43 protein-coding genes and 3 tRNA genes (1 of these 46 only partly in view) are annotated in these 54,480 nt (G+C 73.0%); 19 read left to right on the top strand and 27 right to left on the bottom strand.

The window, feature by feature from the left end:
• The 3 genes from AC3WRM_RS09900 to AC3WRM_RS09890 form a co-directional block, all read right to left on the bottom strand.
• Window positions 1-53 (bottom strand) — tRNA-Lys (locus AC3WRM_RS09900) (it extends 123 nt beyond the left edge of the window).
• Between the two features lie 49 nt (window positions 54-102).
• Window positions 103-1,776 (bottom strand): phytoene desaturase family protein, encoded by a 1,674-nt coding sequence (locus tag AC3WRM_RS09895; RefSeq protein ID WP_492248193.1) that lies wholly within the window; start codon window positions 1,774-1,776, stop codon window positions 103-105.
• Window positions 1,777-1,822: 46 nt separating this feature from the next.
• Window positions 1,823-2,395, bottom strand: a complete 573-nt coding sequence (locus AC3WRM_RS09890; protein WP_492248194.1) for a hypothetical protein — start codon at window positions 2,393-2,395, stop codon at window positions 1,823-1,825.
• A 98-nt stretch (window positions 2,396-2,493) separates the two neighbouring features.
• Here AC3WRM_RS09890 and AC3WRM_RS09885 point away from each other — a divergent pair, with 98 nt between their 5' ends.
• Window positions 2,494-4,230: a glycerol-3-phosphate dehydrogenase/oxidase gene (locus tag AC3WRM_RS09885; RefSeq protein WP_492248195.1), complete on the top strand. Its 1,737-nt coding sequence runs from the start codon at window positions 2,494-2,496 to the stop codon at window positions 4,228-4,230.
• Complete coding sequence (locus AC3WRM_RS09880; protein ID WP_492248196.1) at window positions 4,230-5,003, top strand: DUF4097 family beta strand repeat-containing protein; 774 nt, start codon at window positions 4,230-4,232, stop codon at window positions 5,001-5,003. Before AC3WRM_RS09885 ends, AC3WRM_RS09880 begins: the two co-directional genes overlap by 1 nt.
• Window positions 5,004-6,023: 1,020 nt before the next feature.
• On the opposite strand, the gene cspE is transcribed toward AC3WRM_RS09880, so the two are convergent.
• From cspE to orn, 3 genes are all read right to left on the bottom strand, one after another.
• The gene (gene cspE, locus AC3WRM_RS09875) at window positions 6,024-6,227 is read right to left on the bottom strand and encodes a transcription antiterminator/RNA stability regulator CspE (RefSeq protein ID WP_492248197.1); all 204 of its coding nucleotides are present in this window, start codon (window positions 6,225-6,227) and stop codon (window positions 6,024-6,026) included.
• Between the two features lie 310 nt (window positions 6,228-6,537).
• Window positions 6,538-6,613: transfer RNA gene (locus AC3WRM_RS09870), tRNA-His, on the bottom strand.
• 72 nt (window positions 6,614-6,685) lie between these two features.
• Complete coding sequence (gene orn, locus AC3WRM_RS09865; protein WP_492248198.1) at window positions 6,686-7,318, bottom strand: oligoribonuclease; 633 nt, start codon at window positions 7,316-7,318, stop codon at window positions 6,686-6,688.
• A gap of 150 nt (window positions 7,319-7,468) precedes the next feature.
• Between orn and AC3WRM_RS09860 the strand changes: the two genes are divergently transcribed.
• A complete protein-coding gene (locus AC3WRM_RS09860) occupies window positions 7,469-8,251 on the top strand; it encodes a DsbA family protein (protein WP_492248199.1) in 783 nt (260 codons plus the stop codon).
• Window positions 8,252-8,300: 49 nt separating this feature from the next.
• Here the strand turns inward: AC3WRM_RS09860 and AC3WRM_RS09855 are convergent, their stop codons facing one another.
• Together AC3WRM_RS09855 and AC3WRM_RS09850 are read right to left on the bottom strand one after the other, a co-directional pair.
• Window positions 8,301-8,660 carry a fluoride efflux transporter FluC gene (locus AC3WRM_RS09855; protein WP_492248200.1) on the bottom strand — a complete coding sequence of 120 codons (360 nt, stop codon included), beginning with the start codon at window positions 8,658-8,660 and terminating at the stop codon, window positions 8,301-8,303.
• Window positions 8,657-9,049, bottom strand: coding sequence for a fluoride efflux transporter FluC (locus tag AC3WRM_RS09850; protein WP_492248201.1), 393 nt, complete (start codon window positions 9,047-9,049; stop codon window positions 8,657-8,659). Before AC3WRM_RS09850 ends, AC3WRM_RS09855 begins: the two co-directional genes overlap by 4 nt.
• A gap of 35 nt (window positions 9,050-9,084) precedes the next feature.
• Between AC3WRM_RS09850 and AC3WRM_RS09845 the strand changes: the two genes are divergently transcribed.
• Window positions 9,085-10,035: an aldo/keto reductase gene (locus AC3WRM_RS09845; RefSeq protein ID WP_492248202.1), complete on the top strand. Its 951-nt coding sequence runs from the start codon at window positions 9,085-9,087 to the stop codon at window positions 10,033-10,035.
• Between the two features lie 62 nt (window positions 10,036-10,097).
• Here AC3WRM_RS09845 and AC3WRM_RS09840 read toward each other — a convergent pair.
• Window positions 10,098-10,171: transfer RNA gene (locus tag AC3WRM_RS09840), tRNA-Arg, on the bottom strand.
• 161 nt (window positions 10,172-10,332) lie between these two features.
• Here AC3WRM_RS09840 and AC3WRM_RS09835 point away from each other — a divergent pair.
• The 4 genes from AC3WRM_RS09835 to ettA all read left to right on the top strand — a co-directional run bounded on the left by AC3WRM_RS09835 (window position 10,333) and on the right by ettA (window position 16,781).
• Window positions 10,333-11,541, top strand: coding sequence for a PrsW family intramembrane metalloprotease (locus tag AC3WRM_RS09835; RefSeq protein ID WP_492248203.1), 1,209 nt, complete (start codon window positions 10,333-10,335; stop codon window positions 11,539-11,541).
• Between the two features lie 97 nt (window positions 11,542-11,638).
• Window positions 11,639-13,372, top strand: coding sequence for a dynamin family protein (locus tag AC3WRM_RS09830; RefSeq protein ID WP_492248204.1), 1,734 nt, complete (start codon window positions 11,639-11,641; stop codon window positions 13,370-13,372).
• Window positions 13,369-15,030 carry a GTPase family protein gene (locus tag AC3WRM_RS09825; RefSeq protein ID WP_492248205.1) on the top strand — a complete coding sequence of 554 codons (1,662 nt, stop codon included), beginning with the start codon at window positions 13,369-13,371 and terminating at the stop codon, window positions 15,028-15,030. The genes AC3WRM_RS09830 and AC3WRM_RS09825 overlap by 4 nt, the downstream gene beginning before the upstream one ends.
• A 68-nt stretch (window positions 15,031-15,098) precedes the next feature.
• Window positions 15,099-16,781 carry an energy-dependent translational throttle protein EttA gene (gene ettA, locus AC3WRM_RS09820; RefSeq protein WP_492248206.1) on the top strand — a complete coding sequence of 561 codons (1,683 nt, stop codon included), beginning with the start codon at window positions 15,099-15,101 and terminating at the stop codon, window positions 16,779-16,781.
• A gap of 71 nt (window positions 16,782-16,852) precedes the next feature.
• Here the strand turns inward: ettA and AC3WRM_RS09815 are convergent, their stop codons facing one another.
• The 3 genes from AC3WRM_RS09815 to AC3WRM_RS09805 all read right to left on the bottom strand — a co-directional run bounded on the left by AC3WRM_RS09815 (window position 16,853) and on the right by AC3WRM_RS09805 (window position 18,561).
• Window positions 16,853-17,752, bottom strand: coding sequence for a zinc ribbon domain-containing protein (locus tag AC3WRM_RS09815; RefSeq protein WP_492248207.1), 900 nt, complete (start codon window positions 17,750-17,752; stop codon window positions 16,853-16,855).
• Entirely contained in the window at window positions 17,749-18,000 is a 252-nt protein-coding gene (locus tag AC3WRM_RS09810; RefSeq protein WP_492248208.1) for a helix-turn-helix domain-containing protein, read from the bottom strand. The genes AC3WRM_RS09815 and AC3WRM_RS09810 overlap by 4 nt, the downstream gene beginning before the upstream one ends.
• Before the next feature lie 69 nt (window positions 18,001-18,069).
• Window positions 18,070-18,561: a MarR family winged helix-turn-helix transcriptional regulator gene (locus tag AC3WRM_RS09805; RefSeq protein ID WP_492248209.1), complete on the bottom strand. Its 492-nt coding sequence runs from the start codon at window positions 18,559-18,561 to the stop codon at window positions 18,070-18,072.
• Window positions 18,562-18,688: 127 nt separating this feature from the next.
• Between AC3WRM_RS09805 and AC3WRM_RS09800 the strand changes: the two genes are divergently transcribed.
• Window positions 18,689-19,222, top strand: coding sequence for a YceI family protein (locus AC3WRM_RS09800; RefSeq protein ID WP_492248210.1), 534 nt, complete (start codon window positions 18,689-18,691; stop codon window positions 19,220-19,222).
• 74 nt (window positions 19,223-19,296) lie between these two features.
• Here the strand turns inward: AC3WRM_RS09800 and AC3WRM_RS09795 are convergent, their stop codons facing one another.
• Window positions 19,297-19,875 carry a TetR/AcrR family transcriptional regulator gene (locus AC3WRM_RS09795; RefSeq protein WP_492248211.1) on the bottom strand — a complete coding sequence of 193 codons (579 nt, stop codon included), beginning with the start codon at window positions 19,873-19,875 and terminating at the stop codon, window positions 19,297-19,299.
• A gap of 120 nt (window positions 19,876-19,995) precedes the next feature.
• On the opposite strand from AC3WRM_RS09795, the gene AC3WRM_RS09790 reads away from it, so the two are divergent.
• The 5 genes from AC3WRM_RS09790 to acpS all read left to right on the top strand — a co-directional run bounded on the left by AC3WRM_RS09790 (window position 19,996) and on the right by acpS (window position 33,213).
• Window positions 19,996-21,141 carry an acyl-CoA dehydrogenase family protein gene (locus AC3WRM_RS09790; protein WP_286689790.1) on the top strand — a complete coding sequence of 382 codons (1,146 nt, stop codon included), beginning with the start codon at window positions 19,996-19,998 and terminating at the stop codon, window positions 21,139-21,141.
• An 82-nt stretch (window positions 21,142-21,223) separates the two neighbouring features.
• Complete coding sequence (locus AC3WRM_RS09785; RefSeq protein ID WP_492248212.1) at window positions 21,224-22,441, top strand: acetyl-CoA C-acetyltransferase; 1,218 nt, start codon at window positions 21,224-21,226, stop codon at window positions 22,439-22,441.
• Window positions 22,441-23,190 (top strand): SDR family oxidoreductase, encoded by a 750-nt coding sequence (locus tag AC3WRM_RS09780; RefSeq protein ID WP_492248213.1) that lies wholly within the window; start codon window positions 22,441-22,443, stop codon window positions 23,188-23,190. Before AC3WRM_RS09785 ends, AC3WRM_RS09780 begins: the two co-directional genes overlap by 1 nt.
• 364 nt (window positions 23,191-23,554) lie before the next feature.
• Window positions 23,555-32,695, top strand: coding sequence for a fatty acid synthase subunit beta domain-containing protein (locus AC3WRM_RS09775; RefSeq protein WP_492248214.1), 9,141 nt, complete (start codon window positions 23,555-23,557; stop codon window positions 32,693-32,695).
• Window positions 32,696-32,751: 56 nt separating this feature from the next.
• Complete coding sequence (gene acpS, locus AC3WRM_RS09770; protein ID WP_492248215.1) at window positions 32,752-33,213, top strand: holo-ACP synthase AcpS; 462 nt, start codon at window positions 32,752-32,754, stop codon at window positions 33,211-33,213.
• A 101-nt stretch (window positions 33,214-33,314) separates the two neighbouring features.
• Here the strand turns inward: acpS and AC3WRM_RS09765 are convergent, their stop codons facing one another.
• From AC3WRM_RS09765 to fabG, 4 genes are all read right to left on the bottom strand, one after another.
• The gene (locus AC3WRM_RS09765) at window positions 33,315-34,307 is read right to left on the bottom strand and encodes a hypothetical protein (protein WP_492248216.1); all 993 of its coding nucleotides are present in this window, start codon (window positions 34,305-34,307) and stop codon (window positions 33,315-33,317) included.
• Between the two features lie 203 nt (window positions 34,308-34,510).
• A complete protein-coding gene (locus AC3WRM_RS09760) occupies window positions 34,511-35,134 on the bottom strand; it encodes a TetR/AcrR family transcriptional regulator (protein ID WP_492248217.1) in 624 nt (207 codons plus the stop codon).
• 108 nt (window positions 35,135-35,242) lie between these two features.
• Complete coding sequence (locus tag AC3WRM_RS09755) at window positions 35,243-36,271, bottom strand: phosphotransferase family protein (RefSeq protein WP_492248218.1); 1,029 nt, start codon at window positions 36,269-36,271, stop codon at window positions 35,243-35,245.
• Between the two features lie 7 nt (window positions 36,272-36,278).
• Window positions 36,279-37,037, bottom strand: coding sequence for a 3-oxoacyl-ACP reductase FabG (fabG, locus tag AC3WRM_RS09750; protein ID WP_492248219.1), 759 nt, complete (start codon window positions 37,035-37,037; stop codon window positions 36,279-36,281).
• Between the two features lie 187 nt (window positions 37,038-37,224).
• Here fabG and AC3WRM_RS09745 point away from each other — a divergent pair, with 187 nt between their 5' ends.
• Genes AC3WRM_RS09745 through AC3WRM_RS09735 form a run of 3 tightly spaced genes read left to right on the top strand, consistent with a single transcriptional unit; the run spans window position 37,225 to window position 39,752 of the window.
• Window positions 37,225-38,772 (top strand): acyl-CoA carboxylase subunit beta, encoded by a 1,548-nt coding sequence (locus AC3WRM_RS09745; protein WP_492248220.1) that lies wholly within the window; start codon window positions 37,225-37,227, stop codon window positions 38,770-38,772.
• On the top strand, window positions 38,769-39,023 hold the full coding sequence (locus AC3WRM_RS09740) for a biotin/lipoyl-binding carrier protein (RefSeq protein WP_492248221.1): 255 nt from the start codon (window positions 38,769-38,771) through the stop codon (window positions 39,021-39,023). The genes AC3WRM_RS09745 and AC3WRM_RS09740 overlap by 4 nt, the downstream gene beginning before the upstream one ends.
• Window positions 39,024-39,035: 12 nt before the next feature.
• Entirely contained in the window at window positions 39,036-39,752 is a 717-nt protein-coding gene (locus AC3WRM_RS09735; RefSeq protein ID WP_492248222.1) for an acyl-CoA thioesterase family protein, read from the top strand.
• Here AC3WRM_RS09735 and AC3WRM_RS09730 read toward each other — a convergent pair.
• Both AC3WRM_RS09730 and AC3WRM_RS09725 read right to left on the bottom strand, forming a co-directional pair.
• A complete protein-coding gene (locus AC3WRM_RS09730) occupies window positions 39,745-40,137 on the bottom strand; it encodes a globin (RefSeq protein ID WP_492248223.1) in 393 nt (130 codons plus the stop codon). The two genes, AC3WRM_RS09735 and AC3WRM_RS09730, sit on opposite strands and share 8 nt — an antisense overlap.
• Window positions 40,134-41,045 (bottom strand): mechanosensitive ion channel family protein, encoded by a 912-nt coding sequence (locus AC3WRM_RS09725; RefSeq protein ID WP_492248224.1) that lies wholly within the window; start codon window positions 41,043-41,045, stop codon window positions 40,134-40,136. Before AC3WRM_RS09725 ends, AC3WRM_RS09730 begins: the two co-directional genes overlap by 4 nt.
• 44 nt (window positions 41,046-41,089) lie before the next feature.
• Here AC3WRM_RS09725 and AC3WRM_RS09720 point away from each other — a divergent pair, with 44 nt between their 5' ends.
• Window positions 41,090-41,374, top strand: a complete 285-nt coding sequence (locus AC3WRM_RS09720; protein ID WP_492248225.1) for a hypothetical protein — start codon at window positions 41,090-41,092, stop codon at window positions 41,372-41,374.
• Window positions 41,375-41,595: 221 nt separating this feature from the next.
• On the opposite strand, the gene pepN is transcribed toward AC3WRM_RS09720, so the two are convergent.
• Together pepN and AC3WRM_RS09710 are read right to left on the bottom strand one after the other, a co-directional pair.
• Window positions 41,596-44,112: an aminopeptidase N gene (gene pepN, locus AC3WRM_RS09715; protein WP_492248226.1), complete on the bottom strand. Its 2,517-nt coding sequence runs from the start codon at window positions 44,110-44,112 to the stop codon at window positions 41,596-41,598.
• A 73-nt stretch (window positions 44,113-44,185) separates the two neighbouring features.
• Complete coding sequence (locus tag AC3WRM_RS09710; protein ID WP_492248227.1) at window positions 44,186-44,860, bottom strand: class I SAM-dependent methyltransferase; 675 nt, start codon at window positions 44,858-44,860, stop codon at window positions 44,186-44,188.
• Between the two features lie 48 nt (window positions 44,861-44,908).
• On the opposite strand from AC3WRM_RS09710, the gene AC3WRM_RS09705 reads away from it, so the two are divergent.
• Window positions 44,909-46,060 carry a glutamate--cysteine ligase gene (locus AC3WRM_RS09705; protein ID WP_492248228.1) on the top strand — a complete coding sequence of 384 codons (1,152 nt, stop codon included), beginning with the start codon at window positions 44,909-44,911 and terminating at the stop codon, window positions 46,058-46,060.
• Here AC3WRM_RS09705 and AC3WRM_RS09700 read toward each other — a convergent pair.
• The 6 genes from AC3WRM_RS09700 to AC3WRM_RS09675 are packed head-to-tail and all read right to left on the bottom strand — an operon-like array spanning window position 46,033 to window position 54,345.
• Entirely contained in the window at window positions 46,033-46,788 is a 756-nt protein-coding gene (locus AC3WRM_RS09700) for a sirohydrochlorin chelatase (protein ID WP_492248229.1), read from the bottom strand. The genes AC3WRM_RS09705 and AC3WRM_RS09700 overlap by 28 nt on opposite strands.
• Window positions 46,785-47,900: a uroporphyrinogen-III synthase gene (locus AC3WRM_RS09695; RefSeq protein ID WP_492248230.1), complete on the bottom strand. Its 1,116-nt coding sequence runs from the start codon at window positions 47,898-47,900 to the stop codon at window positions 46,785-46,787. The genes AC3WRM_RS09700 and AC3WRM_RS09695 overlap by 4 nt, the downstream gene beginning before the upstream one ends.
• Before the next feature lie 2 nt (window positions 47,901-47,902).
• The gene (gene nirD / locus AC3WRM_RS09690) at window positions 47,903-48,271 is read right to left on the bottom strand and encodes a nitrite reductase small subunit NirD (protein WP_492248231.1); all 369 of its coding nucleotides are present in this window, start codon (window positions 48,269-48,271) and stop codon (window positions 47,903-47,905) included.
• Window positions 48,268-50,841 carry a nitrite reductase large subunit NirB gene (gene nirB / locus AC3WRM_RS09685; RefSeq protein WP_492248232.1) on the bottom strand — a complete coding sequence of 858 codons (2,574 nt, stop codon included), beginning with the start codon at window positions 50,839-50,841 and terminating at the stop codon, window positions 48,268-48,270. Before nirB ends, nirD begins: the two co-directional genes overlap by 4 nt.
• A gap of 46 nt (window positions 50,842-50,887) precedes the next feature.
• Complete coding sequence (locus AC3WRM_RS09680) at window positions 50,888-52,360, bottom strand: FAD-dependent oxidoreductase (RefSeq protein WP_492248233.1); 1,473 nt, start codon at window positions 52,358-52,360, stop codon at window positions 50,888-50,890.
• Window positions 52,357-54,345, bottom strand: a complete 1,989-nt coding sequence (locus AC3WRM_RS09675; RefSeq protein ID WP_492270923.1) for a molybdopterin oxidoreductase family protein — start codon at window positions 54,343-54,345, stop codon at window positions 52,357-52,359. Before AC3WRM_RS09675 ends, AC3WRM_RS09680 begins: the two co-directional genes overlap by 4 nt.
• Between the last annotated feature and the right edge of the window lie 135 nt (window positions 54,346-54,480).

Genomic DNA, 54,480 nt, shown 5'->3' with positions numbered 1-54,480 from the left:
CCGTGAACCCGCTGATTAAGAGTCAGCTGCTCTGCCAATTGAGCTAGGGGTGCTCGCGCTCAGAGAACATTACCAGCAGGGGTCTGGGAGTCGAAATCGGGGTCAGCGGCCGAGCAGCTCGAGGAGGGCGTGGGCGGCGTTGTGGCCGGCGATGCCGCTCACGGCGCCGCCCCGACGGGCGCCGCTGCCGCACAGCAGGATCCGGTCGTGGGCGGTCGCGACGCCCCACCGCTGCGCCGGGGTGTCGGCGGGCTCGTCGTCGGCCAGCCAGGGCCAGGCGAGGTCGCCGTGGAAGATGTGTCCGCCGGGCATCGCGAGGGCCTGCTCGACGTCGGCGGGCGTCTTGACCTCCACGCCGAGCACGAGCGGCTCGAGGGGCTCCGCGAGGTGCGCGTCGATGGCGGTGAGGAACCGCCGGTACTCGCGTTCGGCGGCTCCCTCGTCGAGCAGGTTCTCGTAGGGCGTGTGCAGGCCGAACCAGGTGAGGGTCTGGGCGTCGGTCGCCGCCAGCTCGGGGCCGAGGATCGAGCGGTCGGTGAGGGTGTGGCAGTACAGCTCGCCCGACGCGAACGGCTGCTCCCCGCGAGCAGCTGCGGCGTGCAGGGCCTCGACCTGGCTCATGGCCTCGTCGACGTGGAAGGTGCCGGCGAACGCGACCGTCGGGTCGTCGCCGGAGCGCAGCCGGGGCAGGCGCGACACGAGCAGGTTGATCTTGAGCTGGGAGCCGGACGGCCGGGGCACGCCGTCCTGCTCGCCAGGCCACAGCAGCGTGTCCAGGGTGTGCGGTGCGATGCCGCTGAGCGCGTAGCGGGCATCGACATGGACGTGGCCGTCCGTGCTCGCCGCGTCCACGACCACGCCGGCCTCTTCGCCCCGGTCGTCGCAGTCGCTGCTGCATTCGCAAGCGTCCCGGTGCTCCACCGGGTCCACCGACGTCACCGTGACACCGGTGAGGATCCGCACGCCCGCCTCCCGCGCCACCCGCTCGAGCTCGGCGGTGACCGTGCCCATCCCGCCGACCGGCACCCGCCACTCGCCCGTGCCGTTGCCCACGAGGTGGTAGAGGAAGCAGCGGTTCTGCACCAGGGAGGGGTCGTGCAGCGACGCGAAGGTGCCGATGAGCCCGTCCGTGCCGACCACGCCGCGCACGACGTCGTCGGCGAAGCGACGCTCCAGCGCCTCGCCCAGCGGTCGCTCCACCACGTCGGCCCAGACGGGCTGGCCGGTGGCGGGCCCGAGGTCGCCGACCCGAGGGAGGGGCCGCAGCAGGGTGGGCGCGACGGCAGCGGCGAGCCCAGCGACCTCGCCGTAGAACGCCTGCCAGGCCTCGAAGGCGTCGTCGTCGCCGGTGAGGGCGCGGAAGGACGCCCGGGTGGCGTCGCCCTCGTCGGTCTCGACGAGCAGCCCGCGTGCCTCGCCGTCGCGCTCGTACGGCGTGTAGGAGGCGGTGGGGCGCGAGCGTAGCTCGAGCCGCAGGCCCAGGTCGTCGACGAGCGCCTGCGGCATCAGGCTCACCAGGTAGGAGTACCGCGACAGGCGTGCGTCGTGCTCGGGGAACGTCCGTGCGCTCACCGCCGCGCCGCCCACGTGGTCGAGCCGCTCCAGCAGCACGACGTCGAGGCCCGCCCGGGCCAGGTAGGTGGAGGCGACCAGCGCGTTGTGACCTCCGCCGAGCACCACGACGTCAGCCGTCTCCTCGCGTGACTCCGTGACCTCGTCGGAGGGCACTGCGTACCAGCCCGAACCTTCGGGCTGCGTGAACCACCTGCTCGTCATGGCCCCACTCTGGCAGAGCGAGCACGTCGCCCGCGGAGCGTCGGTGTCAGCCCTGGCAGAACAGCTGCCCGTACGGCCCGGCCGACGAGCGCTGCTCCGTCACCCTGCCGTCGACGGTGATCGTGCACGTGATCGTCGCGCCGCTCGGGCCGGCCTGCATGAACATCTGCGCGTAGTCGGGTCGCCCGTACACGAGCGTGCTCAGCGACCACGACGTGCCGACACCGGTGGCGGTGCCGCTGGGACGGTCGCGGCTGGTCGGCACCAGGTAGCCGACGACGCCGATCGGCTCGCTCGACGTCGCGCTCAGGGTGATGCGCCGGGCGCGGATGCTGGCGGTGCCGCCGGTGCCCGGGAGTCCGGCGGGCTCCTGCAGACCGGTGACGGAGCGGGGGGCGGTCCCCTCCGGCTCCGCGTCGGGGTCGGACGCGGCCGCCGACATCGACGGCGACGGGGTGGATCGGCTCAGGCCAGGACGCTCGACACCCTTGTCGTCGGCGGCGACGGCGTCGCTGCCGGTCGCGCCGGACCCGCCCATGGGCACCAGCAGGGCCGCCAGCAGGGCGAGCCCGGCCAGGATCCCCACCACCACGAAGGGGTGCCGTCGTATCGCGTCCACGGCTGCACAACGAGGAAGGCGTCACCGGGTTAGGCCGAGCGCACCGGCGCAGCGCCTCCCAGGGCGCATCGTGGAGGGGTCTCTGTTTGACTGGAGGCATGCGCCCCGTCCCTCTCTCGCCCCACGCCCGCCAGGCCGCCCTCGACGCGATGGAGGCCGCCCCGCTCGACGTCCTGGTGATCGGGGGAGGGGTCGTCGGCGCCGGCTCCGCCCTCGACGCCGCCACCCGCGGCCTCTCGGTCGGCCTGGTCGAGGCCCGCGACTTCGCGTCGGGCACGTCCAGTCGGTCCAGCAAGCTGATGCACGGCGGCCTGCGGTACCTGGAGATGCTCGACTTCCGGCTCGTCGCCGAGGCGCTGAAGGAGCGTGGGCTGAACCTGCAGAAGCTCGCGCCCCACCTCGTGCAGGAGGTCGCCTTCCTGTACCCGCTGCAGCACCGCGGCTGGGAGCGTTTCTACGCCGGGTCCGGCGTCGCGCTCTACGACGCCATGAGCAAGGCGTCCGGCTACGGCAAGGGGGTGCCGCTGCACCGCCACCACACGCGGCGTGGGGCGCGCAAGATCTTCCCGGGCCTGCGCAAGGACGCGCTGGTCGGCGCGCTGCGCTACTACGACGCGCAGGTCGACGACGCCCGGCACACCATGTTCCTCGCCCGCACGTCCGCCGCCTACGGCGCGCACGTCGCGAGCCGGACCCGCGTCGTGGACCTGCTCCGCGAGGGCGGTCGGGTGGTCGGCGCCCGCCTCAAGGACCTCGAGTCCGGGCGCGAGCTCGACGTCCGCGCCTCCGTGGTGCTCAACGCCACCGGCGTCTGGACCGACGAGACGCAGGGGATGGCCGCCGAACGCGGCCAGTTCCACGTGCGCGCCTCCAAGGGCATCCACCTCGTCGTGCCGCGCGACCGGATCCGCGGCGAGGGCGGGCTCATCCTGCGCACCGAGAAGTCGGTCCTCTTCGTCATCCCGTGGGGACGCCACTGGATCATCGGCACCACCGACACCGACTGGGACCTGTCGAAGGACCACCCCGCCGCGAGCCGCAACGACATCGACTACCTCCTCGAGCACGTCAACCGCGTGCTCGTCGAGCCGCTGACCCACGCCGACGTCGAGGGCGTCTACGCCGGGCTGCGGCCCCTGCTGGCGGGCGAGGACGAGGCCACCAGCAAGCTCTCGCGCGAGCACGCCGTCTCCACGAGCGTCAAGGGTCTGGTGGTCATCGCGGGCGGCAAGTACACGACCTACCGGGTGATGGCCAAGGACGCCGTCGACGCGGCCGTCAACAGCATGACCCGTCAGCTCGACCGCGTCGTCCCCGCCTCGTGCACCGAGGACGTGCCGCTGCTCGGCGCCGACGGCTTCGAGGCGCTCTGGAACCAGCGGCACCGTCTGGCCGCCGACAGCGGACTGTCCGTCGCTCGCATCGAGCACCTGCTCCGACGGTACGGGTCGCTCGTCGTCGAGGTCCTCGACCTCGTCACCACCGACCCGACGCTCGGCGAGCCGCTCGCGGGCGCCGACGACTACCTGCGCGCCGAGGTCGTCTACGGCACGACCCACGAAGGCGCGCGGCACCTCGACGACGTCATCGCCCGCCGCACCCGGATCTCGATCGAGACGTTCGACCGCGGCACCGAGGTGGCCCGCGAGGTCGCCGACCTCATGGGCGACGCGCTCGGGTGGACGAGCGACCAGCGCGACGTCGAGGTCGAGCACTACCTCAAGCGGGTCGCCGCGGAGCGCGAGTCGCAGACCATGCCCGACGACGAGACGGCCGACGCCGCCCGCATGGGGGCTCCCGACGTCGTGCCGGTCGCCACGGCCGACACGCCGTGATGCACGACCCGCCCCCTGGTGCCCTCGACGACCTCGAGGACGACCCGGGACCGTCGCCGCTCCTGCGCACGCTGCGGCCGGTGCTGATCACGGCCGTGCTCGCCACGCTCGTGCTCGGCGGGTTCGCGCTCGCGTCGCACCTGTGGAGCGAAACCCGCACCGAGACCGGCCGGCTCGACCTGGAGGGCTCTGGCCTCCTGCGGCTCCAGGCCGGGCCGGCTGACGTGCGGGTCGTCCAGGGCGACGTCACGGTCCCGCGCTACGTGGCTCGCGTGACGAGCGGTCTGGTCGACACCCGGTTCGAGGTCGAGCGGGTGGGCGGGGCGACCCGGCTCGACACCGCGTGCCGCCCCCTGCTGAGCCCCGGCTGCGGGGTCGACGTGACGATCACCGTGCCCGAGGGCACGGCCGTCGACCTCCTCACCGGGTCCGGTGACGTGGACGTGTCGGGTCTCGACGGTGCGGTGGCCGTGCGGACGGGCTCCGGCGACGTGGACGCCGAGCGGCTGCGGACGCAGGACCTCACCGTCCGCACCGGGTCCGGCGACGTCGAGGCGACGTTCGCCCGCCCGCCGTTCGCGGTCAAGGTCGCCACCGGCAGCGGCGGCGTCGAGCTGGGCCTGCCGCAAGCCGAGACCCCCTACGCCGTCGACGCACGCAGCGAGTCCGGCGAGGTCGACGACACGATCCCCGCCACCGACGCGCAGGACGCACGCGTCGTGCGGGTCAGGACGGGCTCCGGCGACGTCGAGGTCGAGCTCGACGGGTCGTAGGGGGGCTGCTGCTGGGGGGTGGCGGCCTCTCGGCGTCCTGCGGGTTCGGTGGTGGGACTTCTCCTTCGGGTGGGGCTGCGCTGGCGTCGTTTCTCTCTCGGGTGGGGCTGCGTGGGTGCGGCTCCGTGGTCGGGTGGGGCTGCGTCGGTGCGGCTTTGACTCGTCCTGCGCTCCGAAAGGGGCCTCGACCGGGCGGCTGGGCGGGAGCCGGTTTCGGGTCTCGGGCTGTGTCTCGCGTGGGACGCAGGAATCTGCGTTCGTGCGTTGGGACTCGAAGGGTTCTGCGTTTGCTACGGGATCCCGTCGTGAACGCAGAAGCGTTCGACCTGACTCGCGTAAATGCAGAATCTTGGGTGCCCTTTGGGTTGGGGGGACGAAGGATTCTTCCTTCTCGTGGACCGTTCCACGAGAAGGAAGAATCCTTCACCCGCCTCGCTCGCTCAGCGGTGGATCTGCCACCTCAAGAGCGCCCGTACGGTGGCAGATCCACCGCCGGACGCGAAAACGCAGAATCTTGCGTCCAACGCGAGCCGCAGCCCGAGAACCCAGCCCACCGGCCCGCCAGCCGCCCGGTCGAGGCCCTTTCGGAGACCACACCCACGACAAGCCGCGCCAGCGCAGCCCCACCTCAGCAGCAAGCCGCGCCGACGCAGCCCACTCGCGCGAGAAGCCGCGCCAGCGCAGCCCCACCTCAGCGGCAAGCCGCGCCGACGCAGCCCACTCGCGCGAGAAGCCGCGCCGACGCAGCCCACTCGCGCGAGAAGCCGCGCCAGCGCAGCCCCACCTCAGCAGCAAGCCGCGCCGACGCAGCCCACTCGCGCGAGAAGCCGCGCCGACGCAGCCCCACCCGACCACGGACCCGCACCGACGCCGCCCCACCCGAACAAGAAGTCACACCACCGCAGCCGAAGGACGTGACCGAGCCCGACGACGCACCCCACCTGTGCCCCCCGAAAAGGACGACGCCCCCACCGCGATCGGTGGGGGCGTCGTGCGACTCGTCAGAGCGACGAGCTGAGATCAGATCGGGCGGATGTTGGCCGCCTGCAGGCCCTTCTGGCCCTGCTCGACGTCGAACTCGACCTTCTGGTTCTCCTCGAGCGAACGGTAGCCGTTCGCCTGGATGGCGCTGAAGTGGGCGAAGACGTCCTCGCCGCCCTGGTCGGGGGCGATGAAGCCGAAGCCCTTGTCAGCGTTGAACCACTTCACAGTTCCGGTAGCCATGTGTTTCTCCTTCGGTGGTGCGCATGCGCGTGTCGCATGCGACGGGTGTCGCGACGCGCATCAACCGGGAGAAGCTGGAGCGACCGGGGGGACCCGGTGCGCTCGATCTTTCTGGCACAACAAACGCCTACAACTGACACCCACCCTACACGTCCGGCCGAGGGCGACGCACCCCCTCGTCCCGTCGGCCTGTCGGGCGCGGACATGCGGCGTGCGACGGTGCTGCGGGCGGCCCGATCGCCGCCTGGACGCGGACGAGGCGCGACCCGCACCGAGGCATACACCTCGGGCGGCTCGCGCCTCGGTCACATGGGGTGGACGACGGGACTTGAACCCGCGGCCACCGGCACCACAAGCCGGTGCTCTACCAACTGAGCTACGCCCACCATGCGTGGCGGCAGGCCGTCACGACGCGGACGATCATAGCCCACGTGGCGCGCGGCCCCGCCGGTGCCCCGTCACGACTCTGCGGAGGCCTCCAGGCGGGCCAGGGTCGAGCTGGCCGCGACCTCGGCGGCGAGCGCCCGGGCCGCCTCCGTCTCGGGCCCGGGATCGTCCACGAACACGGCGCGACGGTAGTAGCGCAGCTCGTCGATGCTCTCGGCGATGTCGGCCAGCGCGCGGTGGTGCCCCGCCTTCGCGGGGGCCGCGAAGTAGGCGCGCGGGAACCACTGGCGGGCGAGCTCCTTGATCGACGACACGTCGATGACGCGGTAGTGCAGGAAGCCCTCCAGCTCGACCATGTCGCGCGCGAGGAACGTCCGGTCGGTGCCCACCGTGTTGCCCGCGAGCGGCGCCTTGCGCGGCTCCTTCACGTGCTCGCGGACGTAGGCGAGCACCTGCTCCTCGGCGTCACGCAGCGTGGTGCCGGCCTCCAGCTCGGTGATCAGGCCCGACGCGGTGTGCATGCGCGTCACGACGTCGTTCATCTGCTCCAGAGCCTGTGCCGGGGGCTTGATGACGAGGTCGACGCCCTGGCCGAGCACGTTGAGCTCGTAGTCGGTGACGAGAGCCGCCACCTCCACCAACGCGTCGGTCTCGAGGGAGAGCCCGGTCATCTCGCAGTCGATCCACACCAGTCTGTCGTTCACGCGACCGACCCTAGGCCACCGTGGCCGCCCCAGCCGCCCACCCCGGGTAGCCTTCCAGGGAACCGACGGGGCGCGGTCTTCGTTGTGCCCCACGAACGACGGGCGCACGCCTCCCGTCCTGTCCCAGACGCCGCACAGGAGCCAGACCACGTGAGCAACGACCGCAAGCAGCGAGCCGAGCAGATGCGCAAGGAGCGCGAGAAGGCCGACAAGCGCCAGCGCAACGTCATCACCATCGCGATCGTCGCCGTCGTCATCGCCCTCGTCGGCGTCGGCGGCTACGCCGTGAAGTCGACGGCCGACAAGAACGCCAAGAGCACCGACCTCGTCGCGCCGAAGAACACGAAGGACTACGGCATCCTCTACGACCAGGCCGACGCCGAGGCCTCCGACGGCGGCGCCGCGTCCGGTGACGCCAAGCCGGTCAGCGTCGAGGTCTACGAGGACTTCCAGTGCCCCGTGTGCCAGCAGTTCGAGCAGGTCGCCGGCCCGATGCTCAAGCAGCAGGTCGCGTCGGGCGAGATCGCGCTCACCTACAAGCCGTTCTCCTTCCTCGACGAGAACGGCGGCAGCACCAACGACTACTCCAAGCGCGCCACCAACGCCGCGCTCTGCGCGCTCGACGCCGGCGGCGTCGACGACTACGTCAAGGTGCACGACTTCCTGTACGCCAACCAGCCGCAGGAGGGCACCGCCGGCCCCGAGAACGCCAAGCTCGTGGAGGACCTCAACAGCCTCGGCATCACCGGTGCGGGCATCGACTCGTGCGTGAAGTCCGAGAAGTTCGTGCCGTGGGTCGTCAAGGCCAAGGAGGTCGCGCAGGACAGCGACCGCAAGATCAGCGGCACGCCCACCGTCTTCGTGGACGGCAAGAAGCTCGACGACTTCAGCCCCGCCACGATCCAGAAGGCGGTCGAGGAGGCCAAGGCCTGACCTCGTCCTCGTCGCGCACGGCCCCCGCACCCTCGGTGCGGGGGCCGTGTCACGTCAGCAGCAGGCCGACCCAGGCCGCCGCGACGCAGACGACGGCGGTGCCCACCGCGTGGGCGACCGCCCGGCCGCCCCGGCCCCGGAGCGCCAGGCGGGCGGAGTCGAGGCTCGCAGTGCTGAACGTGGTGTAGCCGCCGAGGAACCCCGTCGCCACGACCGTGCGCGCGGCGCTGTCGTCGAGCAGCCCGACGGCCAGCCCGATGAGGAACGACCCGCTGACGTTGACCGCGACGATGCCCCACGGGAACCGCCCGGCGGAGCGTTGGCCCACCCACGTGTCGACGAGCAGCCTCAGCACCGAGCCGGCGCCGCCGGCGACCGCCACCGCTCCCGCCAGGAGCACGCCCGTCACCGTGCGCCCCTGGTCCGCAGGGCGCGTCCGGCGGCGAGACCGCCCACCGAGGCCGCGAAGCCGCCCGCGAGGGTCGCGAGGAGGTAGACGAGGGCGTCGGCGGCCCGACCGTCGGCGAGCAGGGACTGCGTGTCGAGCGCGAAGGCGCTGTAGGTCGTGAACCCGCCCATCAGGCCGGTCCCAAGCAGCAGGCGGATCCGCGCGGACGCCACGGTGGCGGTGAGGACGCCGAGCAGGAACGCGCCGAGCACGTTGACGCCGAGGATGCCGACCGGCAGCCCGTCGACGGGAGCCACGGACACGGCCACGCCGTAGCGCGAGAGGGTGCCGACCGCGCCGCCGACGGCGACGAGCGCCACCGCGTCCGGACGCGGCCAGGTCGTCGCCATGGTCGGACTCTACGACCCGCCGATAGGTTCGTCGCATGGACGTCTCACGGCTCGTGCTCGGCACGATGTACTTCGGCACCCGGACGGACGAGGCGACGTCGCGGGCGCTGCTCGACCGGTACCTGGCCGCGGGGGGCAGGACCCTGGACACCGCCAACTGCTACGCGTTCTGGGTCGACCCGAGCGGCCACGGGGGAGCGAGCGAGCACGTCATCGGTCGTTGGCTCGCGGCGGAGCCGTCGCGTCGGGACCGGGTCGAGCTGGCCACGAAGGTGGGCGTCGAGCCGCTCGACGTGCCCCGTGCGGACGGTCACCTCGTCGAGGGACTCTCGGCCGAGGTCGTGCGAGCCGGATGCGAGGCGAGCCTGCGGCGCCTCGGCGTCGACGTCATCGACCTGTACTGGGCGCACGGGGAGGACCGTGGGACCCCGCTGGAGGAGACGGTGGAGGCGTTCGGGTCGCTGGTCGCCGACGGCTCGGTGCGGCGTCTGGGCGTCTCCAACCACCCGACGTGGCGGGTCGAGCGCGGCCGCGCCCTCGCCGAGGCGCGCGGGCTCGAGCCCTGGACCGCCCTGCAGCTGACGACGTCGTACGTGCACCCGCGTCCTGGCGCGGTCGTCGAGGGCAAGGACCACCGGTTCGGCTTCGTCACCGACGAGACGGTCGACTACGTCGCCGAGCACCCTGACGTGGAGCTGTGGGCCTACTCGCCGCTCGTGCAGGGCTCCTACGACCGTCCCGACCGACCGTTCCCGGAGGCCTACCGGCACCCGGGCACGGAGCGACGCCTGGCGGCGCTCGACGAGGTCGCGCACGCGCACGGCGTGGCGCGGTCGGTCGTCGTGCTCGCGTGGCTGCTGGCGTCGCGGCCGCAGGTGCGTCCGATCCTGGGGGTCAGCTCGGTGGAGCAGCTCGAGTCGGCCCTGCGCGTCGCCGACGTCGACCTGGCCGCCGACGAGCTCGCCGCCCTCGACGCCCCCACCTGAGGACCCTGGCTCCCGGCAGGACCCGCGACCCGGGGAGAAGGGGTTCTGCTCGTCGATGTGAGCGCCCCCGGCAGGAATCGAACCTGCGACCCGAAGATTAGAAGGCTTCTGCTCTATCCATCTGAGCTACGGGGGCCCGCCCCCACCCTAGTCCCACCCCTCACCACCGCTCCGCGCCCCCGATTCGGTACCTCATCGCCCGTCCTGGCGCCCGGAACGGGCGATGAGGTGCCGAATCGGGGGGACGTGACGCGCGCCGCGGGGCGGGGCGGGGTGCGTTCCCCTAGGCTCCGGGGGGTGAGCCAGCCACACGCCCAGGAGGCCGCGCCGGAGGTGGCGGGCCGCGGGACCATCCCGCGTCGGATGCCGCGCTACGTCGAGCGTCCGCGCCAGCGGGGACGTACCGCGCTGATGGTGCTCACCGGCATCGGTGTGGCGCTGGGCCTGGTCGAGGTCGTCGTGGTCGCCGCGGGCGCGGAGGCGCTCGAGGGTGCACGCCTGGCCATCATCTACGCGCTGGTGCCGCTGCCGGTGCTGTGGTTCGTCTACTGGTGGCTCGACCGCTACGAGCCGGAGCCGCGTCGCTACAAGGTCGCGGCGTTCGTGTGGGGTGGTGTCGGCGCCGTCGGCATCGCGCTCGCCGTCCAGGTGCTGCTGGGGGAGACGACCGACCTGACGAAGGAGCAGCTGGCGACGTTCGTCGCGCCGGCCAGCGAGGAGCCGGCCAAGGGCCTGTTCCTGCTCCTGACGTTCCTGCGCTGGCGCCGCATCATCGACGGCTTCCTGGACGGTCTGATCGTGGCCGGCCTCGTGGGCCTGGGCTTCGCGTTCGTCGAGAACATCGGCTACTACGCCCTCAGCTACGCCGGCGGGCCCGACGTGCCCATCGCCGGCGCGGAGGGCGCCGCCGGCACCTTCGTGGTCCGCGGGATCGCCAGCCCCTTCGCCCACCCGCTCTTCCTGTCGGCGTTCGGCATCGCGCTGGGCCTGGCCGTCGGCATCCGCTCGAAGGTCCTGAAGGTGCTGGTCGGCACCGTCGGCCTCGCGATCAGCATGGTCCTGCACGGGCTGTGGAACGGGTCCGCGTCCTACTTCGGTGGCGTGGGCTTCGCGCTCACCTACTTCGCGCTGTTCCTCCTGTTCGTCACGCTCGCGGTGGTGGCGATCGTGGCACGGTCGCGACAGGTGCGGACGCTCGAGCGGTCGCTGTCGTACGTCGCCGAACGCGGCTGGATCCACCCCGCGGAGATCCCGTACCTCTCGCGCTTCGGCTACCGCAAGCAGGCCCGCCGGCACGCCCGACGTCACCACGGCCGGGTGGCCGGACGGATCGTGCGCCGCTACCAGCGGCTCGCCACCGAGATGGCCTTCCTGCACGACGCGATCATGCAGGGCCAGACGAAGCCGCACGGGGTCGAGCGGACCTACGCGCTGCTCGACGCGATGTACGAGCTGCGCCCCGCGCTCCGCTTCCCGCCGCCCCTGCCCGTCGCGCACCGACGGTGACGCGACGCGGACGCACCGTGGTCACGCGGAGTCCACTACCGTGTCCCTTGACCCCGCGGAAGAGCCGCAACGACACGTCGAGACGGGAGGAGCACCGGTGCCCAGCGAACACGCCTCGGCCGAGCTGCTGGGAGCGCTGAGCAAGCTCCTCACCGACGTCACCGCGGCGCCGCTCTCGCTGGAGGTCCCCGGCGTGGACGAGGTGCGCGCGACGCGCGCCGAGATGGTCGACCAGCTGTCCGACTACGTCATCCCGCGGCTCGTGCAGCTCGAAGCGCCGCTGCTGACCGTCGTGGGCGGGTCGACGGGCGCCGGCAAGTCGACACTGGTCAACTCGCTGGTGGGGGAGCAGGTCACCGAGTCCGGCGTCCTGCGTCCGACCACGCGCTCGCCCGTGCTGGTGCACCATCCCGACGACGCGGAGTGGTTCCAGCCCGACCGCATCCTGCCCGAGCTGCCTCGCACCAAGGCGGTCACGAACGACGTCTACGCGCTGCGCCTGGCTCCCTCCACGGGTGTCCCGCGCGGCCTGGCGATCCTCGACGCGCCCGACATCGACTCGATCGACGCGGCCAACCGCGAGCTGGCCACCCAGCTGCTCGCCGCCGCCGACCTGTGGCTGTTCGTCACCTCGGCCGCGCGCTACGCCGACCAGGTGCCGTGGGACTACCTGGGACGGGCCGCGGAGCGCAGCACGTCGGTGGCCGTGGTCCTCGACCGTACGCACGCCGACGCCGTCGTGGAGGTGCGCGGCCACCTCGCGCGCATGATGACGTCGCGCGGGCTGTCGGACTCCCCGCTCTTCACGGTGCCGGAGTCGCCGGTCGGCGAGGACGGACTGCTGCCCCGGGAGGCCGTCGAGCCCATCCGGGGCTGGCTGCGCGACCTCGCCGCCGACCCGGAGGGACGTTCCGCCGTCGTCTTCGGGACGCTCGACGGCGCGGTGCGCCACAACGTGATGCGCTCGCACGTCGTCGTCGACGGCCTCGACGAGCAGCTCGCGGCCGCGCGTCAGCTCCACGACGACGCCACTCGCACCTACGCCGAGGCGGTCGACCTGCTGCGCCGGGCCACCGCCGACGGCACGGTCATGCGTGGCGAGGTCCTGACGCGCTGGCAGGAGTTCGTCGGCAACGGCGAGCTGCTGCGATCGGTCGAGGAGCGCGTGAGCCGCATCCGCGACCGGCTCGTCGACCAGGTCACCGGCAAGCGCACCCGGTCCGCGGAGGTCAGCGAGGCGGTCGAGTCCGGTCTGCAGACCCTGCTCGTGGAGCAGCTCGAGGCCGCCGCGGAGGCGGTGTACCGCTCCTGGTCCTCGGTCGGCGCGGGCCGGGCGCTGATCGCCTCGGAGCGCGGCCTGGACCGAGCGTCGCGCGACGTCCGGGTCAAGGCCGAGCGGCTCGTCCGCGACTGGCAGGCCGAGGTGCTCGAGCTCGTCCGCGCGGAGGGCTCGGACAAGCGGCTCACCGCGAAGTTCCTCGCCTTCGGCGTCAACGGCATCGGCGTCGCCCTCATGGTGCTCGTGTTCGTCAGCGGGTCGGCCGGGCTCACCGGCGCCGAGGTCGGGGTGGCGGGCGGCACGGCCGTCGTCGCGCAGAAGCTGCTCGAGGCGATCTTCGGCGACCAGGCCGTCCGCCGGCTCGCCGAGCGCGCCCACACGTCGCTGGTCACCGCGGTCGAGGCGCTGGCGACCGCGGAGAGCCGGCGCTACCTCGACCTCGTGACCGACCCCGCCGCGATCGAGGCCTCCCAGACCCGGCTGCGCGACGCCGCGCGCCGGGCCGAGTACGCACGTCACATCGACTTCCTGGACGGAGAGACAGCCTCATGAGCGAGCGTCCCGGACCCGTCGCGCGCGCGACCTCGGCGCTGTTCGGCGGTGAGCGCAACGACGTCGCCGCCCGCCTCGACGGCCTCGGCGAGGCGGTCGAGGCCGCCCGGGGCCGCCTCGACGACGCCCTGCTCGACCCCGCCGCGGCGCTGGCCGAGCGAGCCTCGGAGCGGCTGCGGCTCTCCGGCGAGCACACGATCGTCGCGCTCGCGGGCGCCACGGGCTCGGGCAAGTCGTCGCTGTTCAACTGCCTGACCGACCTCGAGCTCGCCGGTGTGGGCGTGCGCCGTCCGACCACCTCGTGGGCCCTGGCCTGCTCGTGGGGGCCCGACGGCGCGCAGGAGCTGCTCGAGTGGATGGGGATCCCCGCGCGCCACCAGGTGTCGCGGATGAGCATGCTCGACCGCTCGTCGGCCGACACGAAGCTCGACGGGCTGGTCCTGCTCGACCTGCCCGACCACGACTCCACCGAGGTCGCGCACCACCTCGAGATGGACCGGCTGGTCCAGTACGCCGACCTCCTGATCTGGGTCCTCGACCCCCAGAAGTACGCCGACGCCGCCATCCACGACCGCTACATCCGGCCGATGGCGGCCTACCGCGACGTCACGCTCGTCGTGCTCAACCAGATCGACCGGATCCACTTCTCCGAGCGGGAGCGGGCGCTGGGCGACGTGCGCGCCATCCTCGACCGCGAGGGTCTGCCCGGCGTGCCCGTCCTCGGCGTCTCCGCGCACCGGGGCGACGGGGTCGACGACCTCAAGCGCGAGCTCGCGCGGCGCATCCGCGCCAAGGCCTCGGCCAAGGAGCGTCTGGCGCAGGACATCGCGGCCTCGGCCGCCGGCATCGTGACGGTCGGGGGCCGCAGCGACATCCCCGGCATCACCGACATCGACCGCCAGGCGCTCGATCTCGCCCTGCTCGACAGCGTGGGCGCACCGCAGCTCGTCGAGGCGGTGGAGGCCTCGACGCTGCGCACCGCGCGCCGGCACACCGGCTGGCCGCCGCTGCGCTGGGTCGGTCGGCTGCGCAAGGACCCCCTGCGCGAGCTCGGCATCGACCCCGACGGGTCGATCGCGTCGCTCTCGCGCGCCGTGCGGCCGTCGGTCGGGCACGTCCAGCGCGCGCAGGCCGAGTCGGCCGTGCGCGAGATCTCCGAGAAGGCGGCCGTCGGTCTCGAGCGCCCCTGGCGCGACGCCGTCCGCGAGGCGTCGGTCAGCACCAGCGCCGACGTCGTGCGCGAGCTCGACGAGACGGTCGACCGCATCGACCTCGGCCTGTCCCGCACGCCGTTCTGGTGGCGAGCGGTCGACGTGCTGCAGTGGCTCGCGTTCGCGGCGCTCGTCGTCGGCGTCGGTTGGGGAGCGGTCGAGCTGCTCAGCGGCCTCGTGGGCTGGCAGGTGGGCGACGCGCCCGTGGTGGCCGGGACGTCGTTGCCGCTGCTGCTGCTCCTCGGCGGGCTGGTCGGAGGGGTGCTGCTGGCCGCGCTGTCCCGTGCGGCGGTGCGGGCGAGTGCGCGGCGGCGGGCGCAGCAGGCCGACGCGACGCTGCGTCGGGCCGTCGCCGAGGTCTCCGAGCAGAAGGTGGTCGCACCGCTGCAGGTCGAGCTCGACCGCTACGAGCGCTACCGCTCGGGCATCCTGCGCGCCCTGGGCTGACCCCACGGGTGTCGGTGACGACCCGCGAGGCGCGCCACCTCCGCCGCCGTCGGTAGGCTGGGCCTCCTATGGCTGACTACGTTCTCTCCCTGCGCAACGTCCGCAAGGCCCACGGCGACAAGGTCGTCCTCGACGACGTGACCCTCTCGTTCCTGCACGGCGCCAAGATCGGCGTCGTGGGGCCGAACGGCATGGGCAAGTCGTCGCTGCTCAAGCTCATGGCCGGCCTCGACCAGCCGAACAACGGCGACATCGTCCGTGACCCCGAGGCCACCGTCGGCATGCTCCAGCAGGAGCCGCCCCTGACCGAGGGCAAGACCGTCCTGGAGAACGTCGAGGAGGCGGTCTCGGAGGTCAAGGACAAGATGAAGCGCCTCGAGGAGGCGTACGCCGAGATGGGCGAGCCCGACGCCGACTACGACGCCCTCATGGCCGAGACCGGCGACCTGCAGACGTTCCTCGACAGCGTCAACGCGTGGGACCTCGACTCCCGCCTCGACCAGGCCATGGACGCCCTGCGCTGCCCGCCGCCGGACGAGCTCGTCGACCACCTCTCCGGTGGTGAGCGCCGTCGCGTCGCCCTGTGCAAGCTGCTGCTCCAGCAGCCCGACCTGCTGCTCCTCGACGAGCCCACCAACCACCTCGACGCCGAGTCGGTGCAGTGGCTCGAGGGGCACCTCAAGTCCTACCCGGGTGCCGTCCTGGCCGTCACCCACGACCGCTACTTCCTCGACAACGTCGCCGAGTGGATCGCCGAGGTCGACCGTGGTCGCATCCACGGCTACGAGGGCAACTACTCCACCTACCTGGAGACGAAGAAGGAGCGCCTCAAGATCGAGGGCGCGAAGGACGCCAAGCGCGCCAGGATGCTGGAGAAGGAGCTCGACTGGGTCCGCTCCAACGCGAAGGGCCGCCAGGCCAAGAGCAAGGCGCGTCTGGCCCGCTACGAGGAGCTCGCGGCCGAGGCCGAGCGCGCCCGCAAGATCGACACCTCCGAGATCAACATCCCGGCCGGTCCGCGCCTGGGCGACGTGGTGCTCGACGCCAAGGGCCTGACGAAGGGCTTCGAGGGCCGCACGCTGTGGGACGACATCAGCTTCACGCTGCCGCGCGCCGGCATCGTCGGCGTCGTCGGCCCGAACGGCGTCGGCAAGACCACGCTGTTCCGCATGATCACCGGTCACGAGCAGCCCGACTCCGGGACGCTCGAGGTCGGCCAGACCGTCAAGATCTCCTACGCCGACCAGAGCCGCGGGAGCATCGCGGCCGACAAGAACGTGTGGGAGGTCGTCTCGGACGGGCTCGACTTCATCAAGGTCGCGAACTTCGAGATGAACAGCCGCGCGTACGTCGCGTCGTTCGGCTTCAAGGGCGCCGACCAGCAGAAGAAGGCCGGTGTGCTCTCCGGTGGTGAGCGCAACCGCCTCAACCTGGCGCTGACCCTGAAGCAGGGCGGCAACCTGCTCCTGCTCGACGAGCCCACCAACGACCTGGACGTCGAGACCCTCTCGTCGCTGGAGGACGCCCTGCTCGACTTCCCGGGCTGCGCCGTGGTCACGTCGCACGACCGCTGGTTCCTCGACCGCATCGCCACGCACATCCTGGCGTGGGAGGGCACCGAGGACGAGCCGGGCCGCTGGTTCTGGTTCGAGGGCAACTTCGCCTCCTACGAGGAGAACAAGATCGAGCGCCTCGGCGAGGAGGCGGCCCGACCGCACCGCGTCACGCACCGTCGCCTCACCCGCGACTGAGCACGCCCCACGCATCGGAGCACGATCGCCCCTTCCCGAGCCGGGAAGGGGCGATCGTGCTCCAAGACGGGTCAGTCGGCGCCACAGGTGGCGCAGTGCGGTGCGCCCACCCGTCGTGGGCGTGAGCAGCTGCCGCACTCGGCGACGACGTCGCGGCCGCAGCCCTCGCAGTGCGGTCCCTCCTCGCGTACCGGGAACCCGCAGAACGGGCACTCGCCCTTGCGCACCCGGCGGCGCGGGACCCGACGGGCGAGGTAGCGCTGGAGGGCGACGAACGCGACGACGGTGGCCGCCGCGCCCAGCACGGACAGCACGATGGGACCGAGCTCGACGACGTCGATGTAGTCCGTCACGTAGTCGCCTGCGAACCAGACCGCGGTCAGGGTGGCGGCGGCGACGGCCGAGAAGCCGAGGGTCAGGTAGCGCGAGCCGCGAGCCCGCTGGACGGTCAGCAACCGCAGCGACCCGCCGACCAGAGCAGCGACGAGCAGCAGCCTCAGGCCGGCGACCAGCCAGTACCGGTCGTCCCTCCCGTCGGCTCGCCGGTCGAACGACCGCTGCGCGGCATCGGCCTTCTCCTGCGCGGCGTCGGCGGTGGCCCGTGCCTCCTGGAGCTTCCCGCGCTCGCTGCGGTAGGTGGCCTCGGCGCGGTCGAGGGCGGCCTCGAGACGATCGGTCGCCCGTCCCTGGTCGAGGGCGAGCGTGAGCCGGTCGCGGGCCAGGTCCAGCTCGGTCCGCGCGTCGTCGCGTCGGCTCTCCGCGTCGTAGACCTCGTCCTGCGCCTCGCTCGCCCGGTCCAGGGTGCGCTGCTCGGCTGCCGTGTACGCGTACGACGGCGTCTCGCCGACCCAGTCGGCGACCTTCACGTAGAACCAGCTGGTGCCGATGAGCAGGAAGACGGCCAGGACGACGGCGAGGACCTTCTCGCTGCGGGTCGCCTCGACGTCCTCGGGATCGACGCGTGTGCTCATGGTGTCCTCCTCGTGGGGCGGGTACGGGGTCGGAAGGACACCTCGAGCGTGCAGTCGAGCGCCTCGGCGATCGCCGCGAGCGTGTCGAGCTTCGGTGGCCGTCGGGCGGACTCGAAGCGGGCGATCGCCGACTGGGTCGTGCCGAGCAGGTCGGCCAGCTCGCGCTGGGACAGCTTGAGCTCGGTGCGCCGGGCGACCACCTGGGCCACCACGTTGGCGTAGAGCGCCTCGTCCTGGATGTCCTTCACGACCGGCACGCTATCGCACACATGCTATGCCTGTCCATAGCGCGCGTGCGATGTCTCCGTTCCCCGATGTCAGAAGTCGCGGCCCTCGAGGCCGGTGCGGACGGCCTCGAGGACCCTCCCGACGGCGGCGAGGTCCTCGCGGCTGCAGCGTGCGACGAGGTAGTCGTGCACCCCGCGGACGTGGGTGTGGGCGGCCTGCGCCAGCACGTCGTGCCCGTGGTCGGTCAGCACGGCGCTGACGCCGCGCCCGTCGGTGCAGCTCGCGGCGCGACGCACGATGCCGTCACGCTCGAGCCGGGCGATCGTGTGCGTGATGCGGCTGCGCGAGTGCGACACGGCGGAGGCGAGCTCGGCCATGCGGATCGAGCGGTCCTCGGCCTCGGACAGGCGGACGAGGATCTCGTACTCGGCCATCGAGAGGTCGTGCGCGGCGCGCAGGTCGCGGTCGAGCTGGTCGAGGAGCACCGTCGAGCCCCCGAGGTAGGAGCGCCACCACCGCTGCTGCTCGGTGTCGAGCCACGGCGTCGTGTCCGGGTTCTCGTCGATGGGAGCGCTGGTCATGGGGCACATCCTAGGTTCGTGGAGAGGCAGTCCAGGAGAGGGTGTTGATTGAGGCTTCAACTACATGGTAGCGTCTCTCTCGTTGACGGCTCAACCACGAGCCGCACCCCGACTTCAGGAGACACCCATGAGCATCACCACCGGCACCTGGAACCTCGACCCCACGCACACCGAGATCGGCTTCTCCGTGCGTCACATCATGAGCAAGGTCCGCGGCAAGTTCGAGACCTTCGAGGGCTCGATCGTCACCGCCGAGCCCATCACCGACTCCAAGGTCACGGTCGAGGTCGACCTCTCCTCGATCAACACCGGCACCGCCGACCGCGACAACCACCTGCGCTCGAGCGACTTCTTCGACACCGAGACCCACGCGAAGATGACCTTCGTCAGCACGGGCGTCGTCCAGAAGTCCGAGGAGTCCTACGTCGTCAACGGCGACCTGACGATCAAGGGCGTCACCAAGCCCCTGCAGCTCGACGTCGACTTCCTCGGCGAGGGCAAGGACCCGTGGGGCGGCACGCGCGTCGGCGTCGAGGCCACCGGCGAGATCAGCCGCAAGGAGTTCGGCATCGACTTCAACATCCCGCTCGAGGGTGACAAGGTCATGATCGGCGACAAGATCACCATCACGATCAACGCGGAGGCCGTGCTCGAGGCCTGAGCCCGCACGCACCGCTGCGCAGCACGACTGCGACAGCACCCCTGGCGGCGTCCACCCCTCGCGGGTGGGCGCCGTCAGTCGTCGTGGGCCAGGACCATCCGCAGCGCGAGCCGGGCGTGCAGCTCGGCGACGTCCTCCGGCGTCTGCGGTCCCGTGGGGGAGAACCAGCGCACGAGGTCGATGCTCAGGGAGAGGATCGCGCGGGTGGTGCCGACCACGTCGTCGACGGCGAAGTCGCCCGAGGCGACGCCGGCCTCGAGCACCCGCTGCATGACGCGCTCGATCGCGCGACGCAGCGCGGCGACCTCGGAGCGGTGCTCCGGGGTCAGGGCGTCGAACTCGTACTGGACGATCCGGCCGACCCGGCTGTGCGACGCGTGCCAGGCGCTGAAGTCGTGCACGAAGCGGCGCAGGCGCTCGGGGGGAGTGGTGGCGGGGTCGTCGGCGGACTCCACGACCTGCAGGGCCGAGCGGTGTCCGTCGATGCTCACGGTGAAGAGCAGCGACTCCTTGGTGTCGTGGTGGACGTAGACCGCTGCGGGGCTCATGCCCGCACGCGCCGCGATGTCGCGGGTCGTCGTCGCCGTGAAGCCCTTCTCGGCGAACGCCTCGACGGCAGCCTCCAGGAGCCGCTCGCGCGCTGTGGCGGTCATGACATCGTCCCTTTCGTCGGTTGACAGCATGGCCCATGCCGGGCACGCTAAGCAAGCGCTTACCTACTGGCGCGTCACTTCACGTCCGAGCACGAGACACACCAGAGCACGAGGGACCCGATGGACCGCACCGTCTACACCGCCGACCACGAGGACTTCCGCGACACCTGCGCGACGTTCCTGGCCAAGAAGGTCGCCCCGCACATCGAGCAGTACATCGAGGACAAGGCCCTCCCGCGCGACTTCTGGCTGGCGGCGGGCGAGCTCGGCCTCCTCGGCCTGGAGATCCCCGAGGAGTTCGGCGGTGCCGGCGCCGAGGACTTCCGGTTCAACGCCGTCTGGGCCGAGGAGCTCAGCAAGGTCAGCGCCGCCCTCGCGTCCTGCGTCGGCATCCACTCCGACATCACCGCGCCCTACATCGTCGAGCTCGGCACGCAGGAGCAGAAGGAGCGCTGGCTGCCGAAGATCGCGTCGGGCGAGTGCCTGCTGGCCATCGGCATGACCGAGCCCGGCGGCGGCTCCGACCTCGCCGCGCTGAAGACCACCGCTGTCCGCGACGGCGACGAGTGGGTCATCAACGGCTCCAAGACCTTCATCACCAACGGCTACAGCGCCGACCTCGTGGTCACCGCCGTCCGCACGTCCCCGGAGAAGGGCGCCAAGGGCATCACCCTCTTCGCCATCGAGGCCGGCGACGAGGGCTTCAGCCGCGGCCGCAAGCTCGACAAGGTCGGCCAGACCGAGTCCGACACCGCCGAGCTGTTCTTCGAGAACGTCCGTGTCGGCGACGACCGGATCATCGGCGAGCTCGACCGCGGCTTCATCCACATGATGCAGAAGCTCCCGCAGGAGCGGCTCAGCTGCGCGATCTCCAACATCGCCCACGCCAAGCAGATCCTCGTCGAGACGATCCAGTACGCCAAGGACCGCAAGGCGTTCGGCCAGGCCATCGGCAACTTCCAGTGGAACAAGTTCCTCATCGCCGAGCTCGTTACCAAGATCGAGGTCGCCGAGGCCTACCTCGACAACGCCGTCGCCGCCCACGCCGAGAAGAAGTTCAGCGCCGTCGACGCCGCCAAGGCCAAGTGGTACACGTCCGACGTCCAGAACCAGGTGCTCGACCACTGCGTCCAGATCCACGGCGGCTACGGGTTCATGAACGAGTACCGCGTGGCCCGTGCCTGGCGCGACGCCCGCGTGACCCGCATCTGGGCCGGCTCCAACGAGATCATGAAGGAGCTCATCGGCCGCGACCTCGGCCTCTGAGCGCTGTTCCCTTCGCCGCCCAGGGCCCGGCACCCCTGCCGGGCCGCCCCGCAGGATCCCCCCACCACCGGAAGGCAGCACCATGACCGAAGCCGTCATCGTCTCGACCGCCCGCTCGCCCATCGGGCGCGCGGTCAAGGGCTCGCTGAAGGACATGCGTCCCGACGACCTCACCGTGCAGATGGTGCAGGCCGCCCTCGCCAAGGTCCCCGGGCTCGACCCGAAGGACATCACCGACCTGCACCTCGGTGTCGGCCAGCCGGCCGGCGAGGCGGGCCACAACCTGGCGCGCGCCGTGGCGGTGCTCTCCGGCATGGACCACCTGCCCGGCGTCACCGTGAACCGGTACTGCTCGTCGTCGCTGCAGACCACCCGCATGGCCTTCCACGCCATCAAGGCCGGTGAGGGCGACGCCTACATCTCGGCCGGCGTCGAGACGGTCAGCCGCTTCCAGAACGGGTTCTCCGACCTGCCCGGCTCGGAGAACCCGCTGTTCGCCGACGCCATCGCCCGCACCGCGAAGCGGGCCGAAGGTGGCGCCGACACGTGGACGGACCCGCGCGAGGCCGGTGAGCTGCCCGACCTCTACATCGCGATGGGCCAGACGGCGGAGAACGTCGCCCAGCACCTCGGCATGAGCCGCGAGGAGCAGGACGAGTTCGGCGTCCGCAGCCAGAACCTCGCCGAGGCGGCCATCGAGTCCGGCTTCTGGGCGAAGGACATCACGCCCGTCACGCTGCCCGACGGCACCGTCGTCTCGAAGGACGACGGCCCGCGCGCGGGTGTGACGCTCGAGGCCGTCAGCCAGCTCAAGCCGGTGTTCCGTCCCGACGGCACCGTCACGGCCGGCAACGCGTGTCCGCTCAACGACGGCGCCGCGGCCGTCGTGATCATGAGCGACGAGAAGGCCAAGGCGCTCGGCCTGACGCCGCTGGCGCGCATCGTCTCGACCGCCGTGACCGGCCTCTCGCCGGAGATCATGGGTCTCGGCCCCGTCGAGGCCATCCCGGCCGCGCTGCGCAACGCCGGCATGGGCATCGACGACATCGACCTCTACGAGATCAACGAGGCGTTCGCGGTCCAGTCGTGGGGCTCGGCGAAGGTGCTCGGCATCCCGCTGGACAAGCTCAACGTCAACGGCGGCGCGATCGCCGTCGGCCACCCGTTCGGCATGACCGGTGCCCGCATCACCAGCACGCTCATCAACTCCCTGCAGTGGCACGACAAGCAGTTCGGCGTCGAGTCGATGTGCGTCGGCGGCGGCATGGGCATGGCGATGGTCATCGAGCGGCTGTCCTGATGGGTCGCTTCGACGGCAAGGTCGCGGTCGTCACCGGCGCCAGCCGGGGCATCGGCCTCGGCATCGCGCAGCGGCTGGTCGACGACGGCGCGAAGGTGCTGGTCACGGCCCGCAAGACCGGCGCGCTCGAGGAGGCCGTCGCGACCCTGGGCGCCGACCGCGCCGCGTACGTCGCGGGCTCGGGCGACGACGCCGCGCACCAGGAGGAGGCGGTCCGCACCGCGATCGAGCGGTTCGGTCGGCTCGACTTCCTGGTGAACAACACCGGCATCAACCCGGTGTACGGCCGCATGATCGACATCGACCTCGAGGCCGCGGCGAAGATCTTCGCGGTCAACGTGCTGTCGGCCGTCGCGTGGGCGCAGCAGGCCTACCGGCAGTGGATGGGCGAGCACGGCGGCGCCATCGTCAACGTGTCGTCGGTGGCCGGGCTCAAGCCGGCCCCGAACATCGGCATGTACGGCGCGTCGAAGTCCGCGCTCATCCACGTGACCGAGGAGCTCGCCGTCGAGCTCGGCCCCGACATCCGCGTGAACGGCGTGGCCCCGGCCGTCGTGAAGACGAGGTTCGCGAAGGCGCTCTACGAGGGTCGCGAGGACGAGGTGTCGGCACCGTACCCGCTCAAGCGGCTCGGCCTGCCCGAGGACATCGCGGGCGTCGTCGGCTTCCTGCTGTCCGACGACGCAGGGTGGCTGACCGGCCAGACCATCACCGCCGACGGCGGCCTGCTGCTGACCGGTGGCGTCTGACCTCGCTGCAGTCCTGGACGACCCCGTGGCCACCTGGTGGCCACGGGGTCGTCCGTCTGTGCCGGGTGCCTGCGGCCGCGCCGCGTGACCTCCCCCGTTCATCGGTGGATCTGCAACCGCAGGAGTGGCCCTGACGTTGCTGAGGCACCGATGCGCAGGAGGTCGGCCTGTCGGTGTCGGGGCAACGACAGGAGCGCGTCTGCGGTTGCCCAGGCACCGATGGGGGAGGAGAAGCGGGCGGGTGGCGTGCGCGGCGTCGTGTGACACGAAGAACATGAGGAAACCCTCGGAATAAACTTGAGGATCCTCTCACGTTTTGCGACGATGGTGCTTCCGCCCACCTGTCGCAGCGAGGTATCACGACGTGACCACCACCCCCACGAGCCCGACGAGCACCACCACCGCCACGGGAGGCCGCCGCGAGGCGCTGGTCGACCGGCTCCGAGGAGGGCAGCGCTACGCCGTGGTCGCCGGCGGGCAGGGGGAGCCGTGGCTCCAGCCGCTCGCCGCGCTCGTGCGCGACTTCGCCCTCGAGTCCGACGTCGCCGGTGTCGTCGCGCGGGCCGAGCAGCGTCTCGCACCCGTCGCCACCGAGCTGCTGCGCACCGGGGTCGACGTCGCACCTCTCGCGTGGCTCGACGCCCTCGCCGTCGGCGAGTCGGCCGAGGACGACGACGCCCCCGAGGTGCCCGACGCAGCGACGCTCCAGGCCCCTGCGGTCTCGGTCCCCGGCATCCTGCTGACGCAGCTGGCCGGTCTCGCCGCCCAGCAGCGCCAGGGGCTGGACGTCGTCGCGACGCCGCCGGTCGCCTGCGCCGGGCACTCCCAGGGCGCGTACGTGGTCGAGGCGCTGGCAGGGGCGGACCCGGCCGACCTCTACGCCCACGCGCGCCTGGCGGGTGCCGCCGCGCAGGTCGTCGGCCGTCGCCGTGGCCTGCTCGGCGCCACGATGCTCAGCGTGTCGGGGGAGAGCCCCGAACGGGTCGCCGCGGCGCTGGCCCCGCTGCCCGCCTCGGCCGGCGTCGTCACCCGGCTGCGCAACGGTCGCCGCGCCGTCGTGCTGTCCGGGCCGCAGGAGGGCCTGCGGCGCGCCGTCGACCTGCTCGAGCAGGCCGCGGCCGCGGAGAAGGACGAGCGGTCGCGCAAGGTCACCGGGGGTGCCGCCTTCGCACCCGTCGTCGAGCCGGTCGCCGCCCAGCTCGCCTTCCACCACCCCGACCTCGACGCCGCCGCCGACCTCGCCGCGACGTGGGCCGACGTCTGCGGCCTCGACGTCGAGCAGGCTCGTCGGCTCACGCGCCGCGCGATCGTCGACCCGGTCGACTGGGTGGCGGAGGTCGAGCGCGTCCTCGACGCCGGCGCCGAGTGGCTGCTCGACGTCGGCCCCGGCGACCTCGCGGCGCGACTCAGCGCCGCCGAGGCCAAGGTCCGGGGCGCCGGTGTCGTGTCCGTCGCGACCCGCCGCGGCCACCGAGAGCTCACCGTCCCGGGCGCCGCGCCGCGCCGCAGCCGTCCCTGGAGCTCCTACGCCCCCACGGCCGCCCAGCTGCCCGACGGCTCGCTGCGCGTCGAGACGGCGTTCACGCGTCTCACGGGTCTCTCGCCCGTCCTGCTCGCGGGCATGACGCCCACGACCGTCGACGCGAAGATCGTCGCCGCTGCCGCGAACGCCGGCTTCTGGGCCGAGCTGGCCGGTGGCGGGCAGGTCAGCGAGCCGATCTTCGCCGACCGCATGGCCGAGCTGCGCGAGCTGCTCGACGAGGGCCGCACGTTCCAGTTCAACTCCCTCTTCCTCGACCCGTACCTCTGGAAGCTGCAGCTCGGCGGTCAGCGGCTGGTGCAGAAGGCCCGCGCGGCCGGGGCGCCGGTCGACGGCGTGGTCGTCACCGCGGGCGTCCCCGAGCTCGACGAGGCCGTCGCGCTCGTCGAGGAGCTCTCGGAGGTGGGGGTCCAGCACGTCGCGTTCAAGCCGGGCACCGTCGCGCAGATCCGTCAGGTGCTGGCCATCGCGGAGCAGGTCGCGCCACGTCCCGTGATGATCCAGATCGAGGGCGGCAAGGCCGGCGGGCACCACTCGTGGGAGGACCTGGACGACCTGCTCGTCGCCACCTACGCCCAGCTGCGCGCGCACGACAACGTGGTGGTGTGCGTCGGCGGAGGCATCGGGACCCCCGAGGTCGCCGCCGCCTACCTGACCGGCGAGTGGGCCCGTGCCCACGGCCACCCGGTGATGCCGCTCGACGGCGTGCTCGTCGGCACGGCAGCCATGGCGACGCTCGAGGCCACCACGGCACCCGAGGTCAAGCAGCTGCTCGTCGACACCCCCGGCACCCCCGACTGGGTCGGAGCGGGCCACGCGTCCGGCGGCATGGCCTCGGGCCGCAGCCAGCTCGGCGCCGACATCCACGAGATCGACAACACCGCCTCGCGCACCGGCCGCCTGCTCGACGAGGTGGCCGGTGACGCCGAGGCCGTCGCGGCCCGCCGTGACGAGATCGTCGAGGCGCTCGACCGCACCGCCAAGCCGTACTTCGGCGACGTCGCCACGATGACGTACGGCACGTGGCTCGACCGCTTCGCGAAGCTCACGACCGACCGGGTCGCCCCCACGGGGATCGACGAGGACGGTGGCTCGGCCCCGGCGGGGGTGCCGGGCCGTGGGCGGCGGAGGGGCTGGCTCGACGTGACCCTGCGCGACCGTTTCCACGCCATGCTGCAGCGCGCCGAGGCGCGTCTGGCGCCCGAGGACCACGGCGACGTCGCCACGCTCTTCGCCGCCCCGGCCGACGTCGAGGACGCGGCCGTCGCCCTCGCGACGCTGCGGGAGACCTACCCGGCCGCCGACGACGTCGTGCTGCACCCGGCCGACGTCCCGTTCTTCGTGCAGGTCTGCCGCCGACCCGGCAAGCCCGTGCCGTTCGTGCCCGTGGTCGACGCCGACGTGCGTCGCTGGTGGCGCTCGGACTCGCTGTGGCAGGCCCACGACCCGCGCTTCGGCGCCGACCAGGTGTGCGTCATCCCCGGCACCGTCTCGGTCGCCGGCATCACGCGCGTCGACGAGCCCGTGGGCGACCTGCTGCGCCGCTTCGAGGACGCGACGGTCGACGCCGTGCTCGCCGCCGGTGCCGCACCGCGCGAGGTCGTCGGCCTGCGTCGGGCGGAGGGCGCCGAGGGTGCCGTCTCGCTCGTGCTGGCGGCGCCGGACGCCGTCTGGTCGGGCCGCACGGTCCGCAACCCCGTCCACCGGCTCGGCGCGCCCGCCTCGACGTCGAGCGGCTGGGTCATCGTGGCGCCCGAGCGCGCCGAGCACCCCGAGACCGGCGCCGTGCTGACCGGGGCGGGCGGCTCGGCCGAGCTGACGGTCCCGCTCGACCGTGCGGGACGCGTGCTGACCCTGGCCTTCGACGTGACGGACGCGGTCGCGACCGGCGCCGCACCCGTCGTGCCGGTCTCGACGGCTGCCGCGGCGATGCTCGACCTCCTGAGCGCCGCGGCGGGCGGCTCGCTGCCCACCGTGTCGGACGACGCCGCCGAGCTCGTCGCGTCCTGGAGCGACGACGTCGTGGCCGACCACGCCGGCGTCACCGCCGGCACCACCACCGACTTCGTCCCCGACGCGCTCGTCGGGCTCGCCTGGCCGGCGGTCTTCGCCGTCATCGGTGCAGCACGCGCAGCGTCGGGGGAGCCGGTCGTGGAGGGCATGCTCGACCTCGTCCACCTCGACCACGCGGTCGACGTCGCGACCGCGCCGACCGACGGTGCCGACCTCGCCGTCCGCGCCTCGCTGCGCTCGGTGGAGGCCACCGACCTCGGTCGCGTCGTCACGGTCGACGTCGACGTCCGGCAGGGCGACGTCTCCGTCGCGAGCCTGGTCGAGCGCTTCTGCGTGCGCGGTCGTCCCGGCACGACCGACGCGGGTGAGCCCCTGCGCGCCGGCGGGCGTCTGGACGACGCGGAGGTGCACCCGACCCCGCGTCGCACGCGGGCCGAGGGCTCCGTGACCGCTCCCGCCGACCTCCGTGCGTTCGCCGCGGTCTCCGGCGACCACAACCCGATCCACACCAGCACGGCCGCCGCCCGCCTCGCGGGCCTCGGCGAGCCGATCGCGCACGGCATGTGGCTCTCGGCCGCCGCGCAGCGCGTCGTCGTCGAGGGCACCGGTCGCACGCTGCTCGGCTGGACCACGCGCTGGCTCAGCCCGCTCGCACCCGGAGCCGAGGTCTCCGTGAAGGCCGAGCGCACGGCGCTCGTCGAGGGCGACGAGGTCGTCGAGGTCACCTGCCGGGCAGGCGGGGAGCTCGTCATGGCCGCCACCGCGCGGCTGCGCGCACCGCGGACCGCCTACGCCTTCCCGGGCCAGGGCATCCAGCACGCGGGCATGGGCATGGCCGGCTACCAGCGCTCGAAGGCCGCGCGTGCCGTCTGGGACCGCGCCGACGCGCACACCCGCAGCGCGCTCGGGTTCTCGATCCTCACCGTCGTGCGCGACAACCCGACGGTCCTCGTCGCGCACGGCACCACCCACAAGCACCCCGACGGCGTGCTGTTCCTGACCCAGTTCACGCAGGTGGCCATGGCGGTGCTCGGCGCCGCGCAGATGGCCGAGCTGCGCGAGTCGGGCGCGTTCGTCGAGGGCTCCGTGCTCGCCGGCCACTCGGTCGGCGAGTACAACGCGCTCGCGGCCGTCTCGGGCGTCATCCCGCTCGAGGCCGTCGTCGAGGTCGTGTTCCAGCGTGGCTCCGTCATGCACACGCTCGTCCCGCGCGACGAGCAGGGCCGCAGCGACTACCGCCTCGCCGCCATCCGGCCGTCCCAGATCGGCCTGGCCGACGACGAGGTCACGGCCTACGTCGACGGCGTGGCCGAGCGCAGCGGCGAGTTCCTGCAGATCGTCAACTACAACCTGCGCGGCTCGCAGTACGCGATCGCCGGCACGGTGAAGGGCCTGGAGGTCCTCGAGGCGGACATCGCCGAGCGTCGCGCACGCTTCGGCGGCAAGGCGGCGTTCATCCTGGTGCCGGGCATCGACGTGCCGTTCCACTCGCGGGTGCTGCACGGCGGCGTGCCCGACTTCCGCGCGCGACTCGAGGAGCTGCTGCCCGCCGAGATCGACCCGTCGATCCTCGAGGGCCGCTACGTGCCGAACCTGGTGCCGCGGCCGTTCTCGCTCGCGGAGGACTTCATCCGGGAGGTCGCCGACCTGGTCGGCGCCTCTCCGCTCGACGAGGTGCTCTCCGACTTCGCCGCCTGGGCCGCGCGGCCGCAGGCGCTGTGCCGGACGCTGCTGATCGAGCTGCTGGCCTGGCAGTTCGCCAGCCCGGTGCGCTGGATCGAGACGCAGGACCTGATGTTCGCGAGCGTCGAGAACGGTGGCCTCGGGGTCGAGCGGTTCGTGGAGATCGGGGTGGGACAGTCGCCGACGGTCGCCAACCTCGCCTCCTCGACGCTCAAGCTCCCGGCCGTGCAGTCGACGCTCGGCGCCCGCGGCGTCGACGTCGCGAACATCGAGCGCGACGCGGCTGCCGTCTTCGCCACCGACGAGGACCCGACCCCGGTCGAGGACGACGTCGTCGAGGAGCGCCCGGCCGCCGAGGCCGCGCCCACTCCTGCGACGACCACCCCGACGGCCGCACCCGCCTCCTCCGGAGGTCCGAGGCCCGCGGACCTGACGTTCGACGCCGCCGACGGCACCCGCACGCTCATCGCGTGGTGGACGAAGCTGCGCCCCGAGCAGATCGGTGCGGCCGACTCCATCGAGTCGCTGTGCGACGGTGCGTCGTCACGCCGCAACCAGCTGCTGGTCGACCTCGGCGGGGAGCTGTCGCTGGGCGCGATCGACGGTGCGGCCGACGCCGACGTGCCCACGCTGTCGGCGCAGGTCAAGGGCCTGGCCCGCGGCTACAAGCCGTTCGGTCCCGTGCTCTCGGCGACGTTCGCCGACCACCTCAAGAAGGTGCTCGGCCCGACGGGGCGCAAGCAGTCGTCCGTGGCCGACCGCGTGAGCGACGTCTGGCAGCTCGGCCCCGGCTGGGCCAGCCACGTGCTGGCCGAGCTGGCGCTCTCCACCCGCGAGGGTGCGAGCGTGCGCGGTGGCGACCTCGCCACCGTCACCACGCCGACCAACGGCGCCGAGGTCGACGCGGCCGTCGACGCGGCGGTGCAGGCCGTGGCCGCGCGCCACGGCGTGACCGTCGCGCTGCCGGCCGCCGGCGGCTCCGACGCCACCGTCGACGCGGCCGCGCTGGCGGAGATCACCGGCGACATCACCGGGCCCGACGGCGTGCTGGCGAGCACGGCTCGTCACCTCCTGGCCCGCCTCGGGCTGTCGGACGAGGTGCCCATGACGGAGGACGACGAGGACGTCCGCCGTGTGCTCGCCCGGGTGGAGGCCGAGCTCGGCTCCGACTGGGTCGACGCCGTCGCGCCTGCGTTCGACGAGCGTCGGGCGGTGCTGCTCGACGACCGGTGGGCGAGCGCCCGTGAGGACCTCGCGCGACTCGCGCTCGGCCAGGTCGACGTCGAGCCCAGCCGGTTCGCGGGTGCGGGAGAGGTCGTCGCGACCCAGGCCCGCTGGTGGGCCGGACGCACCGACGACGCAGGCCTGGAGGCCCGTCTGGGGCAGGTGGCCGAGCTCGCGCTCGACACGACCCCGGGCACCTGGGCCGACGAGGTCGCGCTCGTCACCGGCGCCAGCCGCGGCTCCATCGCCGCGTCGGTGGTGGGTGAGCTGCTCGCCGGTGGCGCGACGGTCGTCGCCACCACGTCGGGCCTCGACAGCCGCAAGGTCGGCTTCTTCCGCGAGCTCTACCGCTCGCACGCCCGCGCCGGCGCCCGCCTCTGGGTGGTCCCCGCCAACATGGCGTCGTTCGCCGACGTCGATGCGCTCGCGTCGTGGGTGGTCGCCGAGCAGTCCCGCACGGTCGGCAGCACCAAGCACGTCGCCAAGCCGGCGCTCGTGCCGACGATGCTCGTGCCGTTCGCAGCCGGACGCGTCATGGGCGACCTGTCCGACGCGGGCAGTCGCACCGAGGTCGAGGCCCGCATCCTGCTGTGGTCGGTGGAGCGCCTCGTCGGTGCCCTCGCCACGACCGGACGCGACCACGACCTCGCCTCGCGCCTGCACGTGCTGCTCCCGGGCTCGCCCAACCGCGGCATGCTCGGCGGCGACGGCGCGTACGGCGAGGCCAAGGCCGCGCTCGACGCCGTCGTCACGAAGTGGGGTGCCGAGAAGAACTGGTCCGAGCGCGTGACGCTCACCCACGCCGTCATCGGCTGGGTCCGCGGCACGGGGCTCATGGGCGGCAACGACCCGCTCGTGCAGGCCGTCGAGGCTGCGGGAGTCCGGACCTGGAGCCCCGAGGAGATGGCGTCCGCGCTGCTCGAGCAGGGCTGCACCCCGGCCGTGCGCGAGCAGGCCGCCGCCGCCCCGGTCGAGCTCGACCTGACCGGCGGCCTCGGCGAGGCCGACCTCGACCTGCGCGCGCTCGCCGAGAACCTGGAGCGGCCGGCTGCCGACGTCGAGGACACGACCGCGACGGTCGCGGCCCTCGCGCCGTCGCCCGCGCAGCTGCCCGACATCGCTGCCCCCGCGTGGGGCGACGTGTCGGCGCGTCCCGAGGACCTCGTGGTCGTCGTCGGCACCGGCGAGCTCGGCCCGTACGGCTCGGCGCGCACCCGCTTCGAGATGGAGGTGCACGACGAGCTGTCCGCGGCCGGCGTGCTCGAGCTGGCGTGGAACACCGGCCTGCTGGCGTGGGACGAGGCGAACCAGGGCTGGTACGACGTCGAGACGAACGAGGCGGTCGACGAGGCCGACGTGCACGAGCGCTACCACGACACCGTCGTCGAGCGCTGCGGCATCCGCACGTACGGCGACGACGGCTCGATGGTCGACAACAGCGCGCCGCTGCTGACGTCGGTGTTCCTCGAGCAGGACCTGACGTTCGCCGTCGGCAGCGAGGCCGAGGCGCGCGCGATGCACGCCGCCGATCCCGAGCGCACGACGATCACCGCGTCGCAGGACGGCGAGTGGACGGTGACCCGCAAGGCCGGCACCGAGATCCGCGTGCCGCGCCGGATGGAGCTCACGCGCACCATCGGCGGGCAGATCCCGACCGGGTTCGACCCGGCCGTCTGGGGCGTGCCGGCCGAGATGCTCGAGAGCATCGACCGCGTGGCGATCTGGAACCTCGTGTGCACCGTCGACGCGTTCCTGTCGAGCGGGTTCACGCCGGCGGAGCTGATGCGCTGGGTGCACCCGGCGTTCGTCGCGAACACGCAGGGCACCGGCATGGGCGGCATGGCCTCCATGCACGCGCTGTACATCAACACGCTGCTGGGGGAGAGCAACCCGAACGACATCCTCCAGGAGGCGCTGCCCAACGTCATCGCCGCGCACGTGGTGCAGTCGTACGTGGGCAGCTACGGCGCGATGATCCACCCGGTCGCCGCGTGCGCGACCACGGCCGTCTCCGTCGAGGAGGGGGTCGACAAGATCCGTGTCGGGAAGGCCGAGTTCGTGGTGGCCGGCGGGTTCGACGACCTCAGCACCGAGGGCATCATCGGCTTCGCCGACATGTCCGCGACGGCCGACTCCGGCGCGATGCTCGCGCAGGGGATCGACCCGCGGCGGGTCAGCCGGGCCAACGACCGTCGGCGTGGTGGGTTCGTGGAGTCGCAGGGCGGCGGCACGCTCCTGCTCGCCCGAGGTGACGTGGCGGCCCGGATGGGGCTGCCGGTGCATGCTGTCGTGGCCTACGCCGGGTCGTTCGCGGACGGTGTGCACACGTCGATCCCGGCGCCCGGCATCGGCGCGCTGGCGGCGGGCATCGGCGGACGCGAGTCGCAGCTGGCCCGCTCGCTCGCGGCGCTCGGACTCGACGCCGACGACGTGGGCGTCGTCAGCAAGCACGACACGTCGACGGCCGCGAATGACCCGAACGAGTCCGAGCTGCACGAGCGCCTCGCGGCGGCGATCGGGCGCAGCGCCGGCAACCCGCTGTTCGTCGTGTCGCAGAAGACGCTGACCGGGCACGCGAAGGGCGGCGCGGCGGCGTTCCAGCTGATCGGTCTCACGCAGGTGCTCACGAGCGGCGTCCTGCCGCCGAACCGCAGCCTCGACTGCGTCGACGACGTCCTGGCCGAGCACGAGCACCTGGTGTGGCTGCGCGAGCCGCTCGCCGGAGCGACGCTCAAGGCGGGTCTGGTGACGAGCCTCGGCTTCGGGCACGTGGCCGGCCTGATCGCGCTGGCCCACCCGGAGGCGTTCGTGCAGGCGCTGCCCGAGGGTGACCGCGAGGCGTACCGCGCGCGGGCACGGGAGCGTGCCGTGGCGGGCCGGATGCGCCTGGCCCAGGTGATGGTCGGCTCGGCGGCGGCGTACGAGCGTCCACCGGGACGTCGGCTCGGCACGGACGGCGTGCGTGGTCGCGAGGCGTCGGTGCTGCTCGACCCGCAGGCCCGCCTCGGCGCCGACGGCGTCTACGTGGGGCCGTCGTGCTCGTGACGTCGGACCCGTCCCGCGCTGCGAGCGCCGGGGCGGGTCCGCCCGAGCAGGCCGGCGTGAGGGCGGCGGACGCCGTCGCCCCCAGAGTCGACGTGCTGGGGGCTGACGTGCTGGGGGCCGGCGTGATCGGTGTGGGGGTCGACCTCGTGCACGTGCCGTCGTTCGCGGAGCAGCTGGAGCTGGCGGGGTCGCGGTTCGCGGGCGTGTTCACGCCGGGCGAGCGTCGTGACGCGGCCGACCGTGCAGCCGGGCACGGTGGTGGCCCGGGGCGCCACCTGGCCGTCCGGTGGGCGGCGAAGGAGGCGCTGGTGAAGGCGTGGTCGGCGCCGCTCTTCGGCGAGCCGCCGGTGATGGGCGACGAGGCGCTGCGGCAGGTGGAGGTGGTGTGCGACGCCTGGGGCCGCCCCCGCCTGCGCCTGCTCGGCGACGTCGCCCGCCACCTCCCCGACGTCCGGTCGCACCTGAGCCTGACCCACGACGCCGACCACGCCCTCGCCTACGTCCTCCTCACCCACTGACCCCTGCTTGCCCTTTGGGTTGGGCCCCACCCAAAGGGTGACTCCCCACATCAGCGTTGGATGGGGACGAACCTTCTGGGTGGGGGAGATGCCGCGACGTCTCAGCCCCAGGGGCGCGCGACCTCGACGTACAACCTCCGCGAACGCGCCCGTGCGGCCTCGATCCGGGCGCACGTCGTGGCTTGTCTCACCGGGGAGAGGTCGACCCACCCCCACCGCGACACGCCGTTACGAGCGTCGCGGACAAGGTCCTCGCGGATCTTCTCCTGCACGATGGTCCGCCCGGGATCGGACGGATCCGGGTTGAGCCGCCCGTACTTGACGAGGCCGTCGAACTCACCGACATGACGGTCGAGGGTCCACAGGAAGTCGACGCGTCCGACCGTCCGCCCCATGAGGTCAACGATGACGACCTGCGGCTCGGGGAGGTCCACGCCATGGCGCCAGAACATCACGAAGGACCGCGACTCGCCGACGCTCTCGAACCGTGCGTCGGCGAGCTGGACGGCGCGGCGGACAGCGTCCGCGTTGGCCCAGGAGCGGAAGCGGGCGACGTGCGCGTCCACCTCGTCGGCATCCATACCGGTGCGCCGCAGTGCGTTGCTGAGCGCGACGACCCCTTGCTCGACGCCGTGCAGGCTCGTCGTCTCGAGGGCCGCACGGACCGGCGAGGTGCAACGGTAGCCGTCGACGTCGACCACGTCGTCGACCGTGATCGTCGGCTCGTGCCAGACCACTCCGGCCCGGTGTCGTCCCGTCCGCCCGTCGAGGCGCGTGAGGTGCACCTCCGACAGGTCGACGTCCCAGAGGTCGAGGCCGTGGAGTGCAGCGGCGGACTGGTGCGACGCGACTGCTCCGTCATCGACGCGCGCCAGGACGGAGCGCGTGACGACGGCGTGCCGGGTGACGACGTCGAGCTTCTCCCACTCGGCCGCGACGGCGTAGGCGCCGTACCTGATCTTCACCAGGACGCCCAGCGTGAGCAGGGCGGTGGTGCGGTTCTTGTCTACGCCGAGGTCACGGAGGTGACGGGCCAGCAGGAACCCGCCGTGGGCGGCGGCGCGCGCGACGAGATGGTCGAGGAGATCGCTCATAGGACGAGCGAACGCCCCCGACACCGGGGCCAGCCAGGGTCGCACTCCGACCTGTGGACGGCGGCCCCCTCCCTGACAGGGCTGTGGACGAGGGCACGTCGGCTGGGATCTGCGTCGCCCCACCCCCACGGGTGCGTCCCCACCCAACGCTGGGTAGGGGAGCCACCCTTTGGGTTGGGCCCAACCCAAAGGGTGGGAGGGGGTCAGCGGGGGTCGGGCTCGGAGGCGAGGAGGTAGGAGGCGAGGAGGCGCTTGAGCTCGATGACGGCCTCGGCGTGACCCTGGCCGTCGCGGACGGAGAAGTTCAGCATCGAGTAGGTGACGTGCACGAGCACCTCGGCCATGATCTGGCGACGTTCGCGCGGCGTGCCCGGGGTGAGGGGGGCGAGGAAGCGGGCGACGGCGGCGGCCAGCTCGCGCTCGGTCACGGCGGCGGTCGCGCGGGTCGCGGGGGTCGACTGCACGGCCAGCCACACCGCGCGACGCGACGGGTCGTCGGACCACAGGCTCGCCATGTGGTCGATCATCCGGTCGAGGAAGCGCAGCCAGTCCAGGGACGGGATCATCTCCGAGAACCGGGTGAGCTCCTCGTGCACGGCGACGGCGTCCTGGCGGTCGAGCTCGCAGACGATCACGTACTTGTTCGCGAAGTACTGGTAGAGCGTGCCGGTCGGCAGTCCGGCGCGCTGCGAGACCTCCTCGCAGGTGAACGACTCGAACCCGACGTCGAGCAGCAGCTCGCGCGCGGTGCGCAGCAGCAGCTCGAACTTGGCCCGACTGCGCTCCTGCGTGGGGCGACGTCGGGGCTCGAGGATCTCGGCGGTCACGCGGCCCACCCTAGGGGACGCGGCGAGCCGGCGAGAGCGTTCCCGGCCGTGACCTACTCGCGAGTCACCTGCCGCCTCCCGCCGCCGACGACGCGGGGGAGCGGCCGCTCAGGCTCGCAGCCCGGCCTGGATGAGCGGCTCGATGAGGTCGCCGATGCCGTCGAAGCCGGCGCCCAGGGTCTGGCCGTGGCTGTGGCGGAAGTGGATGCCCTCGAGGATCACCGCGAGCTTGAAGAAGGCGAGCGCGAGGTGGAAGTCGATGTCGGAGACGTCGCGTCCCGACCGCTGCGCGTAGCGCGCGAGCACCTCCTCGCGCGACAGGTACCCGGGCGCCTGGGCGGCGTCGGTCACCAGACCGGCCGCGGCGTCGCCGGCCGCCTCGGCGAGCTGCTGGTAGGCGAGCAGGACGGCGACGTCGGTGAGCGGGTCGCCGAGCGTGCTCATCTCCCAGTCGAGCACCGCGGTCACCCGGTCGCCGCCCTCGGGGCTCGCGTCGACGAGCAGGTTGTCGAGCCGGTAGTCGCCGTGCACGACCGTGCCCTCGCCCGATGTGGGGATCGACGCGTCGAGCCGCGCGATCAGCTCGTCCATGCCCGGGAGGTCCCGGCTGCGCGACGCGTCGAGCTGCTTCTTCCAGCGCCGCACCTGACGCTCCAGGTAGCCGTCGGGACGGCCGAAGTCGCCGAGCCCGACCTGCTCGGGCACGACGGCGTGCAGGTCGGCGAGCACGTCGACCATGCGCTCGGTGATGGTCCGCACCCGCTGCTCGCCGAGCGCGGCGAGGTCCGACGCGCGCGCGAACGGCGTGCCGACGACCCGCTCCATCACGTAGAACGGCGCACCGAGGACCGTGTCGTCCTGGCAGAGCCCGTAGGTGGCGGGCACGGGGACCGCGGTGTCGGCGAGCGCGGTGATGACGCGGTGCTCACGGGCCATGTCGTGGGCCGTGGCGAGCACGTGACCGAGGGGCGGCCGGCGGACGATGACGTCACGTCGTCCGTCGGTGACGGCGTACGTCAGGTTCGACTTGCCGCCGGTGATGAGCGACACCTCGAGCGGGCCGACGAGCAGGCCGGGGGCCTGCTCGTCGAGCCAGCGCGCGAAGGCGTCGAGGTCGAGTCCCTCGGGCGTGCTCACGGTCGGGTCAGTCCTTCGGTCCGCCGGCGACGTAGATGACCTGGCCCGACACGAAGCCGGCACCCTCGCTGACGAGGAACGACGCCGTGTGCGCGATGTCCTCGGGCTGGCCGACACGCTGCACGGGGATCTGCTCGGCGGAGAACGTGATGAAGTCGTCGAACGGGACGCCGATGCGCTCCGCGGTGGCGGCCGTCATGTGGGTCTGGATGAAGCCGGGGGCGATCGCGTTGGCCGTCACGCCGAACTTGCCCAGCTCGATGGCGAGGGTCTTGGTGTAGCCCTGCAGACCGGCCTTGGCGGCGGAGTAGTTCGCCTGGCCGCGGTTGCCGAGCGCGGAGGTGCTCGAGAGGTTGACGATGCGGCCGAACTTCGCCTCGACCATGTGCTTCTGGGTGGCCTTGACCGTGTTGAAGGAGCCGCGCAGGTGGACGGCCATGACGGCGTCCCAGTCCTCGACGGTCATCTTGAAGAGCAGGTTGTCGCGGATGATGCCGGCGTTGTTGACGACGACGGTCGGGCCGCCGAGCTCGGCGGTGATCCGCTCGACGGCGGCCTCGACCGCGGCGGGGTCGGAGACGTCGGCACCGACCGCGAGGGCCGTGCCACCGGCCGCGGTGATGGCCTCGACGGTGCCGGAGCAGGCGTTCTCGTCGAGGTCGACGACGGCGACGGCCAGGCCGTCGGCGGCCAGGCGCTGGGCCACGGCGGCACCGATGCCCTGGGCGGCTCCGGTGACGAGGGCGGTGCGGCGGTTCTCGCTCATGCAGTTCTCCTGAGGTAAGCGCTTGCTTAGGTCTGCGCTCACGGTAGCGCACGGCGCTCGTCGCGGCCAGGGCCCGACCGCGGCGCCACCACGACGGCGCGACGACGCGCGAGGTGAGTCACAGAAGATGAGGAATCCCTCGGCTTTGGGGTAAGGTTGAGGAAACCCTCATGTTTCAGGAGATCGCATGACGCAGCTCGACGTGTCCGCCCCCGACGCCGCGGCCGACCCCGCGGCGGGTGCGGCGACGCAGGCGGCCCGACCCCACCACCGCGACGTCCTCGCGCAGCGACGTGCGGACCGGACGGCGCGCGTCGAGCCTCGCGGCCGTCGTCAGCACACCGCGCGCGAACGGGCCCACCTCCTCGTCGACGAGGGCACGTTCGTCGAGATCTCGCCGTTGCGCACGGCGGGTCCCTCGAGCGGCAGCGGCGTGGTCATCGGCTGGGGCCTCGTCGGCGGACGGCCGGTCGTGGTGGCCAGCCACGACGCTGCGGTCGCCTCGGGCGCGATCGGCGCGGTGTTCGCCGAGACGGTCCAGCGCGCGCAGCGCATCGCCATCGACCGGGGCCACCCGATCGTCTACATCAACGACTCCGGGGGAGCGCGGATCCACGACGGCATCCACGCCCTCCACGGCTGCGGCGGCATCTTCGCCAACAACGTCGAGGCCAGCCGGAAGATCCCGCAGATCTCCCTCATCCTCGGCCCGTGCGCCGGTGCCGCGGCCTACTCGCCGGCACTGACCGACTGGACGATCATGGTCAAGGAGCAGGGACAGATGTTCCTCACCGGGCCCGAGATCGTCCGTGCGGCCACCGGCGAGGACGCGACCGCCGACGAGATCGGCGGCTCGGGCATGCACACGCGCACGAGCGGCGTCGCCCACCTCGAGGTGGACGACGAGCAGGCCGCGCTCGACGCCGCTCGCGGCATCCTCTCCTTCCTGCCCTCGCGCGTCGGCGGCGCACAGGTGCTGGTCGAGCCGGTGCCCGCTCGGCCCGAGGCCGTCGCCCGCCTGCCGCACGTGGTGCCCGACAAGTCGAGCATCGTCTTCGACATGCACGAGGTCCTCGACGGTGTGCTGGACGACCGCCCCCGCCTCGAGCTCAGCCCCGCGCACGCTCCGAGCGTGCTGACGGTGCTCGCCCACCTCGACGGCCGCCCCGTCGGCATCGTCGCCAACCAGCCGAGGGCGCGCGGCGGGATCCTCGACGCCAAGGCGTCCGTGAAGGCCTCGCGGTTCGTCGACTTCTGCGCCCGCTACGGCCTGCCCGTGCTCACCTTCGTCGACGTGCCCGGCTTCCTGCCCGGCACGGTCGAGGAGGGCCGTGGCGTCATCACGCAGGGCGCGACGATGCTGCGCGCCTACGTGGAGGCGCAGTCGCCCGTGCTCACCGTCGTCGTCCGCAAGGCGTACGGCGGCGCCTACATCGCGATGGGCTCGCGCTCCCTGGGCGCCGACTTCACCTGGGCGTGGTCGGGCTCGGAGATCGCCGTCATGGGCCCGGGTGGCGCCGTGGCGCTGCTCCACCGCCGCGCGCTGAAGGACGCCGAGGACCCCGACACCCTGCGCGACGAGCTCGCCGCCGAGTACCGCGAGAACGTCGCGCGGCCCTACCTCGCCGCCGAGGCGGGCATCCTCGACGACGTCATCGTCCCGGAGGAGACGCGCGAGCGCATGGTCCAGGCGCTCGGTGTCCTGGCCCCGCGGGCCGAGGGGAGCCGCGCATGAGCGCCGCGACCACGGCGACGGCGACCGCCGACATCGTCTCGAACGTCTGGAAGCTCGTCACCGAGGTCGGCGCGCAGGTGCGTGAGGGCGACATCCTCGCCGTGCTCGAGTCGATGAAGATGGAGCTGCCCGTGCACGCGCCCGCCACCGGCACGGTGGCCGAGGTGCTCGTCGCCGAGGGGCAGATCGTCCAGGAGGGCGACGCCCTCGTCGTCATCGCCACCCAGGACGAGGCCCCCGCAGCGGTCTGAGAGCATGCTCGGGTGCCCGAGCCGACCACGCCCGTCGTCCACGACCTGCCGATGCGCTGGGCCGACCTGGACCAGCTGGGGCACGTCAACAACGTCACGTACGTCGACTACGCCGCCGAGGCGCGGGCGGTGCACGTGGCCGACGGCGACCTGCGGGACCGACCGGCGCGGACGGTGTCGGTGGAGTACCTGCGGCCGCTGCTGCTGAGCAGCACCCCCGTGCGCGTCACGTCCGTCGACGACGGCGAGCGCCTGGTGCAGGAGATCGCGCCGGCCACGGCGACGACGCCGTTCGCCCGCGCGACGTGGCACGACGAGCCGCTGCCCGACCTCGACCTCGGGGCCTCGGGGGAGACCTACGACCTGAGGGTGCGCCGCAGCGACCTCGGACCCGACGGCGACGTGACGGTCGAGGCGCTCTTCGAGTTCGCCCAGGAGGCGCGCATCGTGTCCGTCGTCCGGGTGGCCGGCACGGCCGGCAGCGGTCGGTACGTGGTCGCGCGCGTCGACGTGCAGCGCGGCGGTCCGTTCACGTGGGGGACGGCGACGGTCCCGGCCCGCAGCACCGTCACCCGGGTCGGGCGGTCGTCGTTCACCGTGACCACGCTCTTCGACGACGGACGCCAGGGTCGTGCCGACGCCGTGCTCGTCGGGTTCGACCTGGAGACGCAGACGTCGCGCGTGCTCGGTGCGGAGGAACGCGCCGTGCTGGAGGCTCAGCTCAGCTGACGGGCGCGTCGTCGGCGGTGTTCACCATGAACGTCGCGGCGTGCTGCACGTAGGCCCAGAACTGCGCGTCCTGCTCGGGCGTGAGGTCGACGGCGTCCAGGCCCGCGCGGAAGTGGTGCAGCCAGCGGTCGCGGGCGGCCATCGTGACCGCGAAGGGCGCGTGGCGCATGCGCAGGCGCGGGTGGCCGCGGGTCTCGCTGTACGTCGTCGGGCCACCCCAGTACTGCTCGAGGAACAGGGTGAAGCGCTCGGCCGCCGGCGCGAGGTCCTCCTCCGGGTACATGGGGCGCAGGAGGGCGTCGGTGGCCACGCCGGCGTAGAACACGTCGACGATCCGCTCGATCGTGGCGCGGCCGCCGATCTCCTCGTAGAAGGTGGTGCTCACGGGGCGGGCCTCTCGGCGGGGATCGCGCTGGACGGGATGCGGATGCCGGCCTTGTCGAAGCGACGCTTGACGCGCTGGCGCAGCGTGCGGGCCACGAGCCACTGCTGCAGCGGCGCGGTCTTGAGCACGACGCGCACGACCACGCCGTCCTTGTCGAAGCGCTCCACGCCCCACACCTCGGGCTCCTCGATGATGACGCCGGCGAAGCGGTCCTCGCGGTACATCGACTCGGCCTCCTCGGCGAGGATCGCCTGCACCTCGTCGAGGTCGGAGTCGTAGTCGACGGTGACGTCGAGGACCGTGCGGGCCCAGTTCTGGCTCTGGTTGCCGACCCGGAGGATCTCGCCGTTGCGGACGTACCAGACGGTGCCGTTGACGTCGCGCAGGCGGGTGACGCGCAGGCCGACGGCCTCGACCGTGCCGCTCGCCTCGCCGAGGTCGACGGAGTCGCCGACGCCGTACTGGTCCTCGAGGATCATCGAGACTCCGGCGAGGTAGTCCTTGACGAGCGTCTGCGCGCCGAAGCCGAGCGCGACGCCGAGGATGCCGGCGCTGGTGAGCAGCGGGGCGATCGGCACGCCGACGACGCCGAGCACCATGACGAAGGCGACGCCGGCGATCACGAGGCCGACGATCGAGCTCAGCAGGTCGCCCATGGCCTGGGCACGCTGCTTGCGGCGCTCGCCGGACCCGGGTCGCAGGTCCGAGAGCAGCGCTCCGGCGCGGCTGTTGGCGAGGGCGTCGGGGACCTGGCCCTCGCCGGCTCGTTTGACGACCCGACGGATCGCGCGGCGGGTGACCCAGCGGACCACCATCGCCACGAGGAGGATCACGAGGATCTGCGTCCCGCTCTCCATCAGCCGGTCGCCGGTCCAGGCCGACGGCAGGTTCACGTCGAGGCTCAGCATGGTCACCAGCCTACGGGCGGGGCCAGGGGCGATACGATGACCCCATGAAGGCTCCCGCGCGCATCCTCGCCGTCGTCGTCTCCACGCTCGTGGTGCTCGGCACGACCTCTGCCACGGCCTGGGCCGACTCGCCGGCCTCCGAGGCCTGGCCGGCCCCGCCGGAGCGCAGCACGCTCGAGTGGATCCTGCTGGTCGGCGGCGGCACGGTCGGCCTCTTCGTCGTCGTCGCCCTCTTCGGCCTGCTCACGGCCCGCAACAACTACGTGCCCCCGCCGCCGTCGACCGACGTCGAGGTCGCGCCGGGCCACGAGGCCGCGCACCACCACTGACCGACCCCCACCCCGGCCGGCTCGTCCTGGACGGGCCGGCCGTCGTGCGTCGTGGGGCGGGGGATTCCCAGGCGGACCTGGGAATCTTCGCTAGGCACGAGAATCTCTGGCCAGGCACGGACATCTCAGCCAGGCACGGAGAGGTCTCCACGCTTCTCTGAGATTCCCGTGCTCGGTGGAGATTCCCAGGTCGACCTGGGAATCTCCACCCAGCGGCGAGGTCAGCTGGCCGCGCGGGCGCGGAGGGCGCGGGCGAGGTCGTCGCGACCCTCGGACACGTAGCGCTTCGCGGCGGCCGGGGCCTCGGTGGAGCCCAGCCAGGCGTCGACGGCGTCGAGTGCGGCCTGCGTGGGGTTGGCGAGGGGGAACAGGTAGACGAGCGCGACCTGGCCGATCCAGACGCCCTTGTCCTCGATGACCGTCTCGGCCATCTCGAGGTAGCGCTGGACGAACGGCTCGAGCACGTCGGCCTGGCCCGACACCTGGAACGCCGACGCGGTCTGGCGGCGGGTCTCGTTGGGCGTCGACGTGTCGACGACCGCCGCCTGCCAGGCTGCCTCCTTGGCCTCGGAGGAGGGCCGGACGGCGCGGGCCGCGGCGGCCCGCTCGCGGCCGGAGATGGTCTGGTCGCGCTCCAGCTCGGCCTCGATCTCCGCCTCGTCGGCCGCACCGAGACGTGCGAGCGCCGTCACGAGCGTCCACCGCAGGTCGGTGTCGACGTCGAGCCCGGGCAGGCCGTCCGAGAGCAGGGTGCGCAGGTGGTCGGGGCTGGTGGCCGCGGACGCGTAGCCGCGCACGAACGCCAGCTGGTGGTCGCTGCCGGGCTCGGCGGCCTCCGCGAGCGCCCGGACCCCGGACTCCCAGCGCTCCGCGAGGGGCGGACGCTTCTCGTCGGACGTGTACAGGTTGACGGCGGACTGGCCCTGACGCAGCAGTGAGGACACGGCCGTGAGGTCGGTCTCGGAGCCGATCCCCGCGAGCACGAGCGACACGAAGTCCGTCGACGACAGCTCGGCGTCGCGCGTCATGTCCCAGGCCGACCCCCAGCAGAGCGCCCGGGGCAGCGACTCCTCGAACGCCATGTCGTGCTCCACGAGCGAGGCGAACGACTGCTCGTCGAGGCGGATCTTGGCGTAGGTGAGGTCGTCGTCGTTGAGCAGCACGAGCGCCGGCCGGCGCAGGCCGACCAGCTCCGGCACCGCGGTGCGTTCACCGCGGACGTCCGTCTCGACGCGCTCGGTGCGCACGAGGCGACCGTCGACGACGTCGTACAGGCCGATCGCGATCCGGTGACGCCGCAGCGTCGGGTACGCCTCGATCGCGGTCTGCTCGACGGCGAAGGACGTGAACGTGCCGTCCTCGCCCACCTCGGCGTCGGCGCGCAGCGTGTTGACGCCCGACGTCTGCAGCCACTCCTCGGCCCACGACGCCAGCTCGCGGCCCGACGCCGCCTCCAGCTCGGTGAGCAGGTCCTGCAGCGTGGTGTTGCCGTACGCGTGCTTGCTGAAGTAGGCGCGCAGCCCGGCGAAGAAGTCCTCGACGCCGACCCACGCGACGAGCTGCTTGAGGCTCGACGCGCCCTTCGCGTAGGTGATGCCGTCGAAGTTCGCCTCGACGGCGTGCAGGTCGTAGTTGTCGGCGGCGATGGGGTGCGTCGAGGGCAGCTGGTCCTGGCGGTAGGCCCAGTTCTTGCGGTTGTTCGTGAACCCGGTCCACGCGTCGGTGAAGCGCGTCGCCTCGACCGAGGAGTGGTGCGCCGCGAACTCGGCGAACGACTCGTTCAGCCACAGGTCGTCCCACCACTTCATGGTCACGAGGTCGCCGAACCACATGTGCGCCATCTCGTGCAGGATCGTGTTCGCGCGCTGCTCGTAGGCGGCCACCGTCTGGCGGCTGCGGAAGATCATCTCGTCGCGGAACGTCACGCAGCCCGCGTTCTCCATCGCGCCCATGTTGTACTCCGGCACGAACAGCTGGTCGTACTTCACGAACGGGTACGCCATCTGGAACGCGTCCTCGAAGAACGCGAAGCCCTGCTTGGTGACGAGGAGGATGTCGTCGGCGTCGAGGTGCTCGACGAGCGACTGACGGCACCAGACGCCCAGCGGGATGTCGCCGTACTCGCCGGAGTAGACGTCGGTGACGCCGTGGTACTCGCCGGCGACGAGCGCCGTGATGTACGTCGACATCGTCTTCGTGGTCTCGAAGACGCGCGTGCTGACGCCGCCCTCGCCCTCGACCGTCTCGGCGACCGGGGCGTTGGACACGACGGCCCAGTGGCTCGGCGCGGTCACGCGGAAGTCGAAGGTGGCCTTCAGGTCGGGCTGCTCGAACGTCGTGAACACGCGGCGCGCGTCGGGCACCTCGAACTGCGTGTAGAGGTAGACGCGCTCGTCGGCGGGGTCGACGAAGCGGTGCAGCCCCTCGCCGGAGTGGGAGTACGCGCACGTGGCCTCGACGCGCAGCTCGTTCTCGGCCTGCAGGTCGGGCAGCGGGATGCGGCTGTCGGCGTAGGTGGCGGGGTCGAGCGACGTCCCGTTCAGGGTGATCGAGGCGATCTCGCCGTCCACGAGGTCGGCGAACGTGGCGGAGCCGGGGACGGCGCCGAACTGCACGGTGGTGACGGACCCGAACCTCTCCGTGCCCTGGGTCAGGTCGAGCTCGACGACGTAGTGGTCGGTCGAGATGACGCTGGCGCGTTCGGTGGCTTCTTCACGAGTCAGGTTCGTTCCGGGCATGGCGCCCACTCTATGCACCGGGCGCCGAGGGCGACGCGCCGAATCCCCTGGCGTGCCGCGCGTCACCGACCGCTCAGGCGCGGGTGCCCTCGAAGTACGTGAGCGCGCCGGCGCGGTCGAGCCGGACGTCGACGAGGCCGGCGTCGCCGAGCCAGGCGCGCACCTCGGTGCCCCGCACCGGCGGACCGAGCACGCCGAGAGCCCGCCCGATCCGGTGCCCCGGCCGGTACAGCAGGCCGGCGTCGACGCAGAAGGCGCTCCCGACGAGTCGTCCGCCGGGCCGCAGCACCCGCGCCAGCTCGTGCACCGCGGCCTCGGGGTCCGGGAAGCAGTGCAGGCTCGTGAACGTGAGCACGAGGTCGTACGTCTCGTCGGCGTCGGCGAGCTGCTCCACGTCGGCCACGCGGGTCTCGACGTCGGCCGCGACGCCGAGCCGGTCGGCCTCGCGTCGCGTCCGCTCGAGCATGGCGGGCGAGATGTCGGCGGCCACGTAGTGCAGGGCGTGGTCCACCGGCAGGTCGCGCAGCACCACCCCGCCGCCGCACGGCAGGTCCAGCACGGTGCCGCCCGCAGGCACGGCGGCGAGCTCGCGGCGCGCCCGACGGTGCAGCTCCTCGACGCTCGAGCCCATGCCGACCCGCCACAGCAGCGCCCCGAGGTGCGGGTCGCCGCTGATCCGGTCGTAGACCGCGGCCCACGGGTGGTCGCGCTGCCACGTGCCGCTCGGGTCGCGCCTGCCGTCGCTCATGCTGGGACGATACGACCTCGGGCCCGGACCTGCGGCAGGATGGACGCCGTGGACCTTCCCTTCGCGCGCTCCGAGCGCTCGTCCGTCGGGATCGAGTGGGAGCTCGCCCTCGTCGACGCCGACTCGGGCGACCTGCGCCAGGTCGCCCAGACCGTGCTCGACGCCGTCGCCCCCGCGGGCGGAGGGGAGCACCCGCTGATCCGGCAGGAGCTGCTGCTCAACACCGTCGAGGTGGTCTCGCGCGTCCGTCGCACGGTCGCGGAGGCGGGCGCCGACCTGCAGGAGGCGATCGACGAGATCCGCACGGTCACCGACCCGCTGCGCGTCGAGCTCATGAGCGCGGGCACCCATCCGTTCGCCCGCTGGGACAACCAGAAGGTCACCGACAAGGAGCGGTACGCCACGCTCATCGACCGCACCCAGTGGTGGGGTCGCCAGATGCTCATCTACGGCGTCCACGTGCACGTCGGCATCGAGGACCGCGCGAAGGTGCTGCCCATCAGCAACGCGATGCTCGCGTACTACGGCCACCTGCAGGTGCTGAGCGCGTCGTCGCCGTTCTGGGGCGGCGAGGCCACGGGGTACGCGTCGAACCGCGCGCTGATGTTCCAGCAGCTGCCGACGGCGGGTCTGCCGTTCCACTTCCAGCAGTGGTCCGAGCTCGAGCATTACGTCGACGACCTCACGACCACGGGGGTCATCGACGTCTTCGACGAGATCCGCTGGGACCTGCGCCCGTCGCCGAAGTTCGGCACGCTCGAGGTGCGTGTCTGCGACGGGATCCCCACGATGAGCGAGCTGCTCAGCATCTCGGCGCTCACCCACTGCCTCGTCGAGCACTTCTCGAGCGAGCTCGACGCGGGCCGCGACCTGCCCGACCTGCCGCCGTGGTTCGCGCAGGAGAACAAGTGGCGCTCGGCGCGCTACGGCATGGACTCCTGGCTCATCCTCGACCAGCACGCGCGCGAGGACCTCGTGACCGCCGACCTCTCCCGTCTCCTGGTCACCCTGGAGCCGGTGGCGGAGCGGCTGGGCTGCAGCGAGGAGCTCGCCGGCATCGCCGACATCGTGCGCACCGGCCCGTCCTACCGGCGCCAACGTCGGGTCGCGGACGCGCACGACGGCCGTCTCGACGCCGTCGTCGCCTCGCTCGTCGCGGAGATGCGCGCCGGTCACCCGGTGCCGGTCAGCGCCCCCTGAGCCGCCACCGCGGTGGCGTAGCGGTCGACGACGAGGTCGACGAGCCGGGGGTCGGCGAGGTCGTCGTCGAGCAGGGGGCGGCTGACGACGTCCACGTCGCAGCGGGACACCCGGTCGTGGAAGAACCCCGGCGCCATCAGCAGCGACGACACGACGACCCGGCGGTCGGCGTTCTGGGCCCTGGCGTCGGCGACGACGTCGGCGAGCGGACGGCCGGTGCCTCCGACGTACCCGAGCGGCACGACCTGGCCGATGGCGACGCTCAGGTCGCGGGCCACCTGCTCGAAGCAGGCCTGCGCGACCGGGTCGCTCGAGCCGGCGGAGGCCATGACGACGACGTCGGCGTCCTGCGTGCCGGCCTCGAGCAGCCGGCGCACCAACGCGCCCACGAGCCGGTCGTCCGGCCCGAGCGTGGCCGCGGCGACGCAGCCGGGCGCCGACGCGGCGCGCGCGACGTCGACCCGCACGTGGAACCCCGGGGCCAGCAGCAGTGGCACGACGACGGCGGGGCCGGCGAGCGTCGCGACGACGTCGTCGGGCGTCGGCTCCTGCACGTCGACGTAGGCGTCGCGCACGGCGACGTCGGGCAGGCGCCGACGCACCGCCTCGACGAGGCCGAGCACGGCCCGTCGACCCGCCGGGCTGGACGTGCCGTGGCTGGTCGCGACGAGCGCGGGACGGGTGCGGCGTGGGTTCGTGGGACGTGGGTTCGTGGAACGGGGGCTCATGGGTGCTCCTGCACGGCGAGGCGGTAGCCCCGCTTGACGACGGTGAGGACGGCGGAGCGGCCGATCGCCTCGCGCAGGCGCGCGACGGCCATCTCCGCGGTGTGGGGGTCGGTCGACTCCCCGGGCAGGACGGCGAGCAGCTGCTCGCGGCTGCACACGGCCCCGGGCCGTTCGGCGAGCAGGCGCAGCACCGCGAGCCCGCTCGGGGAGACCGGCAGCGGCTGGTGGTCGAGCGTCGCGGTCGTGGCGTGCAGCCGCAGCTGGCCGTCGGGGAGCGCGATCGCGGCCGCGTCCTCGCCGAGGTGCACGATCAGCTCCCGCACGAGGGCACCGAGGCGGTACCGCTCCGGCACCAACGGGTCGAAGCCGCGGGAGACGAGCGGCTCCGCGGTGACCGGTCCGACGGCGGCGAGGGTGAGTCTGTCGGCCGCGACCAGGGCGTGCAGCGCGTCGAGGCCGTCGTGCCGCTCCACGACCTCGAGCCACGCCGACGCGCCGGGCGCCGAGGTGAACACGACCGCGTCGTACCCGCCCGCGGTCGCCGCGACCACGGAGCGCTCGACGGCCTCGGGGTCCGGCGGCGGGCCCCAGCGGTAGACGACGAGGGTCGTGGTGACCGCCCCGCCGCCCTGCAGCGCCTTCTCGATGCCGTCGTCGCCCGCGCCGTGGTGCTGCACGGCCACGTGCAGGCCGTCGACACCCTCCGTCAGCAGGAGCTGCACGATCTCGGCCGACGTCTCGGACTCCGCCACCCAGTCGGGCACGAGACCCCCCGCCTGGAGGGCACCGCGCGCCTTGGGCCCGCGGGCCACGATGCGGGTCTGCGCGAGGGCCTCGACGAGGTCGTGCCCCAGGCCCGAGGCCTCGGCCGTGTCCAGCCAGCCGCGGAAGCCGATGCCCGTCGTCACGACGAGCACGTCGGGCGGGTCGGCGACGAGCCCGCGGGTCGCGGCCAGCAGACCGGCCTCGTCGAGGTGGGACTCCACGCCGAGCGCCGACGCGGTCGTCACCTCGGCACCGCGCCGCTGCAGGGCACCGGACAGCTCGTCGGCACGCCGTTGGGCGGTGACCAGCACCGTGGTGCCGGACAGGACGGGACGCAGGACGTTCACGATCACCCAGTCTGCGGGACGCCGACGTGCACCACACCGTCGACGACGTCGACGGTGTAGGTGTCGAGGGACACGTCGGGGTCGTCGAGGCAGCGTCCGGTGCGCAGGTCGAAGGCCTGCTTGTGCAGCGGGGACACGACGATCGGGACGTCGCCGCGCGAGCCCACCAGGCCGCGCGCGATGACGTTCGCCCCGGTGAACGGGTCGCGGTGGGAGACCGCGCGCACCTCGTCGGTGTCGGCGAGCCGGAACAGCGCCACCTGCCGGCCGTCGACGAGCGCGGCCGCACCGCGGTCCGGGTGCAGGTCGTCGAGGCGGCACACGGGCACGAGCGTCGGGGGCGCGTCGGGTGCGTCCAGGAACGTGGTCACAGGGGTCCTCCGGCGGTACGGACGGGCAGGGTGGGTCCACCGATGACGACGCCGCGCTCCTCGGCCGTGGCGGGGCGCTTCTGGCCACGCTCGGGCACGTAGGCGAGGTCGGGGTCGGCGACGTCGGGCGCGTTGACGAACGACGCGAACTTGCGCAGCTTCTCGGGGTCCTCGAGGGTGGCGGCCCACTCGTCGCGGTAGCCGCCCACGTGCGCGTCCATCGCGGCGTCGAGGTCGGCGGCGATGCCGAGCGAGTCGTCGAGCACGACGGCGCGGATCGCGTCGATGCCGCCCTCGACCGACTCGACCCACGGCGCCGTGCGCTGCAGCCGGTCCGCGGTGCGCACGTAGTACATGAGGAAGCGGTCGATCGCGCGCACGAGCTGCTCGGTGGTGAGGTCCTCGGCGAACAGCTGGGCGTGCCGGGGCGTGAAGCCGCCGTTGCCGCCCACGTACATGTTCCAGCCCTGGTCGGTGGCGATGACGCCGACGTCCTTGCCGCGCGCCTCGGCGCACTCGCGGGCGCAGCCGGAGACGCCGAGCTTGATCTTGTGCGGCGAGCGCAGGCCTCGGTAGCGCAGCTCGAGCGCGACGGCCAGACCCACCGAGTCCTGCACGCCGAAGCGGCACCACGTCGACCCCACGCACGACTTCACGGTGCGCAGGGACTTGCCGTACGCGTGGCCCGACTCGAACCCCGCGTCGACGAGGCGCGACCAGATGGCGGGCAGCTGCTCGATGCGCGCGCCGAACAGGTCGATGCGCTGGCCGCCCGTGATCTTCGTGTACAGGCCGAAGTCCTGCGCGACCTGGCCGATGACGATGAGCCCTTCCGGCGTCACCTCACCGCCCGGGATGCGCGGCACGACCGAGTAGGTGCCGTCCTTCTGCATGTTGGCCATGACGTGGTCGTTCGTGTCCTGCAGGGCGGCGCGCTCGCCGTCGAGCACGTGCTCCTGGTACAGCGACGCGAGGATCGACGCGGCCACCGGGCGGCAGACGTCGCAGCCGCGGCCCCGGCCGTGCGCGGCGAGCAGCTCGCTGAACGTGCGGATCCCGCTCACCCGCACGACGTCGAACAGCTGGGCGCGGCTGAGCGAGAAGTGCTCGCACAGGTCGTTCCCGACCTCGATGCCCGCCTCGGCGAGCTGGGCCTGCAGCAGCTGCTTGACCATCGGCACGCACGAGCCGCAGCTCGTGCCGGCCTTCGTGCACGCCTTCACCCCGGCCACGTCGGTGCAGCCCTGCTCGGTCACGGCGCAGCGCACCGTGCCGGCCGTGACGTTGTTGCACGAGCAGACGGTCGCCGCGTCGGGCAGCGCGCCCGTCGTCGGTCCCTCCGCCGACTCCGGCAGCAGCCAGGCGGCCGGGTCGCCGCCGAGCGGGTGCCCCACGAGCGGGCGCAGGCTGCCGTACGCGGACGCGTCGCCCACGAGCACGCCACCCAGGAGGGTCGAGGCGTCGTCGCTGAGGACGAGCTTCTTGTACAGGCCCTGCACGGGGTCGGCGTAGACGACCTCGAGGCTGTCCGGCGTGGTCCCGAAGGCGTCGCCGAAGCTGGCGACATCGACCCCGAGCAGCTTGAGCTTCGTCGACAGGTCGGCGTCGGCGAACGTGGCCTCGCCGCCGAGCAGGCGGTCGGCCACCACCTCCGCCATCGTGTAGCCCGGCCCGACCAGCCCCCAGACCCGGTCGGACACGCACGCGACCTCGCCGACCGCGTAGACGGCGGGATCGCTCGTACGGCACGCCGCGTCGGCGAGCACGCCGCCGCGTGGGTGCACCGCCAGCCCGGCTCCGCGGGCGAGCTCGTCCCGCGGACGCACGCCGGTGGCGAACACGACGACGTCGACGTCGAGCGGGTCGCCGGTGGCGAACTCCATGCGCGTCACGCGGCCGGCGTCGTCGGCGACCACGCGCGACGTGGCGGTGGACGTGCGGACGGCGACGCCGAGACCCTCGACCAGTCGACGCAGCGCCTCGCCGCCGCCCGCGTCGACCTGGACCGGCATGAGCCGGTCGGCGAACTCCACCACCGTCGTGTCGGTGCCGAGCGTGGTCAGGGCACCGGCGGCCTCCAGGCCCAGCAGCCCGCCGCCGACGACCGCGCCGCGCACGGGGCGGCCCAGCGCCTCGCCGCGCTCGGACACCCAGGCGCGGAGGGCGTCGAGGTCGTCGACGGTGCGGTAGACGAAGCAGCCCCGCAGGTCGGCCCCCTCCACCGGCGGCACCGCGGCGTACGAGCCGGTGGCCAGGACGAGGGCGTCGTAGCGCCGCTCCCGGCCGCCGACGACGACCGTGCGCGCCGACGCGTCGACCGACTCGACCGCCGTGCCGGTGTGCAGCGTGACGCCGGGCGTGTCCCACAGCGACGCGTCGCCGAGCAGCAGCTCCTCGGGGCCGGAGAGGCCGAAGTAGCTGGTCAGCGCCACCCGGTCGTAGGGCGCGTGCACCTCCTCGCCGTAGACCTCCACGTCCCACCGCGAGGTCGCGTCGCGCTCCACGAGGGCTTCGACGAGACGACGGGCGACCATGCCGGCTCCGGCCACGACCAGGGTGCTGCGTTCCATGTCGACGACGCTAGGCAGGGCGTGTGTCGGGGCCCGACGCCGCCGGTTACCGCGCTGCAACACCTCGCTCACGCACGGCAGGGGTCTCCTGTGAGGTCGCCGGGACGGCCGGGTCGACCTCCTGCAGCCAGTCGACGAGACCGCACACGAGGGTGCGGCAGCCACCGCACCCCGTGGTCGCGCGCGTGGTCGTCACCACCTCGTCGACCGTGCAGCAGCCGCCGTCCCACGCGGCGACGACGTCGGCCTTCGTGACCCCGTTGCAGCGGCACACCGTCGTGCTCGACGGCATCGTCGTGGGGGAGCCCGGCTGGTCCTCAGGCGCGCCGACGAGGAGCTGGAGCGGGTCAGGCGGGACGACGCCCGGGCGGTCGAGCTGCACGGAGAGCCGCGCGGCCAGCTCGGGCGACCCGACGCACGTCATCCCGACGAGCGTCCCCTGGCGGACCACGACTTCCACGTAGCGCCGGGCGCCGGCGTCGTCGAGGGCGAGGACGCGGTCGTCCTCGTGCGCCGTCGACGCGCGCGTGCCCGCCGTGACGACGTCGAGGCCGACGGCCTTCAGCCGCAGGGTCGCGCCCTGCACCGGGAGCGTCGGCACGGGACGGTCGCGCACGAGGCGCGCGGCGAGCGCATCGGCCTGCGACCAGCCCGGGGCGACCAGGCCGCTCACGCCGTCCGGCGTCTCGGCGCAGTCGCCGATCGCGCTGACGGTCGGGTCGCTGGTGCGCAGGTCGGCATCGACGACGATCCCGTGGCGCACCGTGAGCCCGGCCTCGACGGCCAGCTCGGTCCGCGGGACGGACCCGGTCGCGAGCACGAGGAGGTCGGTCGGCACGCGCGTCCCGTCGCCGAGGACCACCGCGTCGACGTGCCCGTGCGCGACGTCGACCGCCCGCACGCCGGCCTGCGGCACCACCGCGATGTCGAGGTCGCGCAGCGTGCGGGTCGCGACGGCGGACACGCGCGGGTCGAGGTCGCGGTCGAGCACGCCGTCGCGGGACGCCAGCACCGTCACGTCCAGGCCGCGCCGACGCAGCCCGCACGCGACCTCGACGCCGATCGCCCCGGCCCCGACCACGCACGCGCGCCGGGCGTTGAGCGCCCCGGCGACGACGCCGCGCGCGTCGTCGACCGTGCGCAGCACGTGCGCGCCGCCGACGAGCCGGCCGCCGCCGGCGTCCAGACCTGCCAGCGGCAGCACCCGGGCTCGCGCCCCCACGGCCAGCACGAGGTGGTCCCACGGCTCGCAGGACCCGTCGTCGAGGAGCACCCGACGGGCGGCGACGTCGAGCTCGGCCGCCCGCACGCCGCGCCGGACCCGTGCGCCGGACGCCTCGGGCAGCGTCAGCGCCGCGAGGTCGGTGCGGCCCGCGACCAGCTCCGACAGCAGGACGCGGTTGTACGGCTCGTAGGACTCCTCGCCCAGCAGCACCACGTCGGCCGCGGGGTCGAGCCGCAGCGTCTCCTCGACGAACCGGTGGCCGACCATCCCGGCACCCACCACGACGATCCTCACGACTCGACCTCCTGCAGCACGCGGGCGAGTGACGGCCCGGCGTCGTCGGCGACCCGCTCGACGCGGACCGCGCACACCTTGAACTCGGGCATGCCGGACAAGGGGTCGGTCGCGTCGTTGGTGAGCGCGTTGACCAGGCTGTCCCCGGCGAAGTGGAACGGGACGAACACGGTGTCGGGCCGCACGTCGCGGGTGATGCGTGCGGGCGCGACCATCGAGCCGCGGGCCGACGTGACGCGGACGAGCTCGGCCCCGTCGAGACCGAGCCGCGCGGCGAGGCTCGGGTGCAGCTCGACGTGCGGTCCGCCGGCCGCGTCGCACAGGGCCGGGACGCGACGGGTCTGCGCCCCCGACTGGTAGTGCGCGAGGAGCCGGCCGGTCACGAGGTGCAGCGGCGCGTCGGCGCGGACGTCGTCGTCGGGCCCGACCGGTCGCACCGGCACCATCCGGGCCCGGCCCGACGGCGTCGCGAAGCGGTCGGTGAACAGCCGCGGGGTGCCCGGGTGGTCCGGGTCGGGGCACGGCCAGTGCAGCGCCTCGCCCGTGTCGAGGCGGGCGTGGCTGAGTCCGGCGTAGTCCGCGCGACCGCCGGCACTCGCCCGGGCGAGCTCGTCGAAGACGGCCGACGCGTCCGTGGACCACGTGCCGGGGGCGTCCAGACGTCGTGCCAGCTCGGCCCAGATCCACAGCTCGTCGCGCACGAGCGCCGGCGGGTCGAGGTGGCGTCGGCGGCGCAGCACCCGACCCTCGAGGCTGGTCATCGTGCCCTCCTCCTCGGCCCACTGCGTGACGGGGAGGACGTAGTCGGCGAGCAGGGCGGTCTCGGACGGGACGACGTCGCAGACGACGAGCAGGTCGAGGGCCGCGAGCCGGTCGCGCACGGCACCCGCCCGCGGCGCGCTGACCACGACGTTGCTGCCGTGCACGAACAGGCCGCGCGGCCCGTCCTGGGTGCCGAGCGACGAGAGCAGCTGGACCGCCGGGACGCCGGACCGGGGGAGGAGCTCGGGGGCGACGCCCCACACCGCGGCGACGTGCGCCCGGTCGGCGGGGTCCTCGATCGAGCGGTAGCCCGGGAGCTGGTCGGCCTTCTGGCCGTGCTCGCGGCCGCCCTGGCCGTTGCCCTGGCCGGTGATCGCACCGTAGCCCCCGCGCCGTGCGCCGGGCAGGCCGAGCGCGAGCGCGAGGGAGATCGCCGCGCTGACCGTGTCCGTGCCGTCGACGTGCTGCTCCACGCCGCGGCCCGTGAGCACGTACGCGCCCCGGCCGCCGCGGTGCGGCGACGCGTCGGCGAGCCGGCGGGCGACGTCGCGCAGCTGACCGGCCGCCACACCTGTGACCGTCTCGACCCGCTCGGGCCACCACGCCGCGACCGAGCGGCGCACGTCCTCGACGCCGTCGACGCGGTCGCGCAGGTAGGCGACGTCGGCGAGTCCCTCGCCCAGCACCACGTGCAGCAGGCCGAGCAGCAGCACGAGGTCGGTGCCCGGCAGCGGCTGCAGGTGCGTGCCCGCGCCGTCGTCGCAGAGCCGGGCCGTGGCCGAGCGCCGTGGGTCGACGACGACCAGACCGCCACGCGACCGCGGTCCCGCGAGGTGCTGCACCGACGGCGGCATCGTGTCGGCGAGGTTGCTGCCCAGCAGCAGCACCGCGTCGGCGTCGTCGAGGTCGGTCAGCGGGAACGGCAGCCCCCGGTCGACGCCGAGGCTGCGGTTGGCCGCGGCGGCGGCCGACGCCATGCAGAACCGCCCGTTGTAGTCGACGAGGCGGGTCCGCAGCGCCAGCCGCGCGAACTTGCCGAGCTGGTACGCCTTCTCGTTGGTGAGCCCGCCACCGCCGAACACCGCCACCGCGTCGGGGCCGTGGTCTGCTCGCAGCGTCTGCACGCGGGCCGCGATGTCGTCGAGCGCGTCGTCCCAGGTGGTCGGGACGAGCCCGTCGGCCGTGCGACGCAGCGGCTGGGTGAGCCGGTCGGGGGTGCGCAGCAGCTCGCCCGACGTCCACCCCTTCTGGCAGAGCCCGCCACGGTTCGTGGGGAAGTCCCGGGGGGGGGGGGGGGGGGGGGGGGGGGGGGGGGGGGGGGGGGGGGGGGGGGGGGGGGGGGGGGGGGGGGGGGGGGG

The organism is Aeromicrobium sp. EU05-FHT14F07, assembly GCF_058790455.1.
The sequence above is the reverse complement of the archived record's forward strand: the minus strand, read 5'-3'. Positions and strand labels throughout refer to the sequence as shown.

Coding starts and splice junctions, on each gene's coding strand:
- AC3WRM_RS09895 (WP_492248193.1), bottom strand. CDS start 1,776: ATGACGAGCAGGTGGTTCACGCAGCCCGAAGGTTCGGGCTGGTACGCA.
- AC3WRM_RS09885 (WP_492248195.1), top strand. CDS start 2,494: ATGCGCCCCGTCCCTCTCTCGCCCCACGCCCGCCAGGCCGCCCTCGAC.
- AC3WRM_RS09880 (WP_492248196.1), top strand. CDS start 4,230: ATGCACGACCCGCCCCCTGGTGCCCTCGACGACCTCGAGGACGACCCG.
- cspE (WP_492248197.1), bottom strand. CDS start 6,227: ATGGCTACCGGAACTGTGAAGTGGTTCAACGCTGACAAGGGCTTCGGC.
- AC3WRM_RS09850 (WP_492248201.1), bottom strand. CDS start 9,049: ATGGCGACGACCTGGCCGCGTCCGGACGCGGTGGCGCTCGTCGCCGTC.
- AC3WRM_RS09845 (WP_492248202.1), top strand. CDS start 9,085: ATGGACGTCTCACGGCTCGTGCTCGGCACGATGTACTTCGGCACCCGG.
- AC3WRM_RS09825 (WP_492248205.1), top strand. CDS start 13,369: ATGAGCGAGCGTCCCGGACCCGTCGCGCGCGCGACCTCGGCGCTGTTC.
- ettA (WP_492248206.1), top strand. CDS start 15,099: ATGGCTGACTACGTTCTCTCCCTGCGCAACGTCCGCAAGGCCCACGGC.
- AC3WRM_RS09815 (WP_492248207.1), bottom strand. CDS start 17,752: ATGAGCACACGCGTCGATCCCGAGGACGTCGAGGCGACCCGCAGCGAG.
- AC3WRM_RS09805 (WP_492248209.1), bottom strand. CDS start 18,561: ATGACCAGCGCTCCCATCGACGAGAACCCGGACACGACGCCGTGGCTC.
- AC3WRM_RS09800 (WP_492248210.1), top strand. CDS start 18,689: ATGAGCATCACCACCGGCACCTGGAACCTCGACCCCACGCACACCGAG.
- AC3WRM_RS09795 (WP_492248211.1), bottom strand. CDS start 19,875: ATGACCGCCACAGCGCGCGAGCGGCTCCTGGAGGCTGCCGTCGAGGCG.
- AC3WRM_RS09790 (WP_286689790.1), top strand. CDS start 19,996: ATGGACCGCACCGTCTACACCGCCGACCACGAGGACTTCCGCGACACC.
- AC3WRM_RS09785 (WP_492248212.1), top strand. CDS start 21,224: ATGACCGAAGCCGTCATCGTCTCGACCGCCCGCTCGCCCATCGGGCGC.
- AC3WRM_RS09780 (WP_492248213.1), top strand. CDS start 22,441: ATGGGTCGCTTCGACGGCAAGGTCGCGGTCGTCACCGGCGCCAGCCGG.
- AC3WRM_RS09765 (WP_492248216.1), bottom strand. CDS start 34,307: ATGAGCGATCTCCTCGACCATCTCGTCGCGCGCGCCGCCGCCCACGGC.
- fabG (WP_492248219.1), bottom strand. CDS start 37,037: ATGAGCGAGAACCGCCGCACCGCCCTCGTCACCGGAGCCGCCCAGGGC.
- AC3WRM_RS09745 (WP_492248220.1), top strand. CDS start 37,225: ATGACGCAGCTCGACGTGTCCGCCCCCGACGCCGCGGCCGACCCCGCG.
- AC3WRM_RS09740 (WP_492248221.1), top strand. CDS start 38,769: ATGAGCGCCGCGACCACGGCGACGGCGACCGCCGACATCGTCTCGAAC.
- AC3WRM_RS09725 (WP_492248224.1), bottom strand. CDS start 41,045: ATGCTGAGCCTCGACGTGAACCTGCCGTCGGCCTGGACCGGCGACCGG.
- AC3WRM_RS09720 (WP_492248225.1), top strand. CDS start 41,090: ATGAAGGCTCCCGCGCGCATCCTCGCCGTCGTCGTCTCCACGCTCGTG.
- pepN (WP_492248226.1), bottom strand. CDS start 44,112: ATGCCCGGAACGAACCTGACTCGTGAAGAAGCCACCGAACGCGCCAGC.
- AC3WRM_RS09710 (WP_492248227.1), bottom strand. CDS start 44,860: ATGAGCGACGGCAGGCGCGACCCGAGCGGCACGTGGCAGCGCGACCAC.
- AC3WRM_RS09700 (WP_492248229.1), bottom strand. CDS start 46,788: ATGAGCCCCCGTTCCACGAACCCACGTCCCACGAACCCACGCCGCACC.
- nirB (WP_492248232.1), bottom strand. CDS start 50,841: ATGGAACGCAGCACCCTGGTCGTGGCCGGAGCCGGCATGGTCGCCCGT.